Genomic DNA, 57,671 nt, shown 5'->3' with positions numbered 1-57,671 from the left:
TGCATGACGTCCACGCGAACGCAGACATGTCCGCGAACGGCAAAGCACAATCCAGTGGTGCAATGGTCAATTACCTCTACAATGTCAGCAACACAGAGCGAAACCACGAAAACTTTGCGCTCTCAAGCACAGTGACCGCGTCGCGCAGCGTGCAGGCTCTGTCTACGGCAAAAACAGACGTAAAAACAAAGGAACCAACGTCGTGACCAACGCCCTCTACGATGCCTTGATCGCGCCGCACGCCCACAATGAAGGCGCGTTTTTGACCTGCGACGACGGCACCGTGATTACATTTGCAGGCTTTGTGCGCCGCGTTGCCCAAATCGCGCACGTGCTAAGCGATGCAGGTATTTCGGCGGGTGACCGTATCGTTGTGCAGGGTCCGAAAACCTCTGATGCGATTGCGCTGTACGGCGCGGCGCTGCAGATTGGCGCGGTGTATCTTCCGCTGAACACGGCCTACACGCAGACCGAGTTAGCTTACTTTATCGAAGACGCCGCACCCTTAGCTATTATTTGTGCCCCCAAAGACACCACAGCCATGACCCGTCTTGGCGCAGGTTTGGGCGCGCAAATTCTGACGCTTGATATGACGGGCACCGGCACGCTCTCGATCACCGCAAACACTGCGCCTGACCAGTTTCAAACCGTGCCGCGCGGCCCCGAAGACCTCGCGGCGTTGCTCTATACATCTGGCACCACAGGTCGCTCAAAAGGCGCCATGCTCTCGCATAAAAACCTGCTTTCAAATGCCCAAGCTCTTACCGGGCTTTGGGAAATAACGTCTCGGGACCGGCTGATCCACGCGCTCCCGATCTTTCATACGCATGGGCTATTTGTCGCGATAAACACGAGCCTACTTGCGGGCGCACAAATCCGTTTCATGGAAGCCTTTGATCTGGACACAGTCATCGCAGAGCTGCCAAAATCAACAATACTGATGGGCGTGCCGACATTCTACACCCGTTTGCTAAATGATCCGCGCACAACCCGTGATGTCTGTGCTGAAATGCGCCTGTTCGTCTCTGGCTCTGCCCCGCTTTTGGCCGAAACCCACACCGCTTTCTTTGAACGCACCGGCCATCGTATTTTAGAGCGCTACGGCATGACCGAAACCAATATGATCGCCTCCAACCCTTTTCATGGCGACCGGATTGCCGGCACTGTCGGCTACCCGCTGGCTGGCACCGAAGTCGAAATCACCAACGCAGAAACGGGTTCACCGCTTGCGACGGGCGAAATCGGTATGATCGAAGTGCGTGGCAACAACGTGTTTCAAGGATACTGGAACATGCCCGAAAAGACCCGCGAAGAGCTGCGCGATACAGGCTTCTTCATGACTGGCGACCTTGGGGTCAAATCCGATGATGGACGGATCAGTATCGTCGGACGCCAAAAAGATCTGATTATCTCGGGCGGTTACAACATTTACCCAAAAGAGATCGAAGACGTGATCAACGACATCGAAGGTGTACTTGAAAGCGCCGTCTTCGGCATTCCGAACACTGACTTCGGCGAAAGCGTCATGGCGGCGGTCGTACTGGCGCAAGGTGCCACCCTGTCAGGCGACGCGATTGCCGCACATGTTGAACCTCTACTGGCGCGCTTCAAACATCCCCGCAAATACATCATCTGCGATGCTTTACCGCGTAATACGATGGGAAAAGTTCAGAAAAATAATCTCAGGGCGGCCCACGGCAGCTAACTAAAGCCCGAAATCCAACTGTTGCAGAATACAGTGGAAAAAAGGTCATATAAGCGGCTGCGCCCAACGTTATGACCGCGATGCAGCAAAACTTAAATCTCCGTCAAATCAGCATCACAAAACCCTCAAATGACCCAATAATCCGGAATTGAAAATTTAAGTTCTTTTTCCAACGGAAACGCATTCGCCGCGCGTATAAGATATGATTCAAGTTTCAAAGGGGCACTCGCATTGCGTAAACTACTTACTTTATTGGCTGCCAGTGTGGTTCTATTTGGAATTTACGCAGCCGTTTTCGGGATGCCTGATCGCATTGCAACACTGGTAAATATACCTACAAATGACGCAGAAAGCTCCGCAGTGGCGGGCGACAGCGCGCCAGCACGGGGGCAAGGTGGTCGATCCGGCGGTGGGAATAGGTCTACAACCGTGGTCACTGTGCCACTCGAACTTCAGCCCTACGAAACCGTGTTGAACGCAATAGGGACCGCGAGCGCATTGCGCAGCGCCGATGTTGTGTCGGACGCGGCTGGCGAGGTTATCGAGGTCAATTTGACCCCAAACGCCTATGTCGAGGCGGACGCGGTTTTGGTGCGTTTGGATTCAAGGACGGCCACGCTAAATCTTGAGATCGCACAAACTCAACTTGATCAGGCGATTGAGACATTGGCCCGCTATGAACGCTTACGATCGAGTGGCAGTTCGACGATCACTGACGTCACGTTCTCGGAAGCCAGCATCGCGCAGCGTTTGGCAACCGCCAACGTCGGCTTGGCGCAGGTGGCATTGGACAATCGCACAGTGCGTGCGCCCATCGCTGGAAAATTGGGTTTGAGTGATGTCAATGTAGGCGATTTGCTAGGTACAAACGACGTAATCGTGACGATTGATGACGACGAGGCATTGCTGATAGAGTTCGAACTGCCTGAACGCGCAATCAGTATTCTGGGCACTATCAACACCGTTCTGGTCAGCACGCCTAGCTTCAACGGGCGCAATTTTGAAGGCGAAGTTGTGTCGTTTGACAGCCGCCTCGATAGCGTGACCCGCAGCGTGACGGTCAATGCCCGCATTGACAACACCAACGGCGAGCTGTGGTCCGGTATGACCTTTTCGGTGCGCATTGTCAGTGAAAGTGAACCGCTGCCAGCGGTTCCTTCAACCGCGATCACATGGTCGCGAACGGGGTCAAGCCTGTGGATCGACGCCGAGGGTGTTGCCAAGCAAGTGCCTGTGACGATCCTGTTCCGGCGTGACAACACCGTCTGGATCACTGGCGACCTGCCGACAGGTACGCCTGTTATCACCGAAGGGGCGCAAAAACTGCGCGACGGATCGCAGATCACTACGCCAGATGCGACGCCACGCCGACCTGCCGAGCGCAGTCCTGATACGGCAAGATCGAAACCAGCGCGCACCGAGGCACCAACATGAACGCGCCTTCGGTCCAAAAGATAAAATCAGGCTTCGCAGACCTCTTCGTCGCCCGCCCGCTTCTTGGAATAGTCCTTAACCTCTTAATTTTAATCGCCGGATTGGCCGCCTTATCGTCTGTCGACGTGCGCGAAATGCCTGACGTTGACCGGCCCGTGCTGTCAGTGCGCACCAACTACGAAGGCGCTGTACCCGCAACAGTCGATCAGGAAGTGACTCAGGTTTTGGAGGACGCTCTGAGCGCGCTTGAGGGGTTGTCCTACATGGAATCCACCTCATCAACCGGCTCCAGCCGCATCACGATCGACCTATCCGAAGGCACTGACGTTGATGTTGCCGCCAACGAGGCCCGCGAAATCGTATCCGCCACCCTGCGCCAACTGCCAAGCGACCTTGACGACGATCCGACCGTTTCCAAAAGCGATAGCAACGCTGATGCGATCATCCGGCTGGCACTGCTTGGTGATGCAACATTTGATGAATTAACCGCAATTGCAGAAGGTCAAATCTATGACCGTCTGTCGACCATTGACGGCATCGCCGAGGTGTCGGTGCGTGGCAACCAAGCAAATGAATTTCGTGTCACGCTGGATATGCGCTCGATTTTAAGCCGTGGATTGACGATCTTTGATGTATCTGAAGCATTGACATCATTGCGCGATGATACCCCGCTTGGCACGCTGGAAACGACCAGCCAAACCCTTGCACTGCGGGTCGGAAATGCCGCCGTGAGCGTTGAGACCATTGGTCAGGTGTCGATCAATGCAACCACGCGGATTTCCGATGTGGCCTTTGTTCAGGTCGTGCCAGAAGACAGCAGTGTATCCGCACGGGTCAATGGCTTGGCCGCCGTGGGACTTGATATCACACGCCAATCGGTCGGTAATACACTCACGATTTCCAAAGCAGTGCGCGCCGCAGTTGAAGACCTGCGCACCACCTTACCAGAAGGGGTCGAGCTGCTGGTTGCATCAGACGACGGCGTGTTTATCGAAGGGTCAATTGACGAGGTCGTCAAATCCATCGGCCTTGCCACGGTCATTGTTGTTGCTGTGATCTTTGCCTTTCTCCGCTCGCCGCGCGCCACAATTATTCCTGCAGTCACGATCCCTATTTCACTCGTCGGCACCGTCGCTGCAATCTGGATTACGGGATTTTCGATTAACTCGATTAGCCTTCTGGCCTTGGTTCTGGCGACGGGTATGGTGGTTGACGACGCAATTGTTGTCATCGAAAACATCGTGCGAAAACGCAAGCAAGGCATGGGTGCATTCGCCGCTGCCGCCGCCGGCACAAACGAGGTGTTCTTTGCGGTTATCTCGACCACGGCCACCCTCGCTGCCGTATTCATCCCGATCTCGTTTTTGCCCGGTCAAGCAGGCGGCGTGTTTAGTGAATTCGGGTTTGTGCTGGCGTTTTCTGTCACATTGTCATCCATCACCGCACTGACACTTGCGCCCGTGATGGCCGCATTCCTTGATCCGGGAAAACCCCGATCAGTGCAGATGAAGGCTGTACAACCAAGCCGGCTTTCTCGTGGCTTTGATGCAATCATGGACCGCGCAATCCGCGCACCGATCATCGTGCTGACCATCGCTATAGGCTTTGCGATAATCGCAGCAGGAGCCTCCCAAACGCTGTCTTCCAGCATCACCCCTGAAGAAGATCGCGGGTTCTTTCTGGTACAAGCACGCGGCGCCTCTGACACAACAGTCGACTATCTGGAAACGCAGGTTACACTGATCGAAAATATCCTGACCCCTTACCGTGAAAGCGGGCAGATCGAGGTGGTGCAAAGCATCATCGGTGTTGGTGGCGGAACCAGTGCGTTTATCATCGTGCGCCTGCCCGATTGGTCCGAACGTGACTGGGCGCAGTCCGAACTTATTGCGGACATTAGCGGCAAGCTGGGCTCGGTGCCGGGCGTGCAAGTCAGCGCAAGGTCCACCAACAGCCTGAATATTCGCGGTGCAGGTCAGGGTTTGGGTTTTGCAGTCACAGGCACAAATGTTGCCGCCATGACAGAGGCCGCCGACGCACTGGTGGCTGCGATGGGGAATGATGATGCCTTTGTAAACCCGCAACTTTCTGGCGAAAGCGTCCAAGCGCAATACGAAGTGCGCGTTGATCCAGAAATGGCGCGGGTATTCGGCCTGACCGAAGCCGAAATCACCAAGACCATCAGCACCATGATCCAAGGCACCATCGCCGTCACTGTGTTTGAAAATGATATGGAAACCAACGTCAATGTCGTGCCCGGTGGCCCGCCAATTGATGACCCGACTGACATCGAATCCATCTTCCTGCGTTTGCCTGACGGTGCCTATGTGCCATTGTCCTCCGCTGCCACATTGGAACCCGTTGTAAGCCAGTCTTCAATTTCACGCCAAGGCGGATCACTGGCTGTTTCCGCGCAAGCGAACCTTGCCGAAGGCATCGACCTTGGGGTCGCAATGGACCGCTTGTCGGAAATCGCGGCAGAAACTTTGCCCGACGGCATGGGCATCATCTTCACCGGCGAAGCGGCATCCCTCAGCGACGGACAGTCGGCCCTTTTTGCGGTGTTTGGTACAGCATTCCTGATCGTGTTCCTCGTCCTTGCGGCCCAGTTTGAAAGCGTGGCAAGTGCTGTCGTCATTATGTTGACCGTACCGTTTGGCCTCGCGGCCGCATTGTTCGCGATAAATCTAACTGGTGGTTCGTTGAATTATTACAGCCAGATCGGCTTGGTTATGCTGATCGGCGTCATGGCGAAAAACGGTATTCTGATCGTTGAATTTGCCAACCAATTGCGCGAGGCAGGCCAAGACATCGACAGCGCCATTCGGGACGCTTTGCGGCTACGGATCCGCCCCGTGATGATGACGATGGTTTCAACAGTGTTTGGCGGATTGCCATTGGTTATGACCTCTGGCGCAGGCGCCGAAGCACGTATCGCGGTTGGCTGGGTTATTGTTGGCGGCCTCGGGTTTGCAACGGTATTCACCTTGTTCCTCACACCCGTGTTCTATCGCCTGATTGCAACTTGGGGTGCTGATCCGGGTATGGCGGCGAAACGGCTGCAACATGAGCAAACCAGAGACATCACCACATCGACGCCTACCTAAGAGCGACCTGCGTCAGGTCAATTGATACAAAAAAACGGTATTCTGATCGTTGAATTTGCCAACCAATTGCGCGAGGCAGGCCAAGACATCGACAGCGCCATTCGGGACGCTTTGCGGCTACGGATCCGCCCCGTGATGATGACGATGGTTTCAACAGTGTTTGGCGGATTGCCATTGGTTATGACCTCTGGCGCAGGCGCCGAAGCACGTATCGCGGTTGGCTGGGTTATTGTTGGCGGCCTCGGGTTTGCAACGGTATTCACCTTGTTCCTCACACCCGTGTTCTATCGCCTGATTGCAACTTGGGGTGCTGATCCGGGTATGGCGGCGAAACGGCTGCAACATGAGCAAACCAGAGACATCACCACATCGACGCCTACCTAAGAGCGACCTGCGTCAGGTCAATTGATACAAAAAAAGCGGGCCATCCTTGCGGGTGGCACCGGCTTTTCAATTCCGCAACCTAGACGGTCACCTATTAGAATTCGACGCTTGTGATCACCTCACCATTAACAGCGCGGTACATTTCTTTGTGCTCGCTGTAGTAGCCGCTGACAGTCAACTCGATTTTGATGGGACCTTCTTCAAGGTTCATAAAATACCAACCATGATAGCCCGGAAATGCCGCTGTGAACGCACCGCTTTGCGCCGATCCTTCACTGATACTATAGCCCATCTCGAACCCGTCGGGATAGTTCGGCGCGTCCGCACTTGATGGATGCCCGTGGAATTCATAGAAAACACCACCACCACCACCGTCCAGAACTTTCCATGAATATAGCAGCGTACTATCTGCCTCCATGACAAATTTATGCTCTATCTCGCCAATATCTTCGATTTCAAGAATGATGGTTTCCTGTTTGAACGGGATCTCCTCCAGTTTGAGCATCCCGCGGATCGACTGGTTGATTTCCTCGGCCTCAAGGTCATATTCCTCGACGTTAAATGTCAGGGTCTGGCCGTAATCTGTGCCCGCAGACGCAGGTGCCACCATGCCCGAAAGCCCCGTCAATCCTGCAAGTTTACCAAGCCCCGTAGGATCTACCCCGTATTCTGCGGGCAAAACCACCGTGACCAATAGAACCCCTGCCCCAGCCGTTGCCAGCGCGAGTTTCTTACGAAGTGAATATGTCATGTGTTACCTCCAGTTGACATGAAACCAACAGCCTGCATCCCGAACAGGATCAGGCCTGCCGCGAATAACAAAACGTTGATGTTGATTGCGTGTTGTGAAAAGCGTGGCAGCCCCCGCAGCCACGAAAAGATGAATAGCAAAATTGCCAAAGCGACAAGTTGCCCAAGTTCAACGCCGACGTTGAAGAAAACCATATTTGCCACCAAACCATCGGACGACAGCGACAGGTCTTGCAACTTGGACGACAGGCCCAATCCATGGACCAAACCAAAGCCGAAAACTGCGGTCTTCGGGTCTAGAAACTTGATCGTCCCCAAGTTTTCGAGCGCCTTGTAGCACACCGAAAGCCCGATAATAGCGTCGACGAGATAGGCGTTAACCTGCAACCCCGATAAGACGCCAAACAACAACGTCAACGAATGTCCAACCGCAAAAAGGCTGACAAACCGGATCACGTCGCGCGGCTCGCGTAAAAAGAAAATGACCCCGGCAAGATACAAAAGGTGATCGTATCCCGTGATCATATGCTTGGCCCCAAGATACATATACGGAAAGGCATGCACGCCTTTTGCACGCATCAGATAGTCTTGATCGCCCCCCGCCACACCATGTGCGGCCGCGACATCAGCAAATCCGAGAATAGCCAAAATCGCGACTGCACATTGTAAAGTAAGGGAATATCTCCAGCGCATCCTACAGATCTTCGACGTAGGGAATGAACCGCCCCAAGACGATTACGCTTGTCCAAAGCGTCAGTGACAACGCCGTGGAAATCCGTGCATCCAGCGACAATTCAGTGAAGTTATTGGCGCCTGCTTGAATAAGCGGACGCACACGAAATGTGAAGTATAGCGCGTTTAAGCCCGCGAGCACGATCAGCACAATCTTAATCCGGAACGCGATGTTGATGAAATACCGGCCGGGATCCCCGACCACAAACAGCGAGCCCGTGATCGCATTCAGCGTAAACCCGATGAGCGTAGCGATAATGAACTTATCAACGAGGCGCAGCGAGATACTTGGTGCGAACCCGATAACGCTTAGGTCCACGATGAGCAGTGACCCGAGCAACAGGCATAGTCCCAAGAAATGGACCATCTCCAATGTTGGCCAGACCCAAGCGTGGGATTGAATGAAAGTATGAAGCGCGGTGGCTTCTAGAAATGCGATTGCCATGTCCATAGTAAAGCCCCCTTAAAAGATGTAGCCGATGAGGCGGCCAAAAATGATTGTCACAACCCATGCGCTTAAAGAGCTGATCGCAAGTAAACGGTGGGCATTAGTTACTTCGCCAGCCGTGTCGGTCATGCAAACCTTGACCATCTGATAGGTCAGTATCAGCGACACCGTCAGCATTCCGATCTTGGACAGGAACGCCCAGTTTGCGGCTAGGCTGGTAGCACTCCCCATAAACAATGCGGTGCCAGATATCAGGTTCACCAGAAAGCCGGCTATAGCTAACCGCCAATAGGGCTTGATGGCCGTGATGGGTATCGCATCGGCAAAGCCCACAATACGCAATGCAAACATGACCGAGATACCAACCAGCACCCCCATGCCCAAAGCGTGAAGCGAGAGTGCGATGGGATAACCCCAAATCGAGCTTGAGATAAGCATGCCGAGGCCGGATTCCTCAAGCGGTAACAAAAATTCCATTGGTGGTCTCTTTTTAATGGCGGTGGGTGATAGCCTGACTACTCAGGCAAGGCGCAGCCATGCGCGTCACACCAGCCCAAAGGGGTTCAAAATCCTTTGGTCCGGTGAACGTCACTTCACGGTTAGGCTGATTAAAAGGTCAGTTACCCGACTGGTACTCAGCTTCCTCAGTCAAGTCGTCACAACCAAACGGCAAATACTCGCCATCCAGTCGTACCGACTTATCAAGGTGGGAATACGGCTGGGCCAGATAAACGGGATCTGTGATTGTGTATTCACGGACCAGTTCACCTGCGTCATCAATGTAAAAGATTTCCACGATTTCCATTTCTTCGCTGTGCGGGATCGAGCTGGTCGAACGCCCGCCAATCACTTCCAGAAACCCGACTGCGAAACCTTTGGTCGTCACCTCTAGGCGGTCGCCGTTCCAGACACCCACCGAATAGCCTTCAAGGCTCGGCTCGATAGCTTCAGGGAACGTGCCATCGATATGGATCGTGCGCGCCACGTCCATAAACCCGTAGGCGATGGTTACCGTGTCGGCAGTTTGTTCAATCCTGTTAACCATCTGATCGAAACGGTAATCCAGAATGATGTTGGTCGCTTGGCAGTTGAACCGTGGATTGTCTTCCCCTGTCCAATTGCCCCCGACTTCAACTGCTTTTTCGGTCAGCTGATACTCTGGGCCTGGACCCGCATAGGCCGCAGGCGGACCATCCGCGGCAGGTTCGCCCCAATCGCCTGACAAATCCGGTTGGGCCATCGCGCCCTCATCTGTCGTTGCGGACGCTTCTTGGATATTTGCCGCAGCCGCAATCGCAGACTCCGAGTTCACCAAAGTGCCGTCATCAGCAACTTCGCCATAGCGGAACAATTTGCCACCATCGCTAAACGTGACGGTCTCGGTGTAACAGGTCGTTGGCTCGTCACGTGCAGGCGATCCGAAAATCGTGATCTCGCTGCCTTCTGCAAACATTTCGGTCTTCCAGCCCTTGCGTTTAAGCAAGCTGCCGGACCGCAACTCACAGCGCCAGTTTTCAATTTCGCCAGCCTGATTGGTGACGTCGAAATAGACATAGGAATGTGGGTTCACAAAACGAACACTTGTCACTACGCCGGAAACCTCAAGGGTTTGTGACAGGTCAAATTGGCCGTTCACCCCGTGGTGTGCCGCAGCGGGCTGTGGCGCAATAACAGTAAAGGTTGTGGTCGCGCAAAACATAGCGACAGCACTACTTTTCAACAGTGATTTAAATGACATCAGGTATCCTCCCAGAAAGTGTCTCGCAGACGGGCCATGTCCTCCAACGCAACCCACAACGACTATCACTTATCTTTCGACGAAGACGTTTTGAAGTCAATCTATATTAACGTGTTAACTGACATTATATCGATTTATTTAGCTTATAACTGAATTAAAACGATTATTTATAAAGTCACCCCGAGAGCAAACGCGGATAATTTGTCATTGGACCGGAACTAGCTATCTCTAGGGCTCACACCTCCCATTTCATTGCGCAATTTATGCGTCACCCGCGTGAGAATCTCTGTCTCCGCCTCGCCAATTTTCGCAACAATCATAGCGTCGATTTCGCTCCAAATGTCATTGATGCGACTGATGTGCTCGCGGCCCAAATCAGTGAGCCGCACTAGATTACTTTTGGGTTGATCGGGGTTCGTTTCACGCGCAATCAACCCCGCCGTCAACAATCGCCCCGTCATCGTGCTAATGCTCGCAGGTGTGACTGAGAACGCACGCGCCAAACGCACCTGTGACACCGGCTCCAACATCGCAATCGCATCCAGAATGCGGGCCTGCCGCGGCCCAATACCAAGCGGGGCCAACTGCTGTCGCAGATGTTGTTCGACCAAATCCGCAGCGTGCAGCAGGTAGTGAAAGTTTCGCGATTTACGGACCATTCACCGACTGTGCCTTATCTGGCAGCCCGCTTCAAGACGGACATATCAGCCAAGTGGCTTACGCATAAACGCCGCCAAGCCAAGCACTGCCAGCCACGCTAGACCCAACCCCACCACCGTCTGCATAACTTGGTAAATCAGCCCGCCCAATTGCGATGTATGTAGCGCACCCATCAGATTGTAAAAACGCTCACCCGCAAGGTAATCCTGCGCCGCAATGCGCAAATCCATATAACCGTCAGACGCGGTTATTTGCACACTGCTGTTGCCTTCCACATTCCACTCGGACGCTGTGCGCAGATGGATCACCCGCTCATTGCCGCCATTAGGCCAGGTTAGCCCCGTAATTTGCGCATCAGGAAACACGGACACCGCGCGCTCAATGGCCCGCGGCCACGTGGCCTGCGCCGGCCCTTCCAAATCGTCCACACCATCGCCAAAGGTCTCGCCATAGGTGTCGGCACCTTGACCCCAAATCAGCAATTCGCGCGATATCGTCGGGAACGTCAAAAACACGCCCGATAAAACTAACACAGCCAGCGGAAGCGCTAAAACAACCCCGCTATTGCGATGCGCCAGCTGTAAATGCACACGCGCCCCGCTGCGCAGGTGCATCCCCTGCCGCCAGGCACGTCGCGTGGGCCAATACGCAATCAGTCCCAAACCAATAGCAATCAGCGCCGCGATACCCACACCGCCCGCCACATACAATCCACGGGTGCCCGATAAGAACCGGTGATGCAGATCAAGGACCCACTCTTCAGGGCGCCCATTTGCCGACCAAACATCCAGCACGGCGCCATCGACACCCAGATAGGCCGCCTGCCCGTCACGCAATATCACCCGCGTCAAATGCGTGGCCTCGTTAAACTGCGCGACGGCGATACCTTCCGCGCCAAACGCCACCTCTGCCGCCTCCGCCATTCCGATCACAGCCGCCACATCAAATTGATGCTCCGGCTGCGCAAAAACCAACCCCAAATAGCTATCTTTCCAGATCAACGCCACGCCGGTGACAGAAACCGTCAAGAGAAATAGCGCCAAAACCGCACCAATCCAACGATGCGAATGACGTGCAAAACGTGTCACGGAATTTGATGCCATGTAATTTTCCAGCAAAAATATGTCATAGGTGTCAGGGCTATGGGTCCGAATGAACCGGAAGAAAACTATTGTATCAGGTCACAAGCAGCCGCGTTGCGGTAAACGCCAGCTACAACTAGAACGCGACTTTATCGCCGCCCTTCAAATCAAGCATTTCGCGCGCCTCGTCAGGGGTCGCCACTTCGCAACCTAGATCCTCAACGATACGGCGAATTTTGCGCACTTGATCAGCGTTACTTTCGGCCAGCTTGCCGCGCGAGATCAGCAGACTGTCTTCCAAACCAACACGCACATTGCCGCCCATCTGGCTGGCAGTCGTAGCAAGCCCGATTTGCGCGCCACCGGCACCCAGTACCGACCAACGATAATCATCACCAAACAGACGATCTGCCGTGCGTTTCATGAACACGAGGTTATCAATTTCCGGCCCGATGCCGCCCAGAATACCAAAGATGAACTGGATGAAGACCGGCGCCTTGAAAAGCCCGATATCCATGCAAAACTTCAGATTATACAAATGCCCGACATCATAACATTCATGCTCGAACTTGATGTTATGCGGGGCCAATGTGTCGGCGGCTTCTTTGATATCGCGGAACGTATTGCGGAAAATATTGCCGTCAGAATTCTGAACATAGTCCTTTTCCCAGTCAAACTTCCAATCTTCGTCCTTGTAACGCCCCGCAAGCGGATGAAATGAGAAATTCATCGACCCCATGTTCATCGAACACATCTCTGGCGAAAACGTCTTTGCAGGATTGATCCGATCCTGAATAGATAAAGTCAAAGACCCCCCAGTCGAGATGTTCAGAACCCCATCTGTCGCCTGTTTGATGCGCGGCAGAAACGGCTGGAAATCTTCAATGGCAACCGAAGGCGATCCATCTTTCGGATTGCGCGCATGCAAGTGCAAAATCGACGCGCCAGCCTCTGCGGCATCGACCGCTTGGGCCGTAATATCGTCGTAAGTATAGGGCAACGCGGCGGACATAGTGGGCGTGTGAATAGCCCCCGTTATGGCGCAAGTGATAATCGTTTTCTTTTGACGTGCCATGTTTTAGGGCCCTTTCTTATCTTGATGATGTTGAACGCGGTAGCCCAACGGAAAAAGTTGCAGATCGTAACGGGCGCGGATCAAACCCCAGATGCCTTTGGGCGCCTTTAGCATGATCACGATCGCCACAAGCCCCAGCACGATCAGGTATGTCGTGCCCAAATCAGCTAGCGTTTCGCGCAGCAAAAAGAAAATCAACGTGCCAATAATCGGCCCCTCGACCGTCCCGATGCCACCGATCACAACAATGAAAATGACAAAGGCGGTCCAGTCATTCACGCTAAACGCCGCATCTGGCGAAATCCGCAGCTTTTGTAGAAAGATCAGCGCACCGACCATCGACGTCAGGGCCGCAGTGGCAACGTAAACAACAAATTTCGTGCGAAAAATATCAATCCCTAGCGAGCCCGCCGCCAGCTCATTATCGCGAATAGCCGTCAGCGCAAGCCCTCCGCGAGACCGCAGAAACAGATAAACTGCCGCAATAACAACAACCGCGATGCCCAGCGCCATCCAATAGCTTAACGCTTCGCGACCATCACGCGTTTCCGACAATGATCGCACGATATCAACGGGCAACGACGACCCGGACCCACCGCCTAGCGCGCTCATCTGTGCAAATGACAGACGGAAAACCTCGGCCACTACCCATGTCCCGATTGCAAAATAGGCGCCTCTCAGCCGGAAAATCAACGTGGCCGTCGGGATCGCAATCAGCCCGCCCAGAACGCCCGCCAGAGCAATAGCCAACACCGGCGAGAACCCCGCAAACATCGTCAGTGTGAACAACATATAGCCGCCAAAACCCACATAAGCTTGCTGGCCGACCGAGACCAATCCGGCATATCCCGCCATAAAGTTCCACAGCGAGGCCAGCGCGAGATAAAGAAAAATCTCGCCCATCAACCGCATATCCGCCCGCCCGGCCCACCACGGGGCTGCAATCAAAATCACCAGAATGATGGCCCCGACCACGGCCGCAATCTGTGCTGCCCGCGAGGTTCTTGTGACGTAAATACTCATGCTGCAATCCTTGGAAACAGACCATTGGGGCGCACGGCAAGGATCACCAGAAACACGATATGTCCTGCCAGAATTTGCCATCCGGGATCAATCTTGGCACCCACGGTCTGCGCCACGCCCAAAATCACGCCGCCCGCCAATGTGCCCCATAAATTGCCAAGACCGCCAATAATCACCGCCTCGAACCCAAAAATCAGACGCCCGCCACCCACAGAGGGATCAAAACTGGTGCGAATGCCCAAAAGAATGCCGCCAATTGCGGTGACTGCCAGCGCGAGCGCCATTGCCAGTCCGAAAATATGACGCTTGTTCAGTCCCATCAGCTGCGCAATGTCCTGGTTGTCAGACACGGCACGAAACGCACGGCCCAATGCGGTATGGTAGAACATCCATTGCAGCCCCCAAATCACCGCAACCGCCACGCCAAACGTCAACACCGGCAACACGCCAAGAGATAGCCCCCCAACCGACATCGATGCCGTCTCAAGTGCGCCTGCACTTAGTTTTTGCGGATCTGCGCTATAGACTTCCAGCAGGCCGTTCTGAATAATCACCGACAAACCGAACGTCACCAAAAGCGGCGGTAACAGATCATCACCAAGCGTCTGGTTTAAAATACCGCGCTGCAAAAAATACCCGAACACGCCCATCATTGGCACCACCAGCAGCATCGCCAGAAGCGGATGCATGCCCAGCACGGTGGTCACCGTCAGCCCCAGATAGGCTGCCAACACAATCAAATCACCATGCGCAATATTCACCAACCGCATCACGCCAAAAATAAGCGAAAGCCCCGCTGCAAAAAGCGCGTAAAGCCCCCCCAGCAAAGTGCCTTGCACCACTGCATTTAACCATTCCATATCAAGCGATCCCAAAATATGCGTGGGAGATTGCCTCACGCGAAACTGTGTTCGACGGCCCTTCCAACGTGACCCGCCCTTCTTGCAGACAATAAACCCGCGACGACACGGCCAGCGCTTTCGAAATATCCTGCTCGACGATCATGGCACTCATACCCTCGCCAACAATTCCGGGAAGAGCTTCGTAAATGTCCTTGATGATGATCGGCGCAAGTCCAAGACTGATTTCGTCAAACAAGATCAGATCGGGGTTGGACATCAACGCCCGCCCGATGGCCACCATCTGCTGCTGCCCGCCCGACAGTGATGTAGACGGCACTGCACGCCGTTCGTGTAAAATCGGAAACAGCTTGAAAACCGCATTCAAATCCCAAGGACCTTTGCGGCCGATCTGCCCCCCGATTAACAGGTTCTCTTCCACCGACAGTGACGGGAACAATTGCCGCCCCTCAGGGACGAGCGCTATACCAGTCCCTGCAACCTGATCTGCCCGAAGCCCGCCAATATCGGCACCGCGATAGGCAATCTGCCCCGCACCGTTTTGCAACAGACCGGAAATCGACCGCATCAAAGTGGTCTTGCCAGCACCATTCGCGCCAACAATCGCCAGCACCTCGCCTTGTTCTAACACCATATCTACACCGTAAAGCGCCTGAAAATCGCGATAATGTGCGTTCAATCCTGTGATCGACAACATAGGGTTACGCATCAACATCAATCCCCAGATAAATTTCCTGCACGATCGGGCTCGCCATTGTCGCAGCGGGTGCGCCCTCCGCAACCATTTCGCCAAAATCTATGACGATCAGCCGGTCAACCACCGCCATCAAGGCATGCACCACATGCTCGATCCAGATAATCGACACACCAGAGGCGTGAATGTCCTTGATCGTCTGGACCAGCGACGTGCACTCTGCTTCCGTCAATCCGCCCGCAATTTCATCCAGCATCAGCAACTTTGGTTTGGCACATAGCGCGCGGGTCAACTCAAGGCGCTTACGCTCCAATAGTGTCAGACCTCCCGCCAACGTATTGGCTTTCGGCAATAATCCGGTCTGGTCAAGTATTTCCAGACAAAACTGTTCGGCCTTGTTCCCGCGCAAGCCTGCCGCTTGGGTCGCCGCAATCATCGCATTCTCGAAAACGGTCATCCCCGAGAACGGTTGCGGCACTTGAAAAGAACGGGCCATGCCAGCACGACACCTTTGTGCTGCGGATAGTTTGGTGACATCCTTGCCATCAAAAAACACCCGACCCGCATCAGGGCTAAGTGTTCCTGTAATCAGGTTAAACATCGACGTCTTGCCAGCACCATTGGGGCCAATGATGCCCAGCGCCTCGCCGCGCGCCAATTCATATGACAAATCGTCCGACACCGTGACGGCACCAAATGATTTTGCTAAATTTTCAAGCTTCAGAAACGTGGCCATAGCATCCTCAAAATTAGGTTGGTGGCGCAACCAAATCACGCCACCAATGGGAGGTTATCCAAGCAACTTCATCTCGCCAGTCAGCGGGATGTCAGGTGCAGCCGAGTTCGCGACGATCTTCAGATCGAACACATCGCCTTCTTTTTGCCATTGCCCCGCAACAAGCGGCGTTTTGGTAACATTGTTAATCGGACCATTGGACCAGTTCACATTGCCTGTGATCGTGTTCAGGTTCGTCGCCGCAATCGCCGACACAATCGACGACGGGTCTTCCAGATCATCAGCGCGTGCAATCACATCAGCAACAACCTCAAACAACGCGTGTTTGAACCCGATAGGCTGCGTCCACGGACGACCCGTTTCAGCAGTATACCCTTCGGCCAGCTCCTTTGAACTTGCGCCCGTCAACGACGACGAGAACGGATGGTTCGGCGACCACCAAACCTCGGAACTCAACCCGTTGCCACGCTCTCCCAGTGATTCAATGACCGACGGGAACAGCAGCGCCTTGCCGATTGTCACGATTTTTGGCGCGAACCCCTGCTGTGCGGCCTGCGCCCAGAACGTCGCAAAGTCAGGCGGGATCATGTTGCCTGTGACGATCTCGCAACCTGCCGCTTTGAACGCTGCAATCTGGTTTGAAAAATCATCCGACAATGGCTGATAACGTCCTGGATCAGTCAGTGTATAACCCGCATCAGCAAGCGGTGTTGGCAACCCGTTGACCGGATCACCCCACGCATTGCCATCCGCATCGTTGGGGAACAAGCCGCCAACAGTCTTGGAAATTCCAGTCGGTCCCCACATATCTAGGAAAGTGCCAATAACGTCTTCAAGGCCCCAAAAGAAATGGTAGGTGCTTTGAAAGCCTTCACCAGGAACGCCATTACGACCAAAGAAATAAGGCTGCCAAGGGCAATCTGTCGTGATGCACGGCACGTCGTTGATCTCGGCCTGATCGGCAACAGGGTTCACGGTGTCAGGTGTCGACGCCGCAACAATAATATCAACCTCATCACCAAGGATAAGGTCGGCCGCCACTTCCGCAGCGCGGTTAGAATTCGACTGGCTGTCCTTGGAAATAATTTCGATATTCCACGTCTTGCCGTTGTTCTCGATGCCTGCCGACAACTTTTGTTGGATCGCAGACAGTACATAATCATCGGCTTCGGCAAAGTTCGCCAAGGGACCGGTGCGCGGGCTGACATGCCCAACACGCAAAGTTGGCGTCTGCGCATAAGCGCGGGTGCCGCTCAGGATCGCAGGCGCGGCAAGCGCCATTGCGCCCGTTGACAAAAACCTGCGGCGTGAAGTGTTCTTCATCTTAAAAGTCATAGCTTCCTCCCTGACCCGATCACATGATCGGGCTACTGTTTAATCGTTCAAAATCCCGTCCAGTCGGGTCAGATGTCGCGCCACGCGCGTGCGCACAGCATCTGCCTCCTCTGGCGTCCATTTGCGAAACCCTTCCCCCGATTTCATGCCCAAGCGGCCCTCCTCGACCAGCTTCTTCAAATAGGGGGATGGGCCTTTACGGCTTTCCAGATCGGCCAGAACATTGTCGTGAATATCCAGCGTCAAATCCGTGCCCACCAAATCAGCATTTTCCAGCGGACCAAGCACCGATAGTCTGCGACCAAAACTGGCTTTGATCACTGTATCCACGGCCTCTGCATCGCAAATTCCGTTCTCGACAAGACTGATCGCCTCGCGCCAAAGCGCGTGCTGCAAGCGGTTGCCAATAAATCCAGGGACATCTTTCGCCACCAGAACCGGCGTCTTACCCGCATCCGCAAGCAGCCCCATCATGTCCTGCGCAACCGCGTCGTCCGTCCATTGGGTCTTCACAACCTCGACCAGCGGGATCAAATGCGGCGGATTCCACCAATGAGTGCCGATCGCGCGGTTCTTCAACCGCAAATTTTGCATGATTTCAGTAATCGGCATCACAGATGTATTTGACGCCAGAATACAAGTTTCAGGCGCACACGCTTCAATCTCTGCAAAAATCTTCTGCTTTAGCGCCATCTTTTCGGGGGCCGCTTCAAAAACGACCTCCGCGCGACGCACGGCCGTTTCAGTCTTGTCGCAAATCTCGATCTTTTTCAAAATCTTTGCGATGCTTTCAGACGTCTCGCCCATCGCCGTCAGGCTCGCAATGATGCGTGCAGACACAGTCGCACGGGCTTCAATCGTCGGGTCCGTGATCGTCACATATTGCCCTGCCCGCGCCATGGTCAACGCAATGCCATGCCCCATAAGGCCAGCACCGATCACAGCAATCTGGCGGTTTTTCGCAGTCATAATCTTATCCTGCCGTATAGCCACCGTCAGCATATAAAATATGCCCGGTATAGAAATTTGAAGCCTTGGAGGCGAGGAACAACAACGGTCCTGCCAGATCTTCCGGCTCGCCCAATCGGCCCACAGGCACACGCGCAAGGAACCCGTCGCGCACCTTCTTGGCCTCGGGATTATCCTCGAACATCCACGCGGTCAGTGGCGAGCGGAACACAGTGGGCGCAATCGCATTCACCGTGATCCCCTCCTTGCCAAGCTCGCACCCTAACGCCTTGGTAATGCCGTCTGTCGCAGCCTTTGACGCGCAATAGGCCGAATATCCGGCTGGATGCCCAAGCAGACCGCGCGCAGACGACACAAGCACGATCTTACCGCTCTGCTGGATCTTCATCTGCGCTGCGGCGGCGCGGGCCAAAAGCCAACTTTGCGTCACGTTGGCATCCATGACAGCCTGAAACGTCTCGGGTGCCATGTCATTGACCAAAGCAATCTTGTTCATTCCCGATGCCACGACCAGAATATCCAGCGCACCGTAAGCGTTCACAGCCGCCTCAACCAAGCCATTGCAGGCATCTTCATCAATTGGACGCGCGTTGATGGCAGTCACATCCGCACCCATCTCGCGGCACTCCGTGCTAATCTCGTCCAGTGCCGACTGATTGCCAGCAACCAATACCAGCTTACAGCCAGCACCTGCCAAAATACGCGCCGCCACCATCCCAAAGGCGCCGGATGCGCCAGTGATCAAGGCAACATTGCCCGACACGTCAAACAACGACAGAGGGTTTCTCATCACGTTCAAGTCAGTCATTTCGCGACCTCCGGTGGGTAAGGAATAACAACCAGCATCTTGCAAACGTCGTTGCTACGGTTCTCGATTTTGCGAATCTCATGGGCGGGAATGGTGCAACTGTCGTGCTTGCGCAGCACCGTCTCTTCGCCGTCAACGATGACAGTCATCTCGCCTTCAAGGACAACATAGACCTTCTCGAACGGGGTCGCGTCAGGACCGGCGCCACCATCGGGCAGAAACTGGCTGAAGCCGATCCACTGGTTTGTCGGACCACCCTCTTCAAATCCTTGCAGGCGCAAGCCATGGCAACCGAAATGGTTCGGAGCTTCGTAGGGTTGGGCATCTTGGAAACGTTTTACATGCATAGCAAGACCTCTCGAAAAACAGAATTCTGGCCGCAGGTTCGCCCTGCGACCAGACAAGAGAGTTTAGAATTCAGCGCCGTCGTCGATGCGGAACTCTTGGGATTTATCGATCATTGCGACCAAGCGAATGATGCAGCCATCACCGCGATCCCAGTTCCAAGGGAAGAATGCGAATGTACAACGCTTGCCGGTCACCGCATCAAGGTCGCCACCAACGTTCTCGATTCCAAGAATACCGGCTTTGAACAGGATCTGGTGCACAGGCTCCCAATCAGGGAAATCGTCTTTCCAGTCATTCCCGCCGGACCACTCTTTATATTCCGCTTCAAGGTGCGGCAAAAGCGGACCATTACGCTGCGGACCAATGGCCGTCGCAAGTGGGTGGTCGTTGGCCTGCGTATCGTGGCCGACAACCTTCACACCCTTCTCGACCATCCACTCGCCCGCCGATGCCACAAATCCGGGGCAATAAGCAAAGTAGTCGCCATCTTCGTAATCATGGTGCCAGCCGGTGTTGATAATCAACACATCATTCTTGCGAATGACATGGCCGCAGGCCTTCTCAAGATCTTCCCCTGTGATCGGCTCCCACTTCTTTTTGGGCAACGACACAACAATGCCGGTCCCAAAGAAATGCGGCAACGGCACCTCGTCAATAAACGGTGTACCCTGAACAACATGCGCCGGCGCATCGATGTGGGTGGTCGCGTGCATGGTCGTCGTGATGCGCTGGCTCAGCACACCGGATTTTGCCATGTAGTGGATACGCTCGATCTTGGTATCCTGAAAATAAGGCCAGTTCGGGTTCTGAAACCCAAAGCGGTGGCTCAGGTTATAAAACTCCAAACCCATGTCGTTATCTAGGTTTGCTTGGAATTCGATTCCGCGGACTTTTACCATCAGGTACGTCTCCTTTTTTCACCGAAATCCGGCGTTGGTGCATTCAAAATGTCAGAGTGGTTCCTCCCACCTGTCCATTTTAGTGATGCACATGCCACGCTTCACGGTCAATAAAATAATCGCAATGCGACAATCCTGTATCGTATTGCGATACGATAAAAATGCAGCTACATTACCGTCAATAGGGCTTATTTACATCGAGGATTATTCAAGTGACTGATATTATAGATAAAAGTAGCAAGTCAGGCATTCAGGTTATCGCGCGCGCAGCGGCGGTTTTACGCATACTGCGAGATTCACAAACCGGCATGACACTTGGGCAAATCGCACTGCAAACAGGCTTGGCCCGCTCTACGGTACAACGAATCGCAGGTGCGCTGATGGATGAAGGATTTGTGATCAGTGACCCGAAAGGTCCCGGCCTTTGCCTTGGCCCGGAACTAAGCGCGCTCGCGGGCGCGGCGCAGTATAGTGTTGTCGAACACTGCCGCCAATTCTTAACGGAACTCACCCGAAAAACCGGTGAAACCGCTGATCTCAGCGTGTTGGGCGGGATCGGCATGACCTTCCTTGATCAGGTCCCCGGCACCCACCGCCTAACGACCATATCCCGCGTTGACGAGACATTCCCACTAACAACGACCGCGAACGGATTGTCCTGCCTTGCTGAACTGCCCCAACCCGGAGCAATCAAACTGATAGAAGCAGAATGGAAACGCAACGGGACACGCGGTGATCTCAACGCCATCCTCCTAAAATTACGCGACATCCAACAAACCGGACTGGCCTACGACATCGACGCACATTCCGCAGGCATCTCTGCGATCGGTTTTGCATTCAAGGATTGGAGCGGAACGCTCCATGCAATTTCGGTTCCAATGCCATCAACTCGCTTTACAGACATGAAAGAACCGGTTGAAACTGCGCTCCTGACAACAAAAGCCAATATTGCAAAAGTGATGGCACCAACACGTCAATAGCGGCCCCTCCGCACGGGCATTCACACATTATTGCTTAGGAATGGTCCCGACCTGACAACTTCGCTGCATTGTCCCAACCCTCTGTGTTGAAATTACCTTCCACCCTTGTTACTTTACATCAAGACTTGCGTTTGGTGCTAAAACTGGCGCAATAGCTCTTTCGCCAGCAAACTGGCCCGATATTCATGGCCGTTTTGCGGCCCCTACAGGATCCGCCCTTATGACCACACGTACCACTGCAACCAGCGAAAACATCTTGGCCGCTGTTTTGAAATCCCTTGATGATGACAAAGGCGAGGATATCGTTCAAATCAGCCTTGCCGGAAAATCGTCCATGGCCGACCACATGGTCATCGCGTCGGGTCGCTCGACCCGTCAGGTCACGGCGATCTCCGAAAAACTGGTCGACCGCCTGAAAGCAGAATTCGGCGTGGTCTGCAAAGTCGAAGGCCGCACCACAGGCGACTGGGTTCTGGTCGATACCGGCGATGTGATCGTGCATGTGTTCCGCCCCGAAGTGCGCGAATTCTACCAGCTCGAAAAGATGTGGCAGCCCGGCATGACGCCCTCCGCTGACGCACATGAAGCCCCCACATCTGACACATAATGCGTGTTCATATCTGCGCTGTTGGTCGTTTGCGAAAAGGACCGGAGCGCGATTTATATGACGACTACCTCACCCGCTTTGATCGCACGGGCCGCGCACTTGCGCTTGGACCTGCGCAATTGATTGAGGTAGAAGACAAAAAAGGCGGCGGCATGCCCGCCGAGGCCACGCTGTTGGAACGCGCCATTCCTGCGGGATCGTTGATTTGCACCTTGGACGAACGCGGACAGTTGCAATCTTCGCCACAATTCGCACAAACGCTGGGAAATTGGCGCGACCAAGGCCGCCAAGACGTGGCATTTGTGATAGGCGGTGCAGATGGGATTAACCCCACCCTACGCGACCGCGCCGATGCATCGCTTTCATTCGGCAAAATGGTCTGGCCGCATATGTTGGTGCGTGTGATGTTGGCAGAACAATTATACCGTGCGGCTTCAATCCTGTCGGGCGGGCCTTATCATCGGGTCTAGCCTCCGGCGGGAGTTAGATTGGACATAGAAAGTTGCTGTTCCGTGTCTGCCTGATATGGGGTAGGTCGGAAATACGTATTTTGGAGAGTTTTATTATGACCGCAGTGAGGCCCGTTGTTTTGTGCATCCTTGACGGATGGGGTCTGCGCGATGATCCGGTTGGCAACGCGCCTCTCCTTGCAAAAACGCCGAATTTTGACGCAATCATGACAGGACCACACGCCAAGCTGTTGACCCATGGCAATGATGCAGGCCTGCCAAAAGGCCAGATGGGCAATTCCGAGGTCGGTCATACCAATATTGGCGCAGGCCGCGTCGTGGCGATGGATCTGGGCCAGATTGATTTGGCAATAGAAGATGGCAGCTTTGCAACCGCTGCGCCGTTACTATCATTTATTGCTGCCATGAAAGCCTCCGGCGGTGTGGCGCATCTGATGGGCATCGTATCCGACGGCGGTGTGCACGGCCATTTAACGCATATCGTCGCAGCCGCGCACGCGCTCGATGCAGCGGGCATCCCTACAGTGTTACATGCCATGACGGACGGGCGCGACGTCGCCCCTAAAAGCGCCAGTATCTATTTGCAGGCGCTATCAGACGCCCTGCCTCCCGCAGTCAAAATCGTCACGGTCACCGGCCGGTATTACGCCATGGACCGCGACAATCGTTGGGAACGCGTGCAGACCGCCTATGATGCAATGGTCCGCGCCGCCGGCCCCATCGGCACTGACCCACAGGCTGTCATTGACACCGCATATGCCGCAGGCCAAACGGACGAGTTCGTTCCCGCCACGATCATCGCCGGCTATACGGGCATGAAAACAGGGGACGGCCTGTTTTGCCTGAATTTCCGCTCTGATCGCGCCCGCGAGATCTTAGCCGCAATCGTTGACCCTGCTTTTACCGGGTTTGTCCGTGACGCACCCAAACTCGCCGCACGTCTGGGCATGGTCAGCTACTCCGACGCCCATGACACATGGTTCCAGACCGTCTTCCCCAAGCGTGACATCCCCAGTACCCTAGGCGCATGGGTGGCCAAGCACGGCTTGCGCCAGTTCCGCCTCGCTGAGACCGAAAAATATCCCCATGTCACATTTTTCCTCAACGGCGGTATCGAAGTGCCATCCATCGGCGAAGATCGCTTCATGCCCCAATCGCCAAAAGTGGCGACCTATGACCTGCAACCCGAAATGTCATCCGCACAAGTGACCGCTGCTTTTGTCGAGGCAATTGGCGCGGGCTATGACTTGATTGTCACCAATTACGCAAACCCCGATATGGTGGGTCACACTGGTGACCTGAACGCAGGGATCGCCGCCTGCGAGGCCGTGGATCGTGGCTTGGGCGAGGTTCTGCACGCTCTAAAGGCCGCAGGCGGCGCCATGATCATCACCGCAGATCACGGTAATTGCGAAACAATGATCGACCCCGTGACAGGAGGTCCGCACACCGCACACACCCTGAACCCGGTGCCTGTGGCCTTGGTCGGCGGACCTGCGGGTGCGACATTACATGACGGGCGACTGGCCGATCTTGCACCAACAATACTCGACTTGATGGGGCTCGCATTGCCCCCAGAGATGACCGGACGGACCTTGATAGACAAATGATCCGCCTCCTTGTTTGCCTCATCCTGACCGCCGGCACCGCCGCCGCACAAAGCTCTGGTGACGCAGCGATTGCCGCGGCTGAACGGCTGGCCATCGCAGGCGAAAGCCTGACCGCCGCGCAAAGCGCACGCGACCGCGTCTCAGCTTTGACCGAAACCGTGCAGGCCTACGAGGACGGTCTGATCGCGATGCGCGAAGGACTGCGCCGCGCCGCGATCCGCCAAAAAACAGTCGAGGCCGAACTCGCGGCCAAATCAGAAGAGGTGGGCCGCCTGCTTGGCGTTTTGCAAACCATGGGCCGCGCGCCCACGCCGCTATTGTTGCTGCACCCCAGCGGCCCGACAGGCACCGCGCGCGGCGGTATGATGGTCGCCGACGTAGCCCCCGCCATTCAGGGCGAAGTAAACGTGCTACGCACAAAACTCGAAGAAGTGGCGCTACTGCGCGGCCTGCAAGAAAACGCAGCGGCAAAACTGCAAGAGGGGCTGGACGGCGCACAGGCCGCCCGCGCCGCACTATCAGCCGCGATTTCCGACCGCACAAACCTGCCCCTGCGCTTTACCGAAGACCCGATCCAAACCGCACTTTTGCTGGCCAGCACCGAAACATTAGAAGCCTTTTCCAGCGGATTGATTGATGCATTCGCCGATGGCGATAGCCCCGTCGACGCGATGGACCAAAAAGGCGCATTGCAGATGCCAGTGCAAGGCCAACTCTTGCGGGCCTATAACACGCCTGATGCAGCGGGTATTTCGCGCCCCGGCGTGATCGTTGCCGCCCGCCCGCGCGCCCTGGTGACCTCGCCCGCCGCCGCGACAATCCTGTTCCGCGGGCCGCTTCTGGACTATGGCAATGTCATCATTCTAGAACCCGCTGCCGACGTCTTATTCGTGATCGCAGGACTGGAAGAGGTGTTCGGCGAAGCAGGCCAAGTCATCCCCGAAGGCTCGCCAATCGGCCTTCTGGGCGGAGAAGTGCCGAGCGCTCGCGAAATATTGACCCAAAATGGCGCAAACTCGGGTGCTGTCGCGTCACAAACCCTTTATCTTGAGGTCAGAGAAGGGCAAAGTCCCGTAAACCCAGTCGACTGGTTCATTCTGGACGCCAATTAGGACAACTGTATATGAAAAAGCTGATCACCGCCGCTGCCACCGGAACAATTCTTGGTCTGATTACCACGACCCAGATTGCAGGGCCCTTGCTTGCCCAGGATGCGCAAAACAGTGCAAGCGTCTACGAACAGCTTGATCTATTCGGCGATATCTTTGAACGCATCCGCAGCGGCTATGTCGAAGAGGTCAACGAAAAAGACCTGATTCAGGCCGCGATCAACGGCATGTTGACCTCGCTTGATCCGCACTCCAGCTACCTGTCTGCCGACGATGCCGCTGAAATGCGCACCCAGACACGCGGCGAATTCGGCGGCCTCGGCATCGAAGTGACGCAAGAAGACGGCTGGGTCAAAGTGGTGTCACCGATGGACGGCACCCCCGCCGACGCCGCTGGCATGCTGGCCGGCGACTTCATCACAGCCGTTGATGGCGAAAATGTGCTGGGACTGACCCTCGACGAAGCAGTCGATCTGATGCGCGGCCCTGTCGGCTCTGAAATCATCATCACCGTGGTGCGCGAAGGCGAGGTTGAACCGTTTGACGTCTCGATCATCCGCGACACCATTAAACTGACCGCCGTGCGTAGCCGGACCGAAGGCAACGCCGTTGTCCTGCGCATCGCGACATTCAGCGACCAAACCTTCCCCGATCTTGAGGCAGGCTTGAAAGAACAAGTCGCAGAAGCAGGCGGCATGGAAAATGTCGACGGCATCGTGCTTGACCTGCGCAACAATCCAGGCGGCCTGCTGAACCAGGCAATCTACGTCTCCGACGCCTTCCTCGACGCAGGCGAAATCGTATCCACACGCGGGCGCGAAGAAAGCGATAGCGACCGGTTCAACGCCGAGCTTGGCGATCTGGCCGAAGGCAAACCAATCGTGGTGCTGATCAACGGCGGCTCGGCCTCCGCCTCCGAAATCGTGGCAGGCGCATTACAAGACCACCGCCGCGCAATCGTTGTTGGCACCAAATCATTTGGCAAAGGGTCGGTGCAAACCGTGGTTCCATTGCAAGGCGAAGGCGCGATGCGCCTGACCACCGCGCGCTATTACACGCCCTCGGGCCGCTCGATCCAGGCGCTGGGTATTTCGCCCGACATCATTGTTGAACAGCCCCGCCCGACCCCTGCAGTCGAAGGCGCGGAAGAAGACGCGCCAAAGTTGCGGACCGAAGCCGACCTGCGCGGATCGCTCAATAACGACAGCCTGACCGAAGACGAAATCCTTTTGATCGAAGAAGACCGCGCGCGCGCCGAAGCCGCGGCCGCCCTACGCCTTGACGACTACCAACTGGCCTATGCCATTGATATTCTAAAAGGTTTGAACGCACTCGGCCCTAAAGAGTAGGCCCACATCACCCACCTTCCGCTTGGCTTGACCGGCGGAAGGTGGCGCTCACCAAAACCGATGTTAACTAATCATAGACCTTATCGCGCGGAATTCCCGGCTCACAACCGAGCGTCTGATAATCTCTTCATAACAAGATGACGACCACCCCACCTGTGCCGTAATCAACGCGAACCCGCAGGTCAGAAAGTTTCTGGAAAACCCTTAAATACGCGCTCAAAGCGATGCTTTTAGCGCCAAAGAACACCGCCACCGCTTCACCTTTTGCACAGTTGACCTGTCACACTCACCGCAATGCATCGGCTTCACTGCCTGCCTGATCCAGCATATTGGGGGCACGGATACCCCAGAAAAGTGATATCTACCGTCTAGCATTTTGCCCTTGAAACGCTGTGCCTCACTGAGATCATCACCTTAAAAGTCCCCCAAAACGTCAAATCACAATCTGCCATGAAACGGCTCGTGATGACCACGTCGTCAAGAGACGATTTTGATCACCCGATGAGGCCACAGCTCACGCTCTGCAAAAGCCATACTTTGACCGCATAACGCGCAACCACCTTACATAATCACGCCTTTACCCGTTCCCCCGTCGGGTCATAAAACGGCTTGAGAGACACCTCCGCCCTAACCCGCACACCCATCACGTCAATCTCGTAATCCGACGCCAGAACCTGTGCCGCACTCTCGCCCTCGCAAGGGATATAGCCCATCCCCATCGCCGCCCCCAGATGATGACCATAGACACCAGATGTCAGGTAACTGACCACCTGCCCGTCACGCATCACAGGTTCATTGTGATAAAGTAAAGGCTCCGCATCGGTCAACTTAAACTGCACCAACCGCTTTGACAGCCCCACTTCTTTTTTGCGCAACACCGCATCGCGGCCAATGAAATCAGGCTTTTCGGCCTTTACTGCAAAGCCCAACCCCGCCTCTAAAACATGATCCTCACAGGTAATATCATGGCCAAAATGCCGGAACCCTTTTTCAATCCGGCCCGCATCCATCATATGCATCCCGCATAGCTTCGCACCCATCTGCTGCCCTGCCGCGAACAACACCTCAAACGCATGCGCGGCCATATCGCTCGACACATAAATCTCCCAACCCAGCTCGCCCACATAGGTCACACGGTGCACCCGCGCCAACCCGAACCCCAATTCAATCTCCTGCGCTGTGCCAAACGGATTGACCGCGTTGGAAAAATCATTCGGCGACACCGCTTGCAACAATTTACGCGCATTTGGCCCCATCACAGCCAGCACCGCCTCGCCCGCTGTCACATCAGTAATCACAACATTGAACGCACCCACATTGCGCCGCATCCAAACCTCGTCAGCCAACCGCGTCGCCGCAGGCGTGACCACCAGATACGCAGTTTCGGACAGACGGGTCACGGTCACATCGGCCTCGATCCCCGCACGAGAATTCAAAAACTGCGTATATACAATTTTGCCCACAGGCACATCATATTGCCCGCCGCCTACATAATTCATGAACGCAGTCGCATCGCGCCCTTCCACACGAATTTTGCCGAACGACGACATATCATACATGCCGACATTGCTGCGCGCTGCGGCCAGCTCGGACGCTACATTGCCAAAGAAATTTTGCCGCTTCCACGAATACTCATAGGCGGGCTCCTGCTCCGCCTCTGCGAACCAATTGGCCCGCTCCCAACCTGCCAACTCACCCATGACAGCACCCTGCGCCACCAATTGCGCATGGAACGGCGTGCGCCTGACCCCACGCGCAGTCGCTTTCTGGCGATACGGAAAATGATCGGCGTATAGCAGCCCAAGCGTCTCTTTTGACCGCTCGAACAAATAATGCCTATTGCCCTGAAAAGGCTGCATGCGACTGATGTCAACATCGCCCAAATCAAACGGCTTTTCCCCCGCATCCATCCATTGCGCCAGCGCCATACCCGCGCCACCTGCCGACTGGATCCCGATCGAGTTAAACCCCGCCGCAACCCACACATTATCCATCTCGGGCGCAAGCCCCAGATGATAGGCATCATCAGGGGTAAAGCTTTCCGGACCGTTAAAGAACGTATGAATTCCTGCATCTGCCAGTATCGGCATCCGGTTCACCGCTTGTTCCAAAATCGGCTCAAAGTGGTCGAAATCCTCAGGTAATTGATCGAACTCGAAATCTGCAGGGATACCGTTCATCGCCCAAGGTTTCGCAAGTGGCTCAAATGCGCCCAATAAAATCTTGCCCGCATCTTCCTTGTAATACGCACATTCGTCCGGCACCCGCAGCACAGGCATCTGTGTCAGCCCCGCAATCGGCTCGGTCACAATATAAAAGTGTTCACAAGCATGTAACGGCACGTTCACGCCCGCCATGCGGCCCACCTCATGCCCCCACATACCAGCACAATTCACCACTATATCGCAGTCGATTTGCCCCGTCTCGGTGCCGTTATTCCACTCCACCGATGTCACCCGCCGCGCGTTACGATTGATCTTGGTCACGGCCGTGCGCTCGATGACACGCGCTCCGTTTTGCCGCGCACCTTTCGCCAGCGCCAGCGCGATATTGGCAGGATCACCCTGCCCGTCGCGCGGCAAATAAACACCCGCCGTGACGCCGTCGATATTCAGATGCGCGTAACGCTCTTTCACCTCGGCTGGGCTGATCTCCTCGACCTCGACACCAAACGCACGGGCCATCCCCGCCTGCCTGAAAATCTCTTCTTTCCGCTCGTCAGTCAGCGCAGCCGTGATCGACCCGACCCGTTTAAATCCGGTCGCAACACCTGTCTCAGCCTCCAAATTCCCATATAGTTCCTGACTATATTTCGCCAGTTTCGTCATATTCGCCGTGGCGCGTAGCTGCGCAATTAGCCCTGCGGCATGCCATGTTGTGCCGGACGTCAGCTGTTTACGCTCCAGTAAAACCACGTCTTTCCAACCCAGTTTCGCCAAATGATACGCCACAGAGCAACCAATAACACCGCCGCCGATAATAACGACGCGGGCGTGTGAAGGAACAGTCATGCGCGAATCCTCTTGTTTTCAGGGTCCCACAATGGCGCGTCAGCCTGCACCGTTGCGGGCACATCTTCACCGTAAATACGGACGCTGACCTTGGTGCCTTCAACCGCCAGATCAGGGCGCACCATGCCCAGCGCTACTGATTTATTCACGCGGTAGCCAAATGCCCCAGATGTGGTTTCGCCCACTACTTTACCGTCATGGATGATCGTCGACATATAAGGCGCGTCGGCCGCTGGCACCCGATCAAGGGTCAAGGTCACAAACTGTTTGGTAACGCCCTGCTGCTGCTCGGCCAACAATGCCGCCTTGCCTGGAAAGTCACCTTTGTCGAACTTTACAAACCGCGCAAGCCCCCCCTGCAACAAGGTGTAATCGGTCGATAAATCGCCCTTCCACGCACGATACCCTTTTTCGATCCGCAAGGAATTCAGCGCATACATGCCAAACGGCTTCAACCCATGCACACTCCCTGCGGCCATCACAGCATCATAAACCGCAGGCGTATTCTCAACCTTCGAATGGATTTCCCAGCCCAGTTCGCCTGCAAAAGACACCCGCACCAGCTGCACCCAGATACCGTCAATCCGCGCCGATTGATGGGTCAACCAACCAAACGACAAGTCCGCATCAGAACAATCAGCCAGCACATCCCGCGCCTTTGGCCCCGTTAAAATCTGGCAACTAAACTGCGTGGTCACGTCGGTGATCGTAAACCTTGCATCCTTCGGCATCCGCGATTTGAGAAACTCAAGATCATGCCACTGCGCCGTAGCCGCGGTAATAAGAAAGAAGGTGTCGTCAGCCAGACGCATGGCAGACACTTCCGTCACAATCCGCCCACGCGTATCGGCAAAATAAATCAACCCGATGCGCCCGACCTTGGGAATGCCGCCCGTGCCGTTATCACGCAAAAATTGCGCGGCCCCCTCTCCGTCCAGCTTATACCGCGAAAAACCGGGCAGATCCAAAATCCCCACAGCATCGCGCACAGCCTCGCACTCTTCGCGAATACGCACCTGCCACGGACCGGACCGGTCCCAAGTGAACGTCGCCTCAAGTGACGTGTCATCACCCGCCTGCGCATACCAATTTGCGCGCTCCCATCCGTTATACGCCCCCATGACCCCGCCCAGCGCACGCACTTTTTCGTCAACCGGCGACAGCTTTTTATCGCGTGCGGCAGGCCACTCATGCTGCGGAAAATGCATCGCATATTCGTGACCGTAAACCTCGCGGGCCTTGCGATCACAATAATCCTGATTGGTATAATCGGTGTAGCGACGCGGATCGACAGCCCACATATCCCACTCGGTCTGACCTGTCGTAATCCATTCGGCCATCACCTTGCCCGCACCACCAGCTTGGGTAATCCCGAACGTAAACACACAAGCCTCATAGGCATTCGGCACACCCGGCATCGGCCCCATCAACGGCAAACCATCCGGCGCATAAGGGATCGGCCCGTTAATCACACGGCCCACACCCGCCGTTCCCAAAATCGGCACACGGGCCATCGCATCCTCGATATACCACTCCAACCGCTCCAGGTCGTCGGGATATAACTGAAAGCTGAAATCATCGGGCATCGGATCATCAGGCGTCATCCAGTGCCCCTTACAATTCCGCTCGTAAGGCCCAAGGTTCAACCCGTTCTTATCCTGCCGCAAATAATACGAACTATCGACATCCCGCAAAAGCGGCACCTTACGCCCATTCGCCTCGGACCATTCCTTCAACGCAGGAATTTCCTCGGTCAGAAAATACTGGTGCGACATGGTCGCCATCGGCACCGTGCGACCGCCAAACGGCTTGAACCACTCACCAACACGCTGGGCATAATAACCGGCAGCATTCACCACCTTTTCACAGCGAATATCGCCCTTCTCCGTATGCACGATCCATTCGCCATTCTCGCGACTGACACCCAAAGCAGGACAAAACCGCTCGATCTTTGCACCCAACGCACGCGCCCCCTTGGCCAATGCCTGCGTCAGCTGCGCGGGATCAATATCGCCATCGTCAGGATCCCATAACCCACCAGCCAGATCATGGGTCTCCAAAAACGGATATGCCTCTTTCATATCCGCGAGCGACATCATCTCGACGCTCAGCCCCTGATAATTCGCCATATCCCTCGCACGCTCGAACTCCTGCATACGCTCCTTTGAATGGGCCAACCGCACCGACCCTGTGACATGATAATTCATCGGATAATCAACCGCGTCCGCCAAACTTGCATATAGCTCTAAGGAATAGCGCTGCATGTTCATAATCGCCCAGGATGTGCTGAACGACGGACAATTCCCCGCCGCGTGCCACGTCGATCCAGCGGTCAGCTCGTTCTTCTCCAGCAGCACGCAATCAGTCCAGCCAGCCTTGGCCAGATGATACAAGGTCGAGACCCCCACAACCCCGCCACCAATGATGACCACACGGGCGGTCGTTGGAAAATCAGCCATGCTCTTGCTCCCTCATATGTCAAAACCTTACCCGCAGATAAGGTAGGTATTTGTTAGTAAACCGGCGGCGCAATCACCCAGATCGCAATACACGGCACCGCGTGCGGGTTGGCCCAGCGATATCGCTCGCCGCGTATGCGAAAACTGTCACCCGCGCCCAGTTGGAAATGCACCTCGTCAATCCACAACTCCAGGCGACCCGACACAATGTACCCGACCTCTTGCGTGGGGCGCGCAATGGCATCCACAATCCGCGCACCGGCCTGAAACGTCGAATGCACCATCTCGAAATCGTCGGTCAAATCAGGCGACAGCAATTCCTCGACCAGCCCCGCTTCGCGTGACCCGATCGGACGGCGGGCGCCACGGCGCACGATCAACCCTTCTTCACCGACAGCAGAGGCCGTGCGAAACAGACTGGACACCGCCACATCCAGAACCCGCGCCATGGCACGCAGATCATCAACCGACGGCGTCGAAATATCGCGCTCGACCTGACTCATCCACCCAACCGATTTACCCAAAGCATCCGCCATCCCCACAAGGGTCAACCCGCGCGATTTGCGCAGCACCCGCAGGTCTGCACCCAAGGTGCGCGAAGTGTCTGGCGTAGCGTTTGGCATTTCAGATCCGTGAAATTTATCTCATTAATTTCACACTCACCGATTCCTGCAAAATCTCAAAGCGTTTTTTTCAAACCTGCGCATCCGCAAAAGCAGCTTTCAAAATCGCGTCCATCTGATCCGCATCCTCTTGGGTAAAGGCCGCAGGCTGGTCGCTATCAATATCAAACACACCCAGCAATATGCCGGCACTATTCCACACAGGCAGCACCAATTCCGACCGCGTGCTGGACGCGCAAGCGATATGACCCGCAAACGCCTCAACATCGTCAACCAACTGCACCTGACCCGACCGCGCCGCAGCACCACAAACGCCCCGCGAAAACGGGATCACCAGACAACCATGACCACCTTGATAAGGCCCGATCTTCAACATCTCTGGCGCCGTCACACGATAAAATCCGGTCCAGTCAAAGCGGTCGTCGCTATGATGCACCTCACAGGCCACCGTCGCCATCAAGGCGACAACATCGGTTTCACCCATTGTCAGTGAAGCAATGGTCTGGCTCAAATCGGGATAGTTGACGCGCATAGCAGGGTCCATTCGTATAAAAATGCAATGGCCTTAATATGACCACATTATGATCATCATGCCGCCCTGTTCAAAAGGCAAACAGGTTTCATAGCTGCATAGCTTTTCTCGGTGCTCTGTATACTTAGCCCCCACCCAGTTGCGGGGCACCGAGGTTCTTATCTCCCAATTTATGATTGCCCTCTGCGCCAAAGTCCTTAGGCTTTTACCAGACCTTATCAGGGGATAAAAATGCGCGATTTTCAGGCAGCAGGCAGATCAGCTACATTCGCAACCAATGGCATGTGCGCCACCTCACATCCGCTCGCGGCCAAAGTCGCTGTGCAGATGCTAGAGGCAGGCGGCAACGCCGTCGACGCCGCCATTGCGGGGGCTGTCTTGCTCGGGATTTGCGAACCACAAATGACAGGGATCGGCGGCGATTGCTTTATCCTCATGACCCCTGCGGGCGAGGACCGCGTCGTTGCGCTGAACGGATCAGGCCGCGCACCTGCCGGTCTTGATGCGGCAATGATGCGTGAAAAGGGCCTAAAAACAGCGCCATTGCGCGGGGTCGAAGCCGTGACAATTCCCGGCGCAATTGACGCATTTTGTACCCTATCAAACGACTTTGGCAAACTGGGCCTCGCAGCATCACTGGCCCCCGCGATCCATTATGCGCAGGCAGGCGTGCCTGTCGCACCGCGCGTCGCTTTCGACTGGGCGCAGGATGCCGGCGCCTTGCAAGGTGCCGCCCGCGACAAATACCTTATCCAAGGCGCACCACCCGTTGCGGGACAAATGTTTCGCGCGCCAGAACAGGCCGAAGTCTTACGCCGGATCGCGATGCAGGGGCGCTGCGGATTTTACGAAGGCGACGTCGCACAAGATATGGTGGCATCGCTGAATGCCATGGGCGGCGTGCATACGCTGGATGATTTTGCGGCCTGCAGGTCCGACTATACTGATCCTGTCTCGGGTGGGTATGGCGGCTTGGACCTCTGGGAACATCCGCCAAACGGACAGGGTGCCACTGCAAATCTGATGCTTAATATCCTGTCGCATTTTGATATCGCCAGCATGGACCCTTTCGGCGCCAAACGTGCGCATATCGAGGCAGAGGCCACTAAACTCGCCTATGATTGTCGTAACCGCGTGATTGCCGACCCTGATCACACCCACCGCCTAGCGCATCTTTTATCGCCGGATACCGCCGCCAAACTGGCCGCCCTGATCAACCCGAAACGCGCGATGCCAGCCGACCTGCCGGGGGCCGAGGCGGTTCATAAAGATACGGTTTATATCACGGTCGTGGATCAGGACCGCATGTGCGTCTCGTTGATTTATTCGATATTTCACGGGTTCGGTTCGGGGCTCATGTCGGACAAGTTCGGAGTGTTGTTCCAGAACCGCGGCGCCGGTTTTACGTTGCAGGACGGCCATATCAACGAAGCAAAAGGCGGCAAACGCCCGATGCACACGATCATTCCGGGACTGCTGAAAAAGGCGGGTAAACCCTATATGCCCTTTGGCGTCATGGGGGGGGCGTATCAACCCTGCGGCCATGCGCGGTTTGTTAGCAACCTGACCGATTTTGACATGGATGTGCAAAGTGCGATTGACGCGCCGCGTAGCTTTGCCGAGGGGACGCAGATCAAAGTCGAACGCGGCTATGATCCGGCGGTGCGCCAAGAGCTGGCCGATCTGGGCCACACTGTCGTCATTCCTGACGGGCCCATGGGCGGCGGTCAGGCGATTGAAGTGCGTGATGACGGCGTGTTGGTGGGTGGCTCTGATCCGCGCAAAGACGGTTGCGCGCTAGGGTATTAAAGAGAATGGGTTTTACCCCACGTCTTAATTCATCTGCACTTGGAGCGGGTATTGTCCGTCCTCAAACGGGCCAAACAGGTCGTCAAGGTCAGGGTGCTCGATGGGTTCGCCCGAGTAATCTGCGACGAGATTTTGCTCTGACACATAAGCCACATAATAGCTTTGATCATTTTCGGCCAGCAGGTGATAAAACGGCTGGTCTTTCTTGGGTCGGCTATCCTCTGGAATAGCGTCATACCATGCGTCGGTGTTCGAGAACATTGCGTCCACGTCAAAAACCACCCCACGGAACGGGTGTTTACGATGACGGACGACTTGGCCCAGATGATATTTAGCGCGCGTTTTGAACATATACCTTTGTCCCCCGCTTGCTTATTAACCGTCCTTAGTGGGTAGTGTCTATCCTTTGCCGTTCAAAATAAAGGAAACAGTCTGTGAACCTTGCGCTAACAGTTCTTAATATCACGGCTCCGGTTTTCATCTTGGGTGCCATTGGCTACGCTTGGGTAAAGCTTGGGTTCGAGTATCGCGTTGAATTTGTCACGCGGTTAACGATGACCTTGTCGGTCCCCTGTCTGATTTTTGTGGCCTTGATGACCGCAGACCTTGATCCGCAAGCGTTGGCGTCTTTGTCGCTGGCCAGTTTTGCCGCTTATATCATTGTTTCTTTAGCGTTTATGTTAATTCTCAAACTGCGCGGATTGTCGTATTCGACCTATCTGGCCCCGCTCGTTTTTGGCAATACCGGCAATCTTGGCCTACCTTTGGCGATGTTCGCGTTCGGGGATGCGGGGTTGAGTTATGCGGTTGTGGTGTTTGCGGTCATGGCAATCTTGTCGTTTACGATTGGTGTTTGGGTCGTGGCGGGCGGCGGATCGTTGCTGCGCGTTTTCAAAGAACCTGTGGTCGCGGCGACTGTTCTAGGGGCGCTATTTTTGTGGCAAGGCTGGAGCACGCCGCAGTTTTTGACCAGTGCATTGCAGTTGACCGGTCAAATGGCGATTCCCATTATGTTGATTACGCTGGGTGTGGCGGTGGCCCGTCTACAGACCCGTGCGATGGGTCAGGCGATTTGGCTGTCGGTGGTCAAGGCGCTGATTTGTGCGGCCGCTGCATGGTTTGCCGCGCGCTGGTTTGGTCTGGCGCCTGTTCCGACGGCGGTTCTGATCGTGCAAATCTCGACCCCTGTGGCTGTCACATCTTATTTATTGGCCGAAAAATATGGCGATGATGCACAGCCAGTTGCGGGCATGGTTGTCGCGTCCACTGTTCTGTCAGTGATCACTTTACCGCTTATCCTGGCATTTGTGATCTGACACGCTGTCAAAAACGGTTCACAGCCGCGCTACCTTACGCTATGGTAGGAAAAAATAATCGATAAAAAGCGAGAGGCATATGAGCAGCATCTTTCGCGCAATGATACTATTGGTGGCTTTGGGTAGCTGTGGGTCGAAGAATTTTTCGGCGCCGCGCAACCTTGATAACGCTTGTTCCATTGTATCCGAGCGCCCAGAATATCTACGTGCCTTTAAGGCAACCGAGCGTAAGTGGGGGGTTCCTGTCCCTGTTTTGATGGCTATCATCTATCAAGAGAGCAAGTTTATCGGGAATAACCGCACGCCGCATCAATATGCCTTGGGTGTTATCCCGATCGGGCGTCAGTCATCGGCCTTTGGCTATTCGCAGGCTTTGGATGGCACATGGGAAGAGTATCAGCAGCAGCATGGTGGCAGGCGCGCCAAGCGTGATGATATCGGTGATGCCACGGATTTCATGGGTTGGTATATGGTGCAGACCCGCGATGCGACAGGCGTACCCTTGTCGGATACACGCAACCAATATCTAGCCTATCACGATGGGCGTTCGGGATATTTGCGCGGCACATGGAAAAGCAAAAGCTGGTTGATCCGCATCGCGGATGGTCTTGAGGGGCGTGCCGTGACCTATGATGCGCAGTTACGGGCTTGCCGTAAGAGATAAAAAAAGGCGCCTGAGTGGGCGCCTTTTTTGTTTATGCCATGCGTTTGATGATGTCGTCTTTTTTGATCATCCGGTGCCAGATGACCGCCATTCCGATATGCCCAATAATCAAGGCCGCGAGGATCCAGCCCATTTCGCCATGCCATTCGGCAGCAGTCTGCGTCCAGGCGATGGCGGTTTCGCGGGCGGGAAAGATTTCGATGCCAAAGTAGCTAAGACCGCGCTTCCCTCCTGCCGAGGCGATAATTCTGACCAATGGCACGATGATCATCAGCCCGTAAAGTGCAATATGGCCAAAACCGGCGGCTTTACCCATTGCGCCAGCTTGGTGGGCGGGGCGTTGTTTAAGATTGATAAGCCCCCAAATGCCCCGCAGGATCACAAGCAGAAACAGGGTCATTCCCAAATTGGGGTGGTAGCTCCAAAGTGTTTCGCGCAGGGCGTTCTCACGGGGCAACGCCCAATGCGCTACAGCGGCCAGAAATTGCGCCGCAAAGAGGCCGGCCATCCCCCAATGCAGCACCCTGCTGACGGGTCCATAGCGGGTTGGCTGGTCGAGAAGATCGGTCATATTACGCTCCGTTTTACACAAATATATATGTGTAACGTCGCAATGACCAATCTCCGTCGATTTTATTTATTCCAGTTGTCCATTTCGCTGGTGATGTTGAATTTGATGTCACCGATAGACCCGCCTTTGACCATGTCGTTAAGGATCACGGTGGTTTGGCTGCCGACGTTGTCTGTCACGATCCATTGGCGCAATTCCACAGGGTTCGCCGTGAACACCATCTGGATGTTGCCGTACTCGGGGTGATCAGGGTCTTGGGCGGTAATCGTGGTTTGGGTACCGTCCGAGGAATGACCTGTAACCATGCGCGCGGCACCGAGGTTCACGTTGCGCTCGAGGATGATTTTCAACGGAGTTTGGTTCAGCGGGTAGCGGTCAGGACCGTTGTTGGAGCGCGGATCAAAGATCGCCACTTGCCCGCCGCCAGCCACGACCAGCGAGTTATCGGGCGCGTTATATTCAAACCGGATGCGCCCTGGTCGTTTGATGTAAATTTGCCCTGTCGAGAGCGTGCCATCGGCGTTGATTTGGGTGAAGCCCCCTTGGGCGGTTTGCAGCCCGTTGAGGTAGGTCGAGACCTCGTTCAGCGAAAGTTGCTGCGCCATTGCGGGCAGGCCCGTGACGGAGAGGGCGGCGGCCAATGTCAGAAAGAGACGTCGTTTCATCATAATCTTACCTTTGTTGCGCAGGGTCGTGGTGGTCCCTGACAGATAGGGATCAGATAGCCCTATGACCAGATGTTAAGCGATAACAGTGGGTGCGTCGGCGGATAACACCACTGTCAGGGTCTATTTTTCAGGGATGCCAATGACACAGGCGCAGTCGCCCATTTTGATCAGGCCTGAAAAATGACGCCCGATCAGGATGCCGTTGCCTGCGGCGGTAAGGATTTGCGGGGCGCTGCCTGTGCGTGTGTAGTCCCATATTTTGCCGATGGGTTGGTGTTTTTCGACGGGATCACCGAGGTCGATGAGTGGCTCGAATAGCCCCGCGTGGCTGGCAAAGGTAAAGGATTCGCCCGCTATCATATTGATGAAAGTGGTGGGGCTGGTCGCAAGTGTGCCTTGCAGGATGCCCGCGTGGATCAAAAGGTTGCGCGTTCCTTTTTTGGCGATGGCAATGGATCGCGCGGTTGCGGTGCCGCCGCCGCCAAGTTCGGTAGAGATAAAGATTTTCCCCATGTCTTCGACCGCTGTGTCGTACATGCCCACGTTATCGATTTCGCGCAGCATCACGGAATAGGGCGCGTTGAACGCCTGCATGGCTGCGACGCAAGCGGCCTGTTGGGTCGCACTGTCGAGCAGGTGTGCGGCGACGAAGGGGATGAAATCAAGAGTTTTGCCGCCTGAATGGAAATCAAGCACAATGTCGGCCAGCGGTACAAGCGTGGTTTGAAAGTAGGCGGCGATTTTCTGGGTCACGGTGCCTTTGGCGTCACCCGGAAAACTGCGGTTCAGGTTGCCGTGATCGATGGGCGAGGTGCGTGTGCCAGCGATAAACGCAGGGTGGTTCATGGTCGGCACGATGATGACGCGGCCTGTGATCTGGTCAGGCGTGAGGGTTGTGGCGAGGTCATGCAAGGCGACGGGACCCTCGTATTCGTCGCCGTGGTTGCCCCCTGTCAGCAACGCGGTTGGCCCCTGCCCGTTCCCTATCACGGTGATCGGGATCATAATCGCGCCCCACGCGCTATCGTCGCGCGAATAGGGCAGTTGCAGATGGCCGTGGTGCGTGCCGTTTTGATCAAGCGGGATAGTGGCGTGCATGGTTAATCCCTGACCACGAGGGCGCGGGGCACGTTTGCGAGACATTCAGGGGTGGTGTCGGTGATGCGGATGCTTTCGGTGATCTCGAACCCCCAATCGTCCATCCAGAGACCCGTCATAAAGTGGAAGGTCATATTTTCTTGCAACACGGTTTTGTCGCCGTCGCGAATTGACATGGTTCTTTCGCCCCAATCAGGTGGATAGCTTGAGCCGATGGAATAGCCTGCGCGGCTGTTTTTCTCGATGCCGTGGCGTTTGAGGGCGGCGAAAAACGCGTGCGCGATATCTTCGCAAAGGTTACCTGCGCGGGCTTTTTCAAGCCCTGCCTCCATGCCTTCGAGGATCGCGGTTTCGGCATCAAGGAAGACTTGGGTAGGTTTGCCTAAAAAAACCGTGCGCGAGAGCGGACAGTGGTAGCGGTGGTAGGCGCCCGCGAGTTCGAAAAACGTGCCTTCGCCAGATTTCAACGGGGCGTCGTCCCATGTGATGTGCGGTGCGCTGGCGTCGGCCCCTGACGGGAACATTGGCACGATGGACGGGTAATCGCCGCCGCCAAGGTCCGGGGTGTGGCGCAGGGCAGTGTCGTAGATTTCAGCGGCAAGATCGCATTTGCGCAGCCCCGGTTTGATAATGTCAAAGACCCGGTTATGCATAGCGGTGACGCGCTTGCCTGCGATACGCATGTAATCAAGTTCGGTGGGGGATTTCACCGCTCTTTGCCAGTTCACCAGCCCTGTGGCGTCAACAAAGAAAGCGTTGGGCAGATGGGTTTGCAAAGAACCGAACGCGGCGGCGGTGAACCAGTAGTTGTCCATTTCGACGCCGATATTCCCCCTGCCCCAGCCGATGCCTGTAAGTTTGGCCGAAAGGTAGTCCATCGGGTGCCGTTCGCTGGTTTGCACGTAGTAGTCGGGATAGCCGATGATACTGGCCTCATCCATGAAGCAGGTGCGCCGCGCGCCGTTGCCGTCCATGTCACGTCCAAACCAGATCGGATCGTCCGTCAGGCCAAGGACCACGCATTGGTGCACGTAAAAGGACCAACCGTTGTACCCCGTCAGCCAGTTCATGTTGGTGGGATCGGTGACGATCAGGGTGTCGATGCCTGCGACCTGCATGGCGGTGCGTGTTTTATCGATCCGTGAGCTGTATTCGTGGGCGCTGAAGTGCAGTGAAGGCGTGGCCATGGGATATCCTTTTGCAATCGATTGGAGGCGTTAGCCGACGATGCCCGCGCGTCTAAGACGTAGGGCGTTGGTGATGACAAAGACGCTAGAGAGCGCCATGGCCCCCGCCGCGAGCATGGGTGACAGAAGTGTGCCGTTGATCGGGTAAAGAACGCCCGCAGCAACAGGGATCAAAGCCGCGTTATAGGCAAAGGCCCAAAACAGGTTTTGTTTGATATTGCGCATAGTGGCGTGTGAGATCGCAAAGGCGCGCAGCACCCCCGACAGATCGCCGGACATCAGAACCATATCGGCGGATTCGATGGCCACGTCCGTGCCTGTGCCGATGGCGATGCCGATATCGGCGGTGGCTAATGCGGGCGCGTCATTGATGCCGTCGCCGACGAATGCCACGGTTTGGGTGTTGGCTTTAAGCTGGGTGATCGCATCAACTTTGCCATCGGGTAGGACGTCGGCAATGACCGTGTCGATGTTAAGGGTCTTTGCCACGGCGCTGGCGGTTTGACTGTTGTCGCCTGTGATCATGGCGACCTTGAGGCCCATTTCATGTAGGGCTGCGATGATTTCAGCGGCGTTGGGCTTGATCGGATCCGAGACGGCTATGAGGGCGGCAAGTTGGCCGTTTATGGCGATGTAGAACGGGGATTGGCCTTGCTGCGCGAGGGCGGTGGCTTCGGTTGTTTTCTCGGTGATGTTGATGTCTTCGCTTTGCATCAAACGGGCGTTGCCGATGAGAACGTTGTCGCCGTTAATGGTGCCTTGCAAGCCGTAGCCAGTGAGAGTGTTAAAGTCTTTGACGGGCAGCAGAGGCTCCGAGCTGGCATTAACCACCGCGGTGCCGATGGGGTGTTCGGATTGGGCTTCGAGGCTGGCGGCAATTTGCAAGGTGGTGGTTTCGTCAAAGTCGTTAGCAGGGGAAAATGTGGTAAGCGTGGGTTTGCCCAAGGTGAGCGTGCCGGTTTTATCAAACGCGACCACGGTGGCGGATTGCAGCTGTTGCAGTGCGTCGCCCTTGCGAAACAGCACGCCCAGTTCAGCCGCGCGGCCTGTGCCGACCATGATCGAGGTCGGGGTGGCGAGACCCATGGCGCAGGGACATGCGACGATCAGGACCGAGACGCCAGAAACCAGCGCGAGGCCCAGCGCAGGATCAGGACCGAGGGTCAGCCAAATTAGCACGGTGAGGGCTGCAAGGCCGAGGACAACAGGCACGAACCAGCCTGTCACGCGGTTGACGAGCTCTTGGATCGGCAACCGCGCACCTTGGGCGTCTTGCACCATGCGGATGATTTGCGCGAGCGTTGTGTCGCCGCCGACCCGTGTGGCGGTGATGATCAGTGCGCCTGTGCCGTTGATAGTCGCCCCTGTCACATTGTCGCCGATGGTTTTACGCGCGGGGATTGGCTCGCCTGTGATCATGGACTCGTCAATGTGTGACGTGCCCTCCGAGATGGTGCCATCAACGGGGATTTGTGCGCCGGGGCGGACTTCGATTTTGTCATTGACGACGATTTTGGTGATGTCGAGGTCGATCACTTTGCCTTTGCGGATCACGCGGGCGGTTTTTGGCGCGAGGTTGATCAGTTTGCGGATCGCATCGCCGGTTTGGCCTTTGGCGCGGGCCTCTAAAAGGCGACCAAGCAGGATCAGGGTGATGATGACGGCGGCGGCCTCGAAGTAGACCCCGCGAGAGCCTACTGGCAGGATTGATGGGGTAAAGGTCGCGATTGTAGAGAATCCCCACGCGGCGAGTGTGCCGAGGGCGACGAGCGCGTTCATGTCGGGCGCGCCTTTAAGCAGCGCAGGGATACCTTTGCGGTAAAAATCGTAGCCCGGCCATGCCATGATGATCGTGGTCAGGGCGAATTGGATCAGCTTGTCGTTTTGAGAACCGAGGGTCGCCTCAATCCACATCGCAAAACTGTGGAATGTGTGGGCGCCCATCGCGAGGATAAACACGGGAACGGTCAGGATCGCTGCGATTTTCACGCGCTGGGCGAGCTCGGTCGCTTCGGCGGCTTTGCGGTCATGCTGCGCGTTGGGGTCGATTTGCAACGAGGCGGGGTAGCCTGCGAGGGTCGAGATATTGGCGATCTCAGACGCGGTAATCAGGTCCGGATCAAAGTGGACCGTGCCTGTTTCAGTGGCGAGATTAACCTGCGCCTCTGTGACGCCTTTAGCGCCAGCAAGTGCCGTCTCGACCCGCCCCAAGCAAGAGGCGCAGGACATGCCTTGAATGTCGATCTGAATGGTCTCTACGGTCATGGCATGTCCTAATCTTATAGTGCGTTGGTGACTTCGTGCAGCGCGTCTTTTGTGACTGAAATAACGTGGTCGAGCTCGTCGGGAGTGATGCACAGCGGTGGTGCAAAACCGATGATATCGCCCTCTGGCATCGCGCGCGCGATGACATCGCGTTTGGCCATTGCAGCGACCACAGCGGGCCCGATTTTTTGGGCGGGGTCAAAGAGTTTCAGTGGTGATTTTGATGTTCCAAGTTCGATAGCCGCCATCAGCCCTTCGCCGCGCACGTCTACAACATATTTGTGGTCGCTAAAGGCGTCTTTCAAGGCTTGGTTCAGGTATGCGCCTGTGGTGCGCGCGTTGTCGATCAGCCCGAGTTTGTCGATCAGATTGAGGTTAGCGACCCCCGCTGCGGCCCCGATAGGGTGCGCCGAATAGGTCCAACCGTGGCCGATAGGGCCGTTTTCATCCGTGCCCTGTTCCAGCACTTTCCACACCCTTTCAGAGATTATCGAGCCTGAAAGCGGTGCGTAAGCCGAGGTGAGACCCTTGGCGATGGTGATAAAGTCGGCCTCTATTTCGTAATGCTCAGAGCCGAACTTGCTACCTAAACGCCCAAAGCCTGTGACGACTTCGTCGATGATCAGTAAGATATCGTATTTGCGCAGCACCGCTTGGATTGCGGCCCAGTAGCCTGCGGGCGGTGGCACGATGCCGCCTGTGCCCAACACCGGTTCACCGATGAAGGCGGCGATTGTGTCGGGGCCTTCGGCTAGGATCATCGCTTCGAGCTTGGCAGCGCAATCGGCAGAGAAGTCAGCCTCCGACATGTCGGGCTTTTCGCGGCGCAAGTAGTAAGGTGCCTGTGTGTGAAGAACACCTGCGAGCGGCAGGTCGAATTTGTTGTGGAAAAACCCGAGGCCCGTAAGCGAGCCTGTCATCAGGCCAGAGCCGTGGTAGCCGCGCCAGCGCGAGATGATTTTCTTTTTCTGCGGGCGGCCAAGGATGTTGTTGTAATACCAGACCAGTTTGATGTTGGTCTCGTTGGCGTCAGAGCCGCTTTGCCCGAAATAAACTTTGGACATATTGGCGGGCGCGCGGTCCATCACCATTTTTGCCAGCGTGATCGACGCCTCGGTGCCGTGGCCAACGTAAGAGTGATAGTAGGCTAGTTCGTGCGCTTGTTTAGAAATCGCGTCGGCAATTTCGGTACGTCCGTAGCCCACGTTGACGCAGTAGAGACCCGCAAATGCGTCAAGCATCCTGCGTCCGTCGCGGTCGGTGATGTGCACGCCTTTGCCTGAGGAAATGATCCGCGTCGGGGTTTCGCCGCGTGCGTGCTGGGCCAAGTGGGTTGAAGAATGAAAGAAGTTTTCGCGATCCCATTGGGCCAGTTCGTCGTTGTTCTGCATGATCGTTTCTCCTTGGATTCGGCGTCCATAAATGAGGGCTGATGCCAAAGTTATTCAGGGACGCCGCGCGAATAGCAAGGCTTGTGACCGAAGGCACACAAAACGGGCCTGCATCATCGTCAGAGATACGTGACCGGTTAGATGATTTCGTCTTCATCAAATAGTGGGTCATCGGTGAGTTGGTCGTTAAGATCCTCGACGGCACCTTCAGCGATAGACATGGATTTCACGCGCGCGAGATGGAAGACGGCGTCGCCTTCGTTGACGATGGGCAGCACGGCGCGCCCGACAACAATGCCGTTAAACGGGGCTGTGATATCCTGTTCTTTTTCCCCAAACGGGTCAGCGACCACAGCCATGACATCGCCTTGCGCCACGACATCGCCGTTCGCTTTGAAGGTACGCAATAGTCCGCCAGCGGGGGCGCGTAGCCATTTGCTAGAGGTGCAATATTGTGGTGATGCTTTGGGTTTTGCGATGCCCTTGGCAGGAAGCTGGCCGACATGCCGCAGCACCCGCAGGATGCCTGCGACCCCTGCCCGCACGGACATTTCGTCAAACCGCAGGCCTTCGCCAGCCTCGTAGAGCAGGATGTCTTTGCCGATATCTTTTGCTGCACCTCGCAGAGACCCCGCGCGCAGCGGCGATTGCAGGATCACCGGTGCGCCGAAGACTTCGGCCAGTTCAGCAGTATAGGCGTTGTCGGGCGAGATGCGCACTTGCGGCAGGTTGGTGCGGTGGATCGCGGCAGAGTGCAGATCGATGCCTAGGTCGCAGCGGCTTACGATTTCGGTCAGAAACAGATGGGCCAGACGCGAGGCGAGCGAGCCGCCCGGCGTGCCTGGGAACATGCGATTGAGGTCGCGTCTGTCGGGCAGATAGCGCGAGTGGTTGATGAACCCGAAAGCGTTCACAATCGGGATCACGATCAGGGTGCCGCGCAGCGATTTGAGGTTGGGCGCACGCAACAAGCGACGCACAATTTCAACGCCGATCACTTCGTCGCCGTGGATGCCCGCGCTGACAAACACAGTAGGACCACTGACCTTTGCGTGGATGACATGCACGGACATCGACACCGGCGTGTGGTCGGACAGCACGCTGACAGGAAGATCAACGGTCTGGCGGGTGCCTGCGGGGACGCTATGGCCCCCGATCTCAAAGGCTGCGCGAGAGGGCATCAACCTTTGCCTTTGGTTTTCGTGTTCCCTTTTTCGGCGCTCTTTTCGAGATATTCTATAATCATGCCGGCCACATCCAAGCCTGTCGCTTTTTCCACGCCTTCGAGACCCGGGGACGAGTTGACTTCCATCACAACGGGGCCGTGATTAGAGCGCAGCATATCAACGCCGCAGACGTTCAGACCCATGGCTTTGGCTGCACGGATCGCGGTTGAACGTTCTTCAGGCGAGAGTTTGATTACCTGTGCGGAACCGCCACGGTGCAGGTTCGAGCGAAAGTCGCCTTCAGCGCCTGTGCGTTTCATCGCCGCGATCACCTTGCCGCCGACAACAATGGCACGGATGTCAGTCCCGGCAGATTCTTTGATGAATTCTTGCAGCAGGATGTTAACGCCGGACGCGCGGAAGGCCTCGATCACGGAAGTCGCAGAGCGGTTGGTATCGGCCAAAACAACACCCAGACCTTGGGTCCCTTCGAGCAGTTTGATCACGATGGGCGCGCCACCAGCAAGTTTCAGGACTTCGTCGGTTTGCTTGGGGTCATGGGCAAACGTGGTGACCGGCAGGCCGATGCCGTCGCGTGCAAGCAGTTGCATCGAGCGCAGTTTGTCCCGGCTACGACCGATTGCGACGCTTTCATTCAACGGGTAGACGCCCATCATTTCAAACTGGCGCAGCACGGCGAGACCGTAGAATGTGACCGATGCACCGATACGCGGAATGACAGCGTCGTAGCCTTCGAGTTTGTCGCCGTTGTAATACATTTCGGGGCGACGCGAGGCGATGTTCATATAGCAGCGCAGCGTATTGATGATATCTAACTGGTGGCCGCGTTCTTCGGCGGCGTCTTTCAGACGCTGGTGGGAATAGAGTTTTGCATTGCGGGCCATCATTGCGATCTTCATGGAAATTCTTTCTGCCTTTAAGGCGGTTAGACCTTAAGCGTGGGTCAAATTCGCGCGGCGTGTATGCACCGCAATATTATGGTTTTTCAACGCAGAGCGGCCTACGATGATCTGGAACCGCATGTTGCTGCGATCTGTGAGGGATACCGAAATCGGCCATGTGCGATCGGTGAGTTTCAGAGTGGTGCGGATGACGATCCGTTGTTCGGGAATGCCACTGGTGTTTTTGATATCACGGCGGTCATGGATAGGCGCCGATATCCAGATCAAGGGCGCGTTTTCCGAATGCTGCACCTGAAACCGCACCCATTCCGCGCCACCTTGCATGAAAGGTTCGATATGGGTCGCGTGTAACGCGGTAGTGCGCGCACCGGTGTCGATCTTGGCCTTAACGCGCAGCAATTGCAGGTCAGGCAGGTCCAGATGTTCCATCCAGCCGATAACCAGCAGGTCGGGTTTAAGCTTTTTAAACTTTTTAGCCGTATCCATGATTACACCAACCACGGCATCATGAGGGTCGCAAGACTAAGAACAAGAAAGAAACCGGCCATATCTGTGACGGTTGTCAGCAACGGGCCGCTCGCCACTGCAGGGTCCTGCCCCATGCGTTTCAGCACAAGCGGCACAACGCCACCGATTGACACCGCGAGCATTGTATTCAGAGCAAGGGCGAGACCGATCACAAGACCAAGGGCGGGGTTACCTTTCCAGATCCACGCGACAATTCCGATGAGGATACCGAGAGCAATGCCATTAATCACGCCGACGCTGATTTCTTTGAGCCAGACCTTAAATGCGTCTTTGGGGCGCACCAGACCGAGGCTAAGTTCACGCATGGTCACGCCAACCGCCTGATTGCCCGAGCAGCCCGACATATCCGATACCATGGGCAGGAACACGGCAATGGCAATGACAGCGAGCAGCGTTTCTTCGTAAGCAGAGATCACTGAGGCAGCGACCATGTTGAGCACGATATTTGCAGAAAGCCACGCAAGGCGGCGCCGCGAGCGTAGCCATGTGGGCATAGAGCGTAACTCGTCCCCGACCACACCTTGCAGTTTCAGGTTTTCGCTTTCGGCGCGTTCAAGCAGAGCCTGAGAGACCGCGTCGCGCGAAACCACGCCCAGAAGCCGTCCGTTTTTATCGACAACAGGCACACCGAGAAAGTTATATTTATCAAAAATATCCTCGATATCCGATAATTTTGTCTCGGGCAAAACCGACATCGGCGTTACCATAATGGTGGTCAAAAGTGCCGCGCGTTTGGTCGCAAGCAACCCGCGCAGGGACACAACGCCTACGAGTTTGTCCGCGCTATCAACGATATAGGGGTGCTGGCCGCGATACCTGTCAACGTCTACGTCGTCGCGCGCCAGAACCTTGATCACGTCGCTGACGGACATGGTGTCGCGGCATTCGAACACCTCGGACATCATCAAGCCACCGGCAGTGTCATCGGCGTATTCCGAGAGCCTGCGCACCTCGGCAGCATCGGCCGCGTCCATCTGGCCAAGGATTGCCTCGGCTTCTTTGTCGTCCATGTCGCCGATCAAATCGGCCTGCACGTCCGAGTCCAGCTCGTCCATGATTTCGACGGCGCGGGCAGTATCGAGGTCTTCCATCAGACCTGCCGCCAACTCGTGCGGCGCTTCCTCGACGAGGACTGCGGCCATTTCGGTTGTGATCAGCGTCAGGACGTTCCGGCGGTCGTCCGCAGACAGGTCCAACAGTTCGCGCAGCCCTTCTGACAAGGGCAAGCGCGCGAAGAGCGCATTCAATTCCGTTGCATCGCCTGACAATACCGCAGCTTGCAATATGTCGGACAGGTCAATGTCCAGCTCTGGTGGTATGGCGTGTTGGTTCATATGCGGTTCTCCATGCAGTTATTTACATAGACAAATAAATGCTGTCTATAGACAAATATATGTAACGAAAATAGAGATAGAGATGACACAGTTCCAGATTGCCGCAGGCCGGATTGCACAGCTTTACAGCAAGAGTTTTGGCGGAAAAGCAGGAGGTCGGTTCCGCATGTCATCCAAACAACTCAAAGAATTGCTAGGCTGCCGGCGGCTCTACGAAGACGATATCGAGCAATTGAAACGCGCCACTTTGGAGGCGGGTTTTGTGTTGATTGATATGGACAGTTTTTTCGTTCTGCTCAGCGCCAACGCGTTTGTGAATTATCGCCGCGTCAGCGCCGAGGCGCTAGTGTCCACCACGCAGCAGTAATTTTTCAGGCTTGGTCGTGTTTGCGCATAACTTGGAAAGCGCCTTTGGAAATGCCGACCCCAACGGTTCCTGCCCTTCATACATCTCGCAGGATCTGTAGACCCCTTGTCGTGAACGCCTCCCTCTTTCCCGCTTAGGCAGAAAAGAGGGAGCGTCGTACAGCTTAGGGCAAGCTAGGCGTCGTCAATCGGCCCCTCGGACCTCGAATGGCGCGTCCGGGTCGGGGCGTATAAACTTCTGGATTGCCCAGACAGCCACCGCGCCGCCCACACCGATCAGATCGGTGACAAGACCGCCCTCAATCATAAACAGCGCGAGGATACCGATCACAATACGCAACCACCAGACGGTGCGCCCGCCCATGAACCACCCCTGAACTGCCGCAGCGAGCAGGAATATGCCCACCACAGCCGTGACGCCAGACTGCAGAATTTCGGGCCATGTACCATCCATCAGCAATGCGGAATTGTAGAAGAACATGAATGGCACGACGAACGCAGCGATCCCGATTTTGAAGGATGCGACCGAGGTTGCCATCGGATTGGCACCGGAAATACCCGCGGCAGCATAACTCGCCAACGCCACTGGCGGCGTGATTGAACTAACGACCGCAAAGTAGAAGACAAAGAAGTGCGCTGTCAAAAGCGGAATACCGAGATTGACGAGACCGGGGGCCACGACACTTGCTGCGACAGCATAGGCCGCCGTTGTGGGCATCCCCATCCCAAGAAGGATTGCGATCAGCATTGCAAAGAACAGTGCCGCAAGCTCGGATGTCCCCGCGATACCAAGAAGCAACGAAGAGAACCGCGCGCCAACGCCTGTAAGCGAAATGACACCCACGATGATACCCGCACAAGCACAGACAATGATAATCTGGATCGCCATAGCACCGGCAAGTTCAAACGCCTTACCGAAAGCGCGCGGACCCATCGGTGAATGTCCCTCCGCAGACCAGCCGAACGTCCGCGAGAAAAACGGCGGCAACCACGAAACGACAGCCGCCGACATCGTGGCAAGCGTACCCGCACGAATGACCGAATATCCCATAAACAGTGCTGCAATAAGAATGATGATCGGAAGAAACAGATAGACCTGACGCATAAGCTTGTTCAGCTTTGGCAACTCGTCCGCACGCATACCGCGCATGCCCAGTTTCGCCGCCTCGAAATCGACCATGAAGTAGATCGAGACGAAGTAAAGAATGGCAGGAATGACCGCGGCAAGAGCGATTTCCGTGTAAGGGATGCCTGTCACTTCGGCCATGATAAACGCGCCAGCGCCCATGATCGGTGGCATGATCTGCCCGCCAGTCGATGCGGCGGCTTCGACCGCGCCTGCGGTCGTTGGTTTGTATCCGACACGTTTCATTAACGGGATCGTCAGTGATCCGGTCGCAACCACGTTGCCCGCCGACGTACCGTTGATCATCCCCATCAAGCCGCTGGCAAAAATAGACACTTTGGCCGGACCACCACGCGAACGACCCGCTGCGGCGAATGCAAAATTAATGAAATAATCGCCAACTTTAGACGCCGAAAGGAATGCCGCAAAGATGATAAACAAAATGATGTAAGTTGAGGACACTGCCGTTGTTGGCCCGAGGATACCTGCGTCAGTGTAAACCTGACTAAAGAATCTCTGCCACGAAATCTCTGGTGAATTTAGAAATCCTGGCAAATGCTGGCCGGTGAAAACGTAGACCAGAAAGACGACCGAGATGATGACAAGTGCAAGCCCCGCGACACGGCGCGTCAACTCCAGGATCAGCAAGACGCCTGATACAGCCGCAAGCGAAATTCCGATGGGCGCAAACGGAGTGCCCGTCGAATTGCGCATTAAGGTCCCATAGATAGTAATCAGGTACACCGCGACCGCCGCCGCACAAATCCCCAGCACAATATCAGGTGCCGCAACACCGTCGCGCTGCTTGCGATGGAACCAGCTTAGCACAATGGCGCCTGCCGTCGCGATAAGCAGCGGCACACCATACCACCACGTTTCGCGGTTGCGAATACCTTCGTCCATGCCGTTCCACATCGCACCATTTGCGATCTCGACGCTGAAGGTTAAAGCCGTCGCAAGCGACACCAGCGCAACGCCCCCTAGCACCAGTGACGGCCAGTTTAGACCCCGTGATTCACTATGTTTATCTTCAGCAAACGGACGCGCGGAATAGAGCAGGAACCCCAAAAGAAGCGCACCTGCGACGTGAATTATGCGAAAGTTCCAGGTTTCCATCGGAAAGGTCGGCAACAGCGGAATTTCAACGCCAATCCAGCGCTCGATCGACAAACCATTGAGGGCAGCCATGTGAAACGCGGCATAAAGGCCGGCAACCCAGGCAATCGTTGTCATTCTCCATCCGGTGAAATCGCGTCGGTTAGCCTCCATAGGCTCTTCGTCTGCGCCTTCAGAGATAATGCCGCCGCTTTCAGCCAAACCACCGGCTTCAAGCTCTGGTCGCGTTTTTTCAATATCGTCTTGAAATCCGGCCATCTGTCGCTCCTTGTTCCCGCTGTAAGCAGGGTAACCGACATTTACGCCGGACATCTCAAAAATTTTTAAAATCTGTAAAGTTGTGCCGAACGGGCACAGTTATAGTCGGATTGCCCCGTTTCCAGGGCAATCCAAAAGCTTATTCTGCAGAATAAACCATATCGTCAGCGATATCCGCGCCCGCGTTTTCACGGAACCAACGTGCCGCACCAGGGTGCCACATCATGACTGTATTTTTGGTCCAGTTTTCCGGAATGGACTCAGCAGCGGAACCGTGGATATTCACCATCCGTGCGTTGTCGGACATGACAATGTCAGTGGCTGCATAAACAAAGCTTTCTGGCAGTTCGCAGTTTGCAATCGCAAAGTTCCACATTGCAACGGACTGCATGTCGCGATCCAATGTCGAATAGGTATCAGCGGCAATAGAATAATCGGCCACTGGATATTCTTCGATAATCTGCGCCTGCTCTTCGGCCGTAAAGTCGATGAAGTTCACTTCAGCCTGCACTTCGATCTGGCTGATTGCCGGTGTAGGAATACCCACCGCGAATGCAACCGCATCCAGCAAGCCATCCTGAAGCTGGCTACCAAGGTCATCCCAGCCGCCATTGCGACGATCAAATTCAACACCCAAAGATTCGAGCATTGCTGGGAAATAGGTGTCCGATGTTGAACCGGCTGGACCGAAACCGATACGCGCACCCGCTGGAATCGTTGCAATCGATTCGATACCGGACGATGTCAGCGCAGCCATAGAAAATGGCGTCTGGTACATCGGGAACATTGCGCAAGCATTGGTCATTTCCAGACCAGGCGCAATCGGGTTTGTGCCTTGAATGGATTCGCGTGCAGGACCCATCGTGGTCATTCCGAATGCCGCGTCGCCGGTGTGAACCAGCGCCATGTTCTGCATCGGTCCGCCAGTGACTTCGCCGCCACCAGAAATACCAAGCTGCTCACCCACGAGGTTTGCCCATCCCGAGCCGTAAACAAAGAATGTCCCGCCTTGCGATGCTGTGCCAACCGTAAAGCTAGTTGGCCAATCGGTACGGTCAAGATCGGCATAGTCCGCGCTTTGCGCTTGAACTAATGTCGCAGAAAAAGCCGCAATTGCGGCATAAGTAAAAGTAGTTTTCATGATATCCCTCCACAGGTTCGACTCTATTATTAATTAGAGCATGACAGAGGTTCAGGTGAACCCAACAGTGCCACGCTGCTGGCTCATTTTGATGAAATAAGAGATAAGTGCAACCCCGCACGCGAACCCTCCGTCAGATAATTAAGGCCTTACGTGGTAGGTTGCCCAGAGTTCTGGCGTGCAGGAGCCAAAACGACCAAGCGCCCGCAAAGAGCAGGGGCAAGTCATTTACAGGCGTACGCAACGCTTTAATTTTTAGGAAGATATGGGGCGAAGCTGCCTTGATCGGCGTCAGTCAAACGCCCCTGTGACACGCCCCAGCAACATAAATGCGCGGGCAGTACGGGTCTCGGACAATGCGCCGATTTCTTCGTCTGATGCATTTGGCTCAAAGGTAATCAAGGTCTGGTCAAAACGACGCAGGAAATGGTGCGCCGCATCGCGAAAAATCGTATCTTCACGCATCCGGCCAGAGGTTAGCGCCAACGACGAACGATCCCGCACGCCACCCAATGACGCCATCGCACCCCCACGCTCGCCATTCGCAAACCGGCGCCAGATTTCTGCGCGCGCACGGTCAGGGCGCAGATCATCCATATAAATCCCGTCTTGCGACAAAAGCGTCAGTATATCCTGCGCTGCCTGCACCAACTGACGGGCATTACGATCCTTCAACGCACGACGCAGCGCATCAAACCCGCGGGTATCCATGTCATTATCGGGAAAATTCAGCGCCCGAATCAGATCAAGGTTCGACAAAGGCACCGCCATATCCTCGGCACTTGTCGGCAGCGCAAGTTTGGGCTGATCGTCGGACCCCACCAGTTTCACTGATTTAATCGCCAGCTTTTGGCCTTCCACCGGGCGGCTTGACGCAAAGGTCGCCACAACGGTTTCGGTCTTGCGGGTCGCTTGCGCAATCTCGTTCAGCTTCTTCTCGACTGTCGCCTGCGACTTGCCACCTTCGCTTAGGCGGGTGTCGATATAGGTCTTGCGCATCCCGTCAATCGCGGCTTGCAGGCGGAAACTCTCTTCGCGCATGATCCGCGCCGACCGGCTCGCTGCCGCAGCCACCCAAATCATTGCCACAGGCATGAATACCGCAATCAAAATCAGAACGAACCGCAGACTGTCAAACCGCTCTGCCACCGTGGTTTCCGGCGGCAAAAAGAAAAAGAACAGCCCGACAACAATCATCCAGCCCACAGAAAAGACCAGCGCAAGCATTTCACCGCTGACACGCGGATCCGAACCGGAAGAATTTGATGTCACAGGGCTTTGCGCCATGATGTGCCTGACCTACTTGTAAACAATACTTAAAATTTCATACGACCTTACACCGCCCGGCGTGCGCACCTCAACACTATCGCCTTCATCCTTGCCAATCAAAGCACGCGCAATGGGCGATTTGATGTTCAGCAAACCTTGTTCGATATTGGCCTCATACTCACCCACAATCTGATAGGTTTTCTCGGCATTGGTATCTTCGTCGACCAAAATCACAGTCGCGCCAAACTTTACGCTGCCCTTAAGACGCGTCAAATCAATCACATCGGCCAGTGAAATCACCGCTTCCAATTCCTTGACACGGCCCTCAATGAACGACTGCTTTTCCTTGGCAGAATGGTATTCGGCGTTCTCTGAGAGGTCGCCATGCTCGCGAGCCTCGGAAATCGCGCGAATGATCGCCGGACGCTCCACCGATTTCAGATGTTTCAGTTCCGCGTTCATCCGGTCATAACCGGGCTTTGTCAGTGGTATCTTTTCCAAGGCGCAAACCCTTTCCGTGTGAAGCACAATATATCAATCGAATGTTCATACCCTATTTGGACAGTTCAAAGTCAAGTGCAAGTGGCATTTGTATTCGCCCGCAGCGGTTTTAACGCCGTGTCACGATTGCCCCACATCGCAGCATAGGCTAATCCTTGACGCAACATTCTTAGCGAGGCACTCGCCTCCATGATACAAAGGGACAGCGCATGTCGGATATAGAACGCGAAGCCATGGAATATGACGTAGTGATCGTGGGCGCTGGCCCCGCTGGCCTCTCGGCAGCAATCCGCCTCAAGCAACTTGATGCCGACCTGAATGTGGTGGTCTTGGAAAAAGGCTCCGAAGTTGGCGCGCATATTCTGTCGGGCGCAGTGTTGGACACATCAGGCATCGACACGCTGATCCCCGACTGGAAAGCCAAAGGCGCACCTATCAACACGCCCGTCACCACCGACAATTTCTACATGCTCGGCGAAGCGGGCCAGGTCCGCATCCCCAACATCGCCATGCCCCCGATGATGAACAACCACGGCACCTACATCGTCTCAATGGGCAACGTTTGCCGCTGGATGGCCGAGCAAGCCGAAGACCTCGGCGTCGAAATCTTTCCGGGCATGGCCTGTTCTGAACTGGTGTTTGGCGCGGGCGGCGAAGTCAAAGGCGTCGTCGCGGGCGAATTCGGGCGCAACGCTGACGGAACTCAAGGGGCAAACTACGAGCCAGGCATGGAACTGCACGGCAAATACGTCTTCCTGTCCGAAGGCGTGCGCGGATCCCTCTCGAAACAAGTCATCGCTAAATACGATCTGGCCGCCGATAGCGACGTTCAAAAATACGGCCTCGGCATGAAAGAAATCTGGGAAATCGACCCTGCCAAGCACAAACTTGGCACAGTCACCCATACAATGGGCTGGCCTTTGGGCGGCAACGCAGGTGGCGGATCATTTATCTACCACCTTGAGAACAATCAGGTTTATGTGGGATTTGTCGTCCACCTCAACTACAAAAACCCGTATATTTACCCCTACATGGAATTCCAGCGGTTCAAGCACCACCCGATGGTCGCTGACCTGCTCAAGGGCGGCAAGCGGGTCGCCTACGGCGCGCGCGCCATCACCGAAGGTGGCTATCAGTCACTGCCAAAGCTCGAATTCCCGGGCGGCGCCCTGCTCGGTTGCTCGGCTGGTATGGTCAACGTGCCACGCATTAAAGGCAACCATAACGCCATGCTCTCGGGCATTGCGGCGGCAGAAGCCGCGCACAAAGCGATCAATGAGGGCCGCGCCAGCGACTTGCTTGGCAGTTATGACGACGCGGTACGCCACGGTGCAATCGGCAAAGATCTGAAACGTGTACGCAACGTCAAACCACTTTGGTCACGCTTTGGGCTCACCGCCTCACTGGTCATCGGCGGCGCAGACATGTGGATCAACAACATTTTTGGCTGGTCGCCCCTCAACCTCAAGCACGGCAAATCCGACGCTCTTGCGACCGAGGAAGCCTCCAAGCACAAAGAAATCGCTTACCCGAAACCAGACGGCAAACTGTCGTTTGACCGCCTGACCAACGTGGCCTTTTCATTCACCAACCACGAAGAAAGCCAACCCGCGCACCTGAAACTGATCGACCCGTCAGTCCCGATCGCAGTCAACCTGCCCAAATACGCGGAACCCGCCCAACGCTACTGCCCCGCAGGCGTCTACGAAGTGGTGCAAAAAGACGGCGAAGAGCAATTTGTAATTAACTTCCAAAACTGCGTGCATTGCAAAACCTGCGACATTAAAGACCCAAGCCAAAACATTGTCTGGACCGTCCCCCAAGGCGGCGACGGTCCCAACTACCCGAACATGTAACTCAACAGGCCCCGCCACTGGCGGGGCTTTTTTTCACCGTGCGACGATAGCGCCCCTCGCGTTCCTGCCAAAAACTGTCGCCTGCACGACTGTCTGGAAATGTGTCCTTGCAACCTGCGCAACAGATTTCGCGCGCAGCACTGCGACAGGTGAACGCGCGTTTGTGCCATACGCAAAAAAGACGCATGCAAGACGCAAACAAGACACCCCTTTCGGCATGATGCCGCCCTTTTGTCCGCTGTGTGATTGCAGCCCCGCCATAGGGCAGATACGCTGCGTCGAACGACCAAAAACAAAGGCCAGACCCCGTGAAAAAACGCACCAAATTCGCTGCCTCCTGCCTGCTTGCCGTGATGCCTTTCGGCACCGTTTTTGCAGAACCCCAAGCCGGATCATATCTGGCCGCCAGACAGGCCGGTTTTTCAAGCGATTACGCCGCGGGCGCTGTCTATTTCGGCGAGGCTCTCGCCGCTGATCCCACCAACCCCTACCTGCTCGAAAGCACAATGATCGCGCGCATCGCCCTTGGCGACTTCGTCGCCGCCACGCCCCTCGCACAAGACATGGTCGACCAAGGGCTGAAAAGCCAATCGGCCCACCTCGTGTTAAGCGTGACGGCCGCCAACGCCGAAGACTGGGATACCGTGTTCCAAGGCATCGCGGAAGGACGTGAAATTGGACCTCTGGTGGACGGGTTAACGCAGGCTTGGGCCAATGTTGGTAAGGGGCAAATGTCGCTTGCTCTCGAAGGATTTGACGAGGTCATCGCCGGCCCCGGGCTAAGCGCTTACGGCCTTTATAATAAGGCACTTGCGCTGGCATCTGTGGGTGACTTTGAAGGGGCCGACGCGATCCTTGCCGCCTCGCCGAAAAACGGCATGCGCTACAATCGGCGCAGTGCGATTGCCCATGCGCAAATCCTGAGCCAGCTTGACCGCAATGACGATGCATCCGCCCTGATCGAAGGCGTGTTTGGTTCGCAAACCGATCCCTCACTGGCTGACATTCGCGAACGCCTGACCGCTGGCGACAAGCTCGACTTCACCTATGTCACAACCGCAAAAGACGGCATGTCAGAGCTGTATCTGATGGTTGCACAGGCCTTGGTCGGTGACGCAGATGACGACTATACGCTCCGCTATGCCCGCGCGGCAGCCCTGTTAAATCCAGCCAATAGCGATGCGATTTTGCTGTCGGCGGACCTGTTGGAAAACATGCGCCAATACGACCTTGCAGGCACAACCTACAGCACCGTTTTGCCAAACGATCCGGCGTTTCAATCCGCCGAACTCGGCCGCGCTGAAGCCCTGCGCCAAGCCGGCAAAGAAGAGACCGCTATTGAGGTCTTGCAAGCTCTTGCCCGCACCACCCCCGACGCAGCCCGTGTGCACGCCACCCTTGGCGACACCTACCGCGACGCCGATCAGTTAGACGACGCCAGAGCCGCTTATACTAAGGCGATTGACCTTTATGACGACACCGATCCGATGAAATGGTTCGTCTATTATATGCGCGGCATAGCCCACCACGGACTAGATAACTGGTCTGACGCAGAGGGCGATTTTCGTGCAGCGCTGGCGT

Annotated in this window: 52 protein-coding genes and 1 pseudogene (2 of these 53 only partly in view); 17 read left to right on the top strand and 36 right to left on the bottom strand. The window is 55.6% G+C overall.

The features are described 5' to 3' along the window. The 5 genes and pseudogenes from ACXLHR_RS01345 to ACXLHR_RS01325 form a co-directional block, all read left to right on the top strand. Window positions 1-206, top strand: the 3' portion of a protein-coding gene (locus ACXLHR_RS01345) for a malonyl-CoA decarboxylase domain-containing protein (RefSeq protein WP_458789751.1). 1,063 nt of this gene lie to the left of the window's left edge; the window shows 206 of its 1,269 coding nt (coding positions 1,064-1,269); its start codon lies beyond the left edge, outside the window; it ends in the stop codon at window positions 204-206. Continuing rightward, complete coding sequence (locus tag ACXLHR_RS01340; RefSeq protein ID WP_458789750.1) at window positions 203-1,705, top strand: AMP-binding protein; 1,503 nt, start codon at window positions 203-205, stop codon at window positions 1,703-1,705. The genes ACXLHR_RS01345 and ACXLHR_RS01340 overlap by 4 nt, the downstream gene beginning before the upstream one ends. A 231-nt stretch (window positions 1,706-1,936) precedes the next feature. Next, window positions 1,937-3,139: an efflux RND transporter periplasmic adaptor subunit gene (locus ACXLHR_RS01335; protein WP_458789749.1), complete on the top strand. Its 1,203-nt coding sequence runs from the start codon at window positions 1,937-1,939 to the stop codon at window positions 3,137-3,139. Continuing rightward, window positions 3,136-6,246 carry an efflux RND transporter permease subunit gene (locus ACXLHR_RS01330; protein ID WP_458789748.1) on the top strand — a complete coding sequence of 1,037 codons (3,111 nt, stop codon included), beginning with the start codon at window positions 3,136-3,138 and terminating at the stop codon, window positions 6,244-6,246. Before ACXLHR_RS01335 ends, ACXLHR_RS01330 begins: the two co-directional genes overlap by 4 nt. A 21-nt stretch (window positions 6,247-6,267) precedes the next feature. Beyond that, window positions 6,268-6,630 (top strand): annotated as a pseudogene (locus ACXLHR_RS01325) (efflux RND transporter permease subunit); the annotation flags it as partial. A 94-nt stretch (window positions 6,631-6,724) separates the two neighbouring features. On the opposite strand, the gene ACXLHR_RS01320 reads toward ACXLHR_RS01325, so the two are convergent. From ACXLHR_RS01320 to ACXLHR_RS01240, 17 genes are all read right to left on the bottom strand, one after another. Continuing rightward, window positions 6,725-7,381: a hypothetical protein gene (locus ACXLHR_RS01320; protein WP_458789747.1), complete on the bottom strand. Its 657-nt coding sequence runs from the start codon at window positions 7,379-7,381 to the stop codon at window positions 6,725-6,727. Beyond that, window positions 7,378-8,073, bottom strand: coding sequence for a HupE/UreJ family protein (locus ACXLHR_RS01315; protein WP_458789746.1), 696 nt, complete (start codon window positions 8,071-8,073; stop codon window positions 7,378-7,380). The genes ACXLHR_RS01320 and ACXLHR_RS01315 overlap by 4 nt, the downstream gene beginning before the upstream one ends. A gap of 1 nt (window position 8,074) precedes the next feature. Then, window positions 8,075-8,563, bottom strand: a complete 489-nt coding sequence (locus ACXLHR_RS01310; RefSeq protein ID WP_458789745.1) for a hypothetical protein — start codon at window positions 8,561-8,563, stop codon at window positions 8,075-8,077. Window positions 8,564-8,575: 12 nt separating this feature from the next. Continuing rightward, a complete protein-coding gene (locus tag ACXLHR_RS01305) occupies window positions 8,576-9,037 on the bottom strand; it encodes a hypothetical protein (protein ID WP_458789744.1) in 462 nt (153 codons plus the stop codon). A 139-nt stretch (window positions 9,038-9,176) separates the two neighbouring features. Further along, complete coding sequence (locus ACXLHR_RS01300) at window positions 9,177-10,298, bottom strand: DUF6152 family protein (RefSeq protein ID WP_458789743.1); 1,122 nt, start codon at window positions 10,296-10,298, stop codon at window positions 9,177-9,179. A gap of 218 nt (window positions 10,299-10,516) precedes the next feature. Continuing rightward, window positions 10,517-10,957 carry a MarR family winged helix-turn-helix transcriptional regulator gene (locus tag ACXLHR_RS01295; protein WP_458789742.1) on the bottom strand — a complete coding sequence of 147 codons (441 nt, stop codon included), beginning with the start codon at window positions 10,955-10,957 and terminating at the stop codon, window positions 10,517-10,519. 45 nt (window positions 10,958-11,002) lie between these two features. Then, on the bottom strand, window positions 11,003-12,046 hold the full coding sequence (locus ACXLHR_RS01290) for a PepSY-associated TM helix domain-containing protein (RefSeq protein WP_458789741.1): 1,044 nt from the start codon (window positions 12,044-12,046) through the stop codon (window positions 11,003-11,005). A gap of 130 nt (window positions 12,047-12,176) precedes the next feature. Continuing rightward, a complete protein-coding gene (locus ACXLHR_RS01285) occupies window positions 12,177-13,115 on the bottom strand; it encodes a beta-keto acid cleavage family enzyme (protein WP_458789740.1) in 939 nt (312 codons plus the stop codon). A 3-nt stretch (window positions 13,116-13,118) separates the two neighbouring features. Further along, window positions 13,119-14,138 (bottom strand): branched-chain amino acid ABC transporter permease, encoded by a 1,020-nt coding sequence (locus tag ACXLHR_RS01280; RefSeq protein WP_458789739.1) that lies wholly within the window; start codon window positions 14,136-14,138, stop codon window positions 13,119-13,121. Further along, complete coding sequence (locus ACXLHR_RS01275) at window positions 14,135-14,998, bottom strand: branched-chain amino acid ABC transporter permease (protein WP_458789738.1); 864 nt, start codon at window positions 14,996-14,998, stop codon at window positions 14,135-14,137. The genes ACXLHR_RS01280 and ACXLHR_RS01275 overlap by 4 nt, the downstream gene beginning before the upstream one ends. A gap of 1 nt (window position 14,999) precedes the next feature. Continuing rightward, window positions 15,000-15,707: an ABC transporter ATP-binding protein gene (locus tag ACXLHR_RS01270; RefSeq protein ID WP_458789737.1), complete on the bottom strand. Its 708-nt coding sequence runs from the start codon at window positions 15,705-15,707 to the stop codon at window positions 15,000-15,002. Continuing rightward, window positions 15,700-16,428 carry an ABC transporter ATP-binding protein gene (locus tag ACXLHR_RS01265; RefSeq protein WP_458789736.1) on the bottom strand — a complete coding sequence of 243 codons (729 nt, stop codon included), beginning with the start codon at window positions 16,426-16,428 and terminating at the stop codon, window positions 15,700-15,702. Before ACXLHR_RS01265 ends, ACXLHR_RS01270 begins: the two co-directional genes overlap by 8 nt. 54 nt (window positions 16,429-16,482) lie before the next feature. Next, the gene (locus ACXLHR_RS01260; RefSeq protein ID WP_458789735.1) at window positions 16,483-17,763 is read right to left on the bottom strand and encodes an ABC transporter substrate-binding protein; all 1,281 of its coding nucleotides are present in this window, start codon (window positions 17,761-17,763) and stop codon (window positions 16,483-16,485) included. Window positions 17,764-17,802: 39 nt separating this feature from the next. Continuing rightward, window positions 17,803-18,732 (bottom strand): 3-hydroxyacyl-CoA dehydrogenase family protein, encoded by a 930-nt coding sequence (locus tag ACXLHR_RS01255; RefSeq protein ID WP_458789734.1) that lies wholly within the window; start codon window positions 18,730-18,732, stop codon window positions 17,803-17,805. Window positions 18,733-18,736: 4 nt separating this feature from the next. Then, window positions 18,737-19,540: an SDR family NAD(P)-dependent oxidoreductase gene (locus tag ACXLHR_RS01250; protein WP_458789733.1), complete on the bottom strand. Its 804-nt coding sequence runs from the start codon at window positions 19,538-19,540 to the stop codon at window positions 18,737-18,739. Continuing rightward, complete coding sequence (locus ACXLHR_RS01245; RefSeq protein ID WP_458789732.1) at window positions 19,537-19,887, bottom strand: cupin domain-containing protein; 351 nt, start codon at window positions 19,885-19,887, stop codon at window positions 19,537-19,539. Before ACXLHR_RS01245 ends, ACXLHR_RS01250 begins: the two co-directional genes overlap by 4 nt. Before the next feature lie 63 nt (window positions 19,888-19,950). Further along, a complete protein-coding gene (locus ACXLHR_RS01240; RefSeq protein WP_458789731.1) occupies window positions 19,951-20,787 on the bottom strand; it encodes a cyclase family protein in 837 nt (278 codons plus the stop codon). Between the two features lie 212 nt (window positions 20,788-20,999). Here ACXLHR_RS01240 and ACXLHR_RS01235 point away from each other — a divergent pair, with 212 nt between their 5' ends. The 6 genes from ACXLHR_RS01235 (at window position 21,000) to ACXLHR_RS01210 (ending at window position 26,912) form a co-directional block, all read left to right on the top strand. Beyond that, window positions 21,000-21,767 (top strand): IclR family transcriptional regulator, encoded by a 768-nt coding sequence (locus ACXLHR_RS01235; RefSeq protein ID WP_458789730.1) that lies wholly within the window; start codon window positions 21,000-21,002, stop codon window positions 21,765-21,767. Between the two features lie 220 nt (window positions 21,768-21,987). Further along, on the top strand, window positions 21,988-22,374 hold the full coding sequence (gene rsfS / locus ACXLHR_RS01230; protein ID WP_458789729.1) for a ribosome silencing factor: 387 nt from the start codon (window positions 21,988-21,990) through the stop codon (window positions 22,372-22,374). After that, a complete protein-coding gene (gene rlmH, locus ACXLHR_RS01225) occupies window positions 22,374-22,844 on the top strand; it encodes a 23S rRNA (pseudouridine(1915)-N(3))-methyltransferase RlmH (RefSeq protein WP_458789728.1) in 471 nt (156 codons plus the stop codon). The genes rsfS and rlmH overlap by 1 nt, the downstream gene beginning before the upstream one ends. A 95-nt stretch (window positions 22,845-22,939) precedes the next feature. Beyond that, the gene (gene gpmI, locus ACXLHR_RS01220; protein ID WP_458789727.1) at window positions 22,940-24,454 is read left to right on the top strand and encodes a 2,3-bisphosphoglycerate-independent phosphoglycerate mutase; all 1,515 of its coding nucleotides are present in this window, start codon (window positions 22,940-22,942) and stop codon (window positions 24,452-24,454) included. Further along, entirely contained in the window at window positions 24,451-25,566 is a 1,116-nt protein-coding gene (locus ACXLHR_RS01215; RefSeq protein WP_458789726.1) for a murein hydrolase activator EnvC family protein, read from the top strand. Before gpmI ends, ACXLHR_RS01215 begins: the two co-directional genes overlap by 4 nt. An 11-nt stretch (window positions 25,567-25,577) precedes the next feature. Further along, entirely contained in the window at window positions 25,578-26,912 is a 1,335-nt protein-coding gene (locus tag ACXLHR_RS01210; protein WP_458789725.1) for a S41 family peptidase, read from the top strand. Window positions 26,913-27,481: 569 nt separating this feature from the next. On the opposite strand, the gene ACXLHR_RS01205 is transcribed toward ACXLHR_RS01210, so the two are convergent. The 4 genes from ACXLHR_RS01205 to ACXLHR_RS01190 all read right to left on the bottom strand — a co-directional run bounded on the left by ACXLHR_RS01205 (window position 27,482) and on the right by ACXLHR_RS01190 (window position 33,537). Next, window positions 27,482-29,923, bottom strand: a complete 2,442-nt coding sequence (locus ACXLHR_RS01205; protein WP_458789724.1) for a GcvT family protein — start codon at window positions 29,921-29,923, stop codon at window positions 27,482-27,484. After that, on the bottom strand, window positions 29,920-32,382 hold the full coding sequence (locus tag ACXLHR_RS01200) for a GcvT family protein (protein WP_458789723.1): 2,463 nt from the start codon (window positions 32,380-32,382) through the stop codon (window positions 29,920-29,922). The genes ACXLHR_RS01205 and ACXLHR_RS01200 overlap by 4 nt, the downstream gene beginning before the upstream one ends. 53 nt (window positions 32,383-32,435) lie before the next feature. Beyond that, the gene (locus ACXLHR_RS01195) at window positions 32,436-33,005 is read right to left on the bottom strand and encodes a helix-turn-helix domain-containing protein (RefSeq protein WP_458789722.1); all 570 of its coding nucleotides are present in this window, start codon (window positions 33,003-33,005) and stop codon (window positions 32,436-32,438) included. A gap of 70 nt (window positions 33,006-33,075) precedes the next feature. After that, on the bottom strand, window positions 33,076-33,537 hold the full coding sequence (locus ACXLHR_RS01190) for a GAF domain-containing protein (protein ID WP_458789721.1): 462 nt from the start codon (window positions 33,535-33,537) through the stop codon (window positions 33,076-33,078). Window positions 33,538-33,768: 231 nt separating this feature from the next. Here ACXLHR_RS01190 and ACXLHR_RS01185 point away from each other — a divergent pair, with 231 nt between their 5' ends. Next, a complete protein-coding gene (locus ACXLHR_RS01185) occupies window positions 33,769-35,346 on the top strand; it encodes a gamma-glutamyltransferase family protein (RefSeq protein ID WP_458789720.1) in 1,578 nt (525 codons plus the stop codon). 24 nt (window positions 35,347-35,370) lie between these two features. On the opposite strand, the gene hspQ is transcribed toward ACXLHR_RS01185, so the two are convergent. Continuing rightward, entirely contained in the window at window positions 35,371-35,697 is a 327-nt protein-coding gene (gene hspQ, locus ACXLHR_RS01180; protein ID WP_458789719.1) for a heat shock protein HspQ, read from the bottom strand. Window positions 35,698-35,780: 83 nt separating this feature from the next. Between hspQ and ACXLHR_RS01175 the strand changes: the two genes are divergently transcribed. Then, complete coding sequence (locus tag ACXLHR_RS01175; RefSeq protein WP_458789718.1) at window positions 35,781-36,662, top strand: AEC family transporter; 882 nt, start codon at window positions 35,781-35,783, stop codon at window positions 36,660-36,662. A 79-nt stretch (window positions 36,663-36,741) separates the two neighbouring features. Continuing rightward, window positions 36,742-37,326 (top strand): transglycosylase SLT domain-containing protein, encoded by a 585-nt coding sequence (locus ACXLHR_RS01170; protein ID WP_458789717.1) that lies wholly within the window; start codon window positions 36,742-36,744, stop codon window positions 37,324-37,326. Window positions 37,327-37,357: 31 nt separating this feature from the next. Here the strand turns inward: ACXLHR_RS01170 and ACXLHR_RS01165 are convergent, their stop codons facing one another. From ACXLHR_RS01165 to mgtE, 10 genes are all read right to left on the bottom strand, one after another. Continuing rightward, complete coding sequence (locus tag ACXLHR_RS01165; protein ID WP_458789716.1) at window positions 37,358-37,897, bottom strand: cytochrome b; 540 nt, start codon at window positions 37,895-37,897, stop codon at window positions 37,358-37,360. A 62-nt stretch (window positions 37,898-37,959) separates the two neighbouring features. Continuing rightward, the gene (locus ACXLHR_RS01160) at window positions 37,960-38,565 is read right to left on the bottom strand and encodes a LolA family protein (RefSeq protein WP_458789715.1); all 606 of its coding nucleotides are present in this window, start codon (window positions 38,563-38,565) and stop codon (window positions 37,960-37,962) included. Between the two features lie 120 nt (window positions 38,566-38,685). Then, window positions 38,686-39,663, bottom strand: a complete 978-nt coding sequence (gene doeB / locus ACXLHR_RS01155; RefSeq protein ID WP_458789714.1) for a N(2)-acetyl-L-2,4-diaminobutanoate deacetylase DoeB — start codon at window positions 39,661-39,663, stop codon at window positions 38,686-38,688. A 2-nt stretch (window positions 39,664-39,665) separates the two neighbouring features. Next, a complete protein-coding gene (gene doeA, locus ACXLHR_RS01150) occupies window positions 39,666-40,850 on the bottom strand; it encodes an ectoine hydrolase DoeA (RefSeq protein ID WP_458789713.1) in 1,185 nt (394 codons plus the stop codon). Window positions 40,851-40,880: 30 nt separating this feature from the next. Next, window positions 40,881-43,115 (bottom strand): heavy metal translocating P-type ATPase, encoded by a 2,235-nt coding sequence (locus ACXLHR_RS01145; protein ID WP_458789712.1) that lies wholly within the window; start codon window positions 43,113-43,115, stop codon window positions 40,881-40,883. A 14-nt stretch (window positions 43,116-43,129) separates the two neighbouring features. Further along, entirely contained in the window at window positions 43,130-44,506 is a 1,377-nt protein-coding gene (locus ACXLHR_RS01140; RefSeq protein WP_458789711.1) for an aminotransferase, read from the bottom strand. Window positions 44,507-44,643: 137 nt separating this feature from the next. Continuing rightward, on the bottom strand, window positions 44,644-45,687 hold the full coding sequence (locus tag ACXLHR_RS01135; RefSeq protein WP_458789710.1) for a succinylglutamate desuccinylase/aspartoacylase family protein: 1,044 nt from the start codon (window positions 45,685-45,687) through the stop codon (window positions 44,644-44,646). After that, window positions 45,687-46,592, bottom strand: coding sequence for a 30S ribosomal protein S6--L-glutamate ligase (gene rimK / locus ACXLHR_RS01130; RefSeq protein WP_458789709.1), 906 nt, complete (start codon window positions 46,590-46,592; stop codon window positions 45,687-45,689). Before rimK ends, ACXLHR_RS01135 begins: the two co-directional genes overlap by 1 nt. Before the next feature lie 33 nt (window positions 46,593-46,625). Beyond that, window positions 46,626-47,081 (bottom strand): ATP-dependent zinc protease family protein, encoded by a 456-nt coding sequence (locus tag ACXLHR_RS01125; protein ID WP_458789708.1) that lies wholly within the window; start codon window positions 47,079-47,081, stop codon window positions 46,626-46,628. 2 nt (window positions 47,082-47,083) lie between these two features. Further along, window positions 47,084-48,457, bottom strand: coding sequence for a magnesium transporter (gene mgtE / locus ACXLHR_RS01120; RefSeq protein ID WP_458789707.1), 1,374 nt, complete (start codon window positions 48,455-48,457; stop codon window positions 47,084-47,086). Window positions 48,458-48,539: 82 nt separating this feature from the next. Here mgtE and ACXLHR_RS01115 point away from each other — a divergent pair, with 82 nt between their 5' ends. Next, window positions 48,540-48,824, top strand: a complete 285-nt coding sequence (locus ACXLHR_RS01115) for a hypothetical protein (protein ID WP_458789706.1) — start codon at window positions 48,540-48,542, stop codon at window positions 48,822-48,824. A gap of 183 nt (window positions 48,825-49,007) precedes the next feature. Here the strand turns inward: ACXLHR_RS01115 and ACXLHR_RS01110 are convergent, their stop codons facing one another. The 4 genes from ACXLHR_RS01110 to greA all read right to left on the bottom strand — a co-directional run bounded on the left by ACXLHR_RS01110 (window position 49,008) and on the right by greA (window position 54,234). Beyond that, the gene (locus tag ACXLHR_RS01110) at window positions 49,008-51,323 is read right to left on the bottom strand and encodes a TRAP transporter permease (protein ID WP_458789705.1); all 2,316 of its coding nucleotides are present in this window, start codon (window positions 51,321-51,323) and stop codon (window positions 49,008-49,010) included. 139 nt (window positions 51,324-51,462) lie between these two features. Further along, the gene (locus ACXLHR_RS01105) at window positions 51,463-52,464 is read right to left on the bottom strand and encodes a TAXI family TRAP transporter solute-binding subunit (protein ID WP_458789704.1); all 1,002 of its coding nucleotides are present in this window, start codon (window positions 52,462-52,464) and stop codon (window positions 51,463-51,465) included. A gap of 291 nt (window positions 52,465-52,755) precedes the next feature. After that, window positions 52,756-53,751 (bottom strand): hypothetical protein, encoded by a 996-nt coding sequence (locus ACXLHR_RS01100; RefSeq protein ID WP_458789703.1) that lies wholly within the window; start codon window positions 53,749-53,751, stop codon window positions 52,756-52,758. Window positions 53,752-53,763: 12 nt separating this feature from the next. After that, window positions 53,764-54,234: a transcription elongation factor GreA gene (greA, locus tag ACXLHR_RS01095; RefSeq protein WP_458789702.1), complete on the bottom strand. Its 471-nt coding sequence runs from the start codon at window positions 54,232-54,234 to the stop codon at window positions 53,764-53,766. Between the two features lie 209 nt (window positions 54,235-54,443). Between greA and ACXLHR_RS01090 the strand changes: the two genes are divergently transcribed. Beyond that, entirely contained in the window at window positions 54,444-56,090 is a 1,647-nt protein-coding gene (locus tag ACXLHR_RS01090; RefSeq protein ID WP_458789701.1) for an electron transfer flavoprotein-ubiquinone oxidoreductase, read from the top strand. Window positions 56,091-56,398: 308 nt separating this feature from the next. Then, on the top strand, window positions 56,399-57,671 hold the 5' portion of the coding sequence (locus tag ACXLHR_RS01085; RefSeq protein WP_458789700.1) for a tetratricopeptide repeat protein. Its footprint extends 416 nt past the window's final position; only the first 1,273 of its 1,689 coding nucleotides appear in the window; it begins with the start codon at window positions 56,399-56,401; the stop codon falls past the right edge of the window.

The organism is Yoonia sp. MH D7 (assembly GCF_054439475.1).
The sequence above is the reverse complement of the archived record's forward strand: the minus strand, read 5'-3'. Positions and strand labels throughout refer to the sequence as shown.

Coding starts and splice junctions, on each gene's coding strand:
- rimK (WP_458789709.1), bottom strand. CDS start 46,592: ATGAAGATCGCAATGATGGCCCGCAATGCAAAACTCTATTCCCACCAG.
- ACXLHR_RS01185 (WP_458789720.1), top strand. CDS start 33,769: ATGCGCGATTTTCAGGCAGCAGGCAGATCAGCTACATTCGCAACCAAT.
- ACXLHR_RS01320 (WP_458789747.1), bottom strand. CDS start 7,381: ATGACATATTCACTTCGTAAGAAACTCGCGCTGGCAACGGCTGGGGCA.
- ACXLHR_RS01280 (WP_458789739.1), bottom strand. CDS start 14,138: ATGAGTATTTACGTCACAAGAACCTCGCGGGCAGCACAGATTGCGGCC.
- ACXLHR_RS01210 (WP_458789725.1), top strand. CDS start 25,578: ATGAAAAAGCTGATCACCGCCGCTGCCACCGGAACAATTCTTGGTCTG.
- ACXLHR_RS01195 (WP_458789722.1), bottom strand. CDS start 33,005: ATGCCAAACGCTACGCCAGACACTTCGCGCACCTTGGGTGCAGACCTG.
- ACXLHR_RS01310 (WP_458789745.1), bottom strand. CDS start 8,563: ATGGACATGGCAATCGCATTTCTAGAAGCCACCGCGCTTCATACTTTC.
- ACXLHR_RS01215 (WP_458789726.1), top strand. CDS start 24,451: ATGATCCGCCTCCTTGTTTGCCTCATCCTGACCGCCGGCACCGCCGCC.
- ACXLHR_RS01250 (WP_458789733.1), bottom strand. CDS start 19,540: ATGACTGACTTGAACGTGATGAGAAACCCTCTGTCGTTGTTTGACGTG.
- ACXLHR_RS01170 (WP_458789717.1), top strand. CDS start 36,742: ATGAGCAGCATCTTTCGCGCAATGATACTATTGGTGGCTTTGGGTAGC.
- ACXLHR_RS01105 (WP_458789704.1), bottom strand. CDS start 52,464: ATGAAAACTACTTTTACTTATGCCGCAATTGCGGCTTTTTCTGCGACA.
- ACXLHR_RS01285 (WP_458789740.1), bottom strand. CDS start 13,115: ATGGCACGTCAAAAGAAAACGATTATCACTTGCGCCATAACGGGGGCT.
- ACXLHR_RS01300 (WP_458789743.1), bottom strand. CDS start 10,298: ATGTCATTTAAATCACTGTTGAAAAGTAGTGCTGTCGCTATGTTTTGC.
- ACXLHR_RS01260 (WP_458789735.1), bottom strand. CDS start 17,763: ATGACTTTTAAGATGAAGAACACTTCACGCCGCAGGTTTTTGTCAACG.
- ACXLHR_RS01240 (WP_458789731.1), bottom strand. CDS start 20,787: ATGGTAAAAGTCCGCGGAATCGAATTCCAAGCAAACCTAGATAACGAC.
- ACXLHR_RS01270 (WP_458789737.1), bottom strand. CDS start 15,707: ATGCGTAACCCTATGTTGTCGATCACAGGATTGAACGCACATTATCGC.
- doeB (WP_458789714.1), bottom strand. CDS start 39,663: ATGCACGCCACTATCCCGCTTGATCAAAACGGCACGCACCACGGCCAT.
- ACXLHR_RS01295 (WP_458789742.1), bottom strand. CDS start 10,957: ATGGTCCGTAAATCGCGAAACTTTCACTACCTGCTGCACGCTGCGGAT.
- ACXLHR_RS01145 (WP_458789712.1), bottom strand. CDS start 43,115: ATGACCGTAGAGACCATTCAGATCGACATTCAAGGCATGTCCTGCGCC.
- ACXLHR_RS01110 (WP_458789705.1), bottom strand. CDS start 51,323: ATGGCCGGATTTCAAGACGATATTGAAAAAACGCGACCAGAGCTTGAA.
- mgtE (WP_458789707.1), bottom strand. CDS start 48,457: ATGAACCAACACGCCATACCACCAGAGCTGGACATTGACCTGTCCGAC.
- ACXLHR_RS01315 (WP_458789746.1), bottom strand. CDS start 8,073: ATGCGCTGGAGATATTCCCTTACTTTACAATGTGCAGTCGCGATTTTG.
- ACXLHR_RS01165 (WP_458789716.1), bottom strand. CDS start 37,897: ATGACCGATCTTCTCGACCAGCCAACCCGCTATGGACCCGTCAGCAGG.
- ACXLHR_RS01090 (WP_458789701.1), top strand. CDS start 54,444: ATGTCGGATATAGAACGCGAAGCCATGGAATATGACGTAGTGATCGTG.
- ACXLHR_RS01115 (WP_458789706.1), top strand. CDS start 48,540: ATGACACAGTTCCAGATTGCCGCAGGCCGGATTGCACAGCTTTACAGC.
- ACXLHR_RS01190 (WP_458789721.1), bottom strand. CDS start 33,537: ATGCGCGTCAACTATCCCGATTTGAGCCAGACCATTGCTTCACTGACA.
- gpmI (WP_458789727.1), top strand. CDS start 22,940: ATGACCGCAGTGAGGCCCGTTGTTTTGTGCATCCTTGACGGATGGGGT.
- ACXLHR_RS01245 (WP_458789732.1), bottom strand. CDS start 19,887: ATGCATGTAAAACGTTTCCAAGATGCCCAACCCTACGAAGCTCCGAAC.
- ACXLHR_RS01275 (WP_458789738.1), bottom strand. CDS start 14,998: ATGGAATGGTTAAATGCAGTGGTGCAAGGCACTTTGCTGGGGGGGCTT.
- ACXLHR_RS01135 (WP_458789710.1), bottom strand. CDS start 45,687: ATGCCCTCTCGCGCAGCCTTTGAGATCGGGGGCCATAGCGTCCCCGCA.
- ACXLHR_RS01305 (WP_458789744.1), bottom strand. CDS start 9,037: ATGGAATTTTTGTTACCGCTTGAGGAATCCGGCCTCGGCATGCTTATC.
- ACXLHR_RS01160 (WP_458789715.1), bottom strand. CDS start 38,565: ATGATGAAACGACGTCTCTTTCTGACATTGGCCGCCGCCCTCTCCGTC.
- ACXLHR_RS01255 (WP_458789734.1), bottom strand. CDS start 18,732: ATGACTGCGAAAAACCGCCAGATTGCTGTGATCGGTGCTGGCCTTATG.
- hspQ (WP_458789719.1), bottom strand. CDS start 35,697: ATGTTCAAAACGCGCGCTAAATATCATCTGGGCCAAGTCGTCCGTCAT.
- ACXLHR_RS01205 (WP_458789724.1), bottom strand. CDS start 29,923: ATGACTGTTCCTTCACACGCCCGCGTCGTTATTATCGGCGGCGGTGTT.
- ACXLHR_RS01125 (WP_458789708.1), bottom strand. CDS start 47,081: ATGGATACGGCTAAAAAGTTTAAAAAGCTTAAACCCGACCTGCTGGTT.
- doeA (WP_458789713.1), bottom strand. CDS start 40,850: ATGGCCACGCCTTCACTGCACTTCAGCGCCCACGAATACAGCTCACGG.
- ACXLHR_RS01140 (WP_458789711.1), bottom strand. CDS start 44,506: ATGCAGAACAACGACGAACTGGCCCAATGGGATCGCGAAAACTTCTTT.
- rsfS (WP_458789729.1), top strand. CDS start 21,988: ATGACCACACGTACCACTGCAACCAGCGAAAACATCTTGGCCGCTGTT.
- ACXLHR_RS01200 (WP_458789723.1), bottom strand. CDS start 32,382: ATGGCTGATTTTCCAACGACCGCCCGTGTGGTCATCATTGGTGGCGGG.
- ACXLHR_RS01330 (WP_458789748.1), top strand. CDS start 3,136: ATGAACGCGCCTTCGGTCCAAAAGATAAAATCAGGCTTCGCAGACCTC.
- ACXLHR_RS01265 (WP_458789736.1), bottom strand. CDS start 16,428: ATGGCCACGTTTCTGAAGCTTGAAAATTTAGCAAAATCATTTGGTGCC.
- ACXLHR_RS01100 (WP_458789703.1), bottom strand. CDS start 53,751: ATGGCGCAAAGCCCTGTGACATCAAATTCTTCCGGTTCGGATCCGCGT.
- rlmH (WP_458789728.1), top strand. CDS start 22,374: ATGCGTGTTCATATCTGCGCTGTTGGTCGTTTGCGAAAAGGACCGGAG.